48 protein-coding genes are annotated in these 56,913 nt (G+C 70.4%); 10 read left to right on the plus strand and 38 right to left on the minus strand.

All coding sequences use genetic code 11. From position 1 onward, the window contains the following. Window positions 1-287: 287 nt before the first annotated feature. Both ACFW2E_RS00320 and ACFW2E_RS00325 read right to left on the minus strand, forming a co-directional pair. Window positions 288-1,112 carry an MBL fold metallo-hydrolase gene (locus tag ACFW2E_RS00320; RefSeq protein WP_384458974.1) on the minus strand — a complete coding sequence of 275 codons (825 nt, stop codon included), beginning with the start codon at window positions 1,110-1,112 and terminating at the stop codon, window positions 288-290. Window positions 1,113-1,260: 148 nt separating this feature from the next. Continuing rightward, window positions 1,261-1,902, minus strand: coding sequence for an NAD(P)-dependent oxidoreductase (locus ACFW2E_RS00325; RefSeq protein ID WP_384458977.1), 642 nt, complete (start codon window positions 1,900-1,902; stop codon window positions 1,261-1,263). Window positions 1,903-2,095: 193 nt separating this feature from the next. On the opposite strand from ACFW2E_RS00325, the gene ACFW2E_RS00330 reads away from it, so the two are divergent. From ACFW2E_RS00330 to ACFW2E_RS00340, 3 genes are all read left to right on the plus strand, one after another. Then, window positions 2,096-3,004 (plus strand): helix-turn-helix domain-containing protein, encoded by a 909-nt coding sequence (locus ACFW2E_RS00330; protein ID WP_384459120.1) that lies wholly within the window; start codon window positions 2,096-2,098, stop codon window positions 3,002-3,004. 467 nt (window positions 3,005-3,471) lie between these two features. Next, on the plus strand, window positions 3,472-4,842 hold the full coding sequence (locus ACFW2E_RS00335) for a S28 family serine protease (RefSeq protein ID WP_384458980.1): 1,371 nt from the start codon (window positions 3,472-3,474) through the stop codon (window positions 4,840-4,842). 111 nt (window positions 4,843-4,953) lie between these two features. Continuing rightward, complete coding sequence (locus ACFW2E_RS00340) at window positions 4,954-5,463, plus strand: GNAT family N-acetyltransferase (RefSeq protein ID WP_384458983.1); 510 nt, start codon at window positions 4,954-4,956, stop codon at window positions 5,461-5,463. 120 nt (window positions 5,464-5,583) lie between these two features. On the opposite strand, the gene ACFW2E_RS00345 is transcribed toward ACFW2E_RS00340, so the two are convergent. The 4 genes from ACFW2E_RS00345 to ACFW2E_RS00360 form a co-directional block, all read right to left on the minus strand. Then, complete coding sequence (locus ACFW2E_RS00345; RefSeq protein WP_384458986.1) at window positions 5,584-6,858, minus strand: cytochrome P450; 1,275 nt, start codon at window positions 6,856-6,858, stop codon at window positions 5,584-5,586. Between the two features lie 271 nt (window positions 6,859-7,129). Beyond that, window positions 7,130-8,854: an acyl-CoA dehydrogenase family protein gene (locus tag ACFW2E_RS00350; RefSeq protein WP_384458989.1), complete on the minus strand. Its 1,725-nt coding sequence runs from the start codon at window positions 8,852-8,854 to the stop codon at window positions 7,130-7,132. Window positions 8,855-8,954: 100 nt separating this feature from the next. Then, the gene (locus tag ACFW2E_RS00355) at window positions 8,955-9,527 is read right to left on the minus strand and encodes a PadR family transcriptional regulator (protein ID WP_384458992.1); all 573 of its coding nucleotides are present in this window, start codon (window positions 9,525-9,527) and stop codon (window positions 8,955-8,957) included. 382 nt (window positions 9,528-9,909) lie between these two features. Then, complete coding sequence (locus tag ACFW2E_RS00360; RefSeq protein WP_384458995.1) at window positions 9,910-10,197, minus strand: serine hydrolase; 288 nt, start codon at window positions 10,195-10,197, stop codon at window positions 9,910-9,912. On the opposite strand from ACFW2E_RS00360, the gene ACFW2E_RS00365 reads away from it, so the two are divergent. Further along, complete coding sequence (locus tag ACFW2E_RS00365) at window positions 10,196-10,843, plus strand: hypothetical protein (protein ID WP_384458998.1); 648 nt, start codon at window positions 10,196-10,198, stop codon at window positions 10,841-10,843. The genes ACFW2E_RS00360 and ACFW2E_RS00365 overlap by 2 nt on opposite strands. Window positions 10,844-10,991: 148 nt before the next feature. Here ACFW2E_RS00365 and ACFW2E_RS00370 read toward each other — a convergent pair whose 3' ends face one another. From ACFW2E_RS00370 to ACFW2E_RS00440, 15 genes are all read right to left on the minus strand, one after another. Next, complete coding sequence (locus ACFW2E_RS00370) at window positions 10,992-12,206, minus strand: NAD(P)/FAD-dependent oxidoreductase (protein ID WP_384459000.1); 1,215 nt, start codon at window positions 12,204-12,206, stop codon at window positions 10,992-10,994. Then, complete coding sequence (locus ACFW2E_RS00375; RefSeq protein WP_384459003.1) at window positions 12,203-13,612, minus strand: FAD-dependent oxidoreductase; 1,410 nt, start codon at window positions 13,610-13,612, stop codon at window positions 12,203-12,205. Before ACFW2E_RS00375 ends, ACFW2E_RS00370 begins: the two co-directional genes overlap by 4 nt. A 4-nt stretch (window positions 13,613-13,616) precedes the next feature. Further along, window positions 13,617-15,704 (minus strand): molybdopterin oxidoreductase family protein, encoded by a 2,088-nt coding sequence (locus ACFW2E_RS00380; protein WP_384459006.1) that lies wholly within the window; start codon window positions 15,702-15,704, stop codon window positions 13,617-13,619. Further along, window positions 15,697-17,073, minus strand: coding sequence for an MFS transporter (locus ACFW2E_RS00385; protein ID WP_384459009.1), 1,377 nt, complete (start codon window positions 17,071-17,073; stop codon window positions 15,697-15,699). Before ACFW2E_RS00385 ends, ACFW2E_RS00380 begins: the two co-directional genes overlap by 8 nt. A 134-nt stretch (window positions 17,074-17,207) precedes the next feature. Further along, a complete protein-coding gene (gene ssuE, locus ACFW2E_RS00390) occupies window positions 17,208-17,741 on the minus strand; it encodes an NADPH-dependent FMN reductase (RefSeq protein ID WP_384459123.1) in 534 nt (177 codons plus the stop codon). An 84-nt stretch (window positions 17,742-17,825) separates the two neighbouring features. Continuing rightward, window positions 17,826-18,686 carry a hypothetical protein gene (locus ACFW2E_RS00395; protein ID WP_384459012.1) on the minus strand — a complete coding sequence of 287 codons (861 nt, stop codon included), beginning with the start codon at window positions 18,684-18,686 and terminating at the stop codon, window positions 17,826-17,828. Window positions 18,687-18,697: 11 nt separating this feature from the next. Beyond that, entirely contained in the window at window positions 18,698-19,441 is a 744-nt protein-coding gene (locus tag ACFW2E_RS00400; protein ID WP_384459015.1) for a thioesterase II family protein, read from the minus strand. 34 nt (window positions 19,442-19,475) lie between these two features. Beyond that, entirely contained in the window at window positions 19,476-19,715 is a 240-nt protein-coding gene (locus ACFW2E_RS00405; RefSeq protein ID WP_384459018.1) for an acyl carrier protein, read from the minus strand. Then, window positions 19,715-20,287 (minus strand): hypothetical protein, encoded by a 573-nt coding sequence (locus ACFW2E_RS00410; protein WP_384459021.1) that lies wholly within the window; start codon window positions 20,285-20,287, stop codon window positions 19,715-19,717. The genes ACFW2E_RS00405 and ACFW2E_RS00410 overlap by 1 nt, the downstream gene beginning before the upstream one ends. A gap of 179 nt (window positions 20,288-20,466) precedes the next feature. After that, on the minus strand, window positions 20,467-21,681 hold the full coding sequence (locus tag ACFW2E_RS00415) for an acyl-CoA dehydrogenase family protein (protein ID WP_384459024.1): 1,215 nt from the start codon (window positions 21,679-21,681) through the stop codon (window positions 20,467-20,469). Then, the gene (locus ACFW2E_RS00420; RefSeq protein WP_384459027.1) at window positions 21,678-23,351 is read right to left on the minus strand and encodes an amino acid adenylation domain-containing protein; all 1,674 of its coding nucleotides are present in this window, start codon (window positions 23,349-23,351) and stop codon (window positions 21,678-21,680) included. The genes ACFW2E_RS00415 and ACFW2E_RS00420 overlap by 4 nt, the downstream gene beginning before the upstream one ends. Then, window positions 23,348-24,409, minus strand: a complete 1,062-nt coding sequence (sbnB, locus tag ACFW2E_RS00425; protein ID WP_384459030.1) for a 2,3-diaminopropionate biosynthesis protein SbnB — start codon at window positions 24,407-24,409, stop codon at window positions 23,348-23,350. The genes ACFW2E_RS00420 and sbnB overlap by 4 nt, the downstream gene beginning before the upstream one ends. Then, window positions 24,406-25,377 carry a 2,3-diaminopropionate biosynthesis protein SbnA gene (gene sbnA / locus ACFW2E_RS00430; protein ID WP_384459033.1) on the minus strand — a complete coding sequence of 324 codons (972 nt, stop codon included), beginning with the start codon at window positions 25,375-25,377 and terminating at the stop codon, window positions 24,406-24,408. Before sbnA ends, sbnB begins: the two co-directional genes overlap by 4 nt. A 599-nt stretch (window positions 25,378-25,976) precedes the next feature. After that, complete coding sequence (locus ACFW2E_RS00435) at window positions 25,977-26,849, minus strand: BTAD domain-containing putative transcriptional regulator (protein WP_384459036.1); 873 nt, start codon at window positions 26,847-26,849, stop codon at window positions 25,977-25,979. Window positions 26,850-27,457: 608 nt separating this feature from the next. Beyond that, window positions 27,458-28,666, minus strand: coding sequence for an MFS transporter (locus ACFW2E_RS00440; protein ID WP_384459039.1), 1,209 nt, complete (start codon window positions 28,664-28,666; stop codon window positions 27,458-27,460). A 54-nt stretch (window positions 28,667-28,720) separates the two neighbouring features. Here ACFW2E_RS00440 and ACFW2E_RS00445 point away from each other — a divergent pair, with 54 nt between their 5' ends. Continuing rightward, window positions 28,721-29,461 carry an AraC family transcriptional regulator gene (locus ACFW2E_RS00445; RefSeq protein ID WP_384459042.1) on the plus strand — a complete coding sequence of 247 codons (741 nt, stop codon included), beginning with the start codon at window positions 28,721-28,723 and terminating at the stop codon, window positions 29,459-29,461. Between the two features lie 185 nt (window positions 29,462-29,646). On the opposite strand, the gene ACFW2E_RS00450 is transcribed toward ACFW2E_RS00445, so the two are convergent. Beyond that, window positions 29,647-30,300 carry a hypothetical protein gene (locus tag ACFW2E_RS00450; RefSeq protein ID WP_384459045.1) on the minus strand — a complete coding sequence of 218 codons (654 nt, stop codon included), beginning with the start codon at window positions 30,298-30,300 and terminating at the stop codon, window positions 29,647-29,649. Window positions 30,301-30,762: 462 nt separating this feature from the next. On the opposite strand from ACFW2E_RS00450, the gene ACFW2E_RS00455 reads away from it, so the two are divergent. After that, the gene (locus tag ACFW2E_RS00455) at window positions 30,763-31,395 is read left to right on the plus strand and encodes an RNA polymerase sigma factor (RefSeq protein WP_384459048.1); all 633 of its coding nucleotides are present in this window, start codon (window positions 30,763-30,765) and stop codon (window positions 31,393-31,395) included. Beyond that, on the plus strand, window positions 31,392-32,534 hold the full coding sequence (locus ACFW2E_RS00460; protein WP_384459051.1) for a CU044_5270 family protein: 1,143 nt from the start codon (window positions 31,392-31,394) through the stop codon (window positions 32,532-32,534). The genes ACFW2E_RS00455 and ACFW2E_RS00460 overlap by 4 nt, the downstream gene beginning before the upstream one ends. A 29-nt stretch (window positions 32,535-32,563) precedes the next feature. Here the strand turns inward: ACFW2E_RS00460 and ACFW2E_RS00465 are convergent, their stop codons facing one another. Then, window positions 32,564-32,935 carry a hypothetical protein gene (locus tag ACFW2E_RS00465; protein WP_384459054.1) on the minus strand — a complete coding sequence of 124 codons (372 nt, stop codon included), beginning with the start codon at window positions 32,933-32,935 and terminating at the stop codon, window positions 32,564-32,566. Window positions 32,936-32,997: 62 nt separating this feature from the next. Here ACFW2E_RS00465 and ACFW2E_RS00470 point away from each other — a divergent pair, with 62 nt between their 5' ends. Together ACFW2E_RS00470 and ACFW2E_RS00475 are read left to right on the plus strand one after the other, a co-directional pair. Continuing rightward, window positions 32,998-33,459 carry a MarR family winged helix-turn-helix transcriptional regulator gene (locus ACFW2E_RS00470; protein ID WP_384459057.1) on the plus strand — a complete coding sequence of 154 codons (462 nt, stop codon included), beginning with the start codon at window positions 32,998-33,000 and terminating at the stop codon, window positions 33,457-33,459. Window positions 33,460-33,582: 123 nt separating this feature from the next. Beyond that, entirely contained in the window at window positions 33,583-34,116 is a 534-nt protein-coding gene (locus ACFW2E_RS00475; RefSeq protein WP_384459060.1) for a GNAT family N-acetyltransferase, read from the plus strand. A gap of 212 nt (window positions 34,117-34,328) precedes the next feature. Here the strand turns inward: ACFW2E_RS00475 and ACFW2E_RS00480 are convergent, their stop codons facing one another. The 14 genes from ACFW2E_RS00480 to ACFW2E_RS00545 all read right to left on the minus strand — a co-directional run bounded on the left by ACFW2E_RS00480 (window position 34,329) and on the right by ACFW2E_RS00545 (window position 51,862). Beyond that, window positions 34,329-35,351, minus strand: a complete 1,023-nt coding sequence (locus tag ACFW2E_RS00480) for an amidohydrolase family protein (protein ID WP_384459063.1) — start codon at window positions 35,349-35,351, stop codon at window positions 34,329-34,331. Between the two features lie 561 nt (window positions 35,352-35,912). Beyond that, window positions 35,913-36,833: a sugar kinase gene (locus ACFW2E_RS00485; protein WP_384459066.1), complete on the minus strand. Its 921-nt coding sequence runs from the start codon at window positions 36,831-36,833 to the stop codon at window positions 35,913-35,915. Next, a complete protein-coding gene (locus ACFW2E_RS00490; protein WP_384459069.1) occupies window positions 36,830-37,459 on the minus strand; it encodes a bifunctional 4-hydroxy-2-oxoglutarate aldolase/2-dehydro-3-deoxy-phosphogluconate aldolase in 630 nt (209 codons plus the stop codon). The genes ACFW2E_RS00485 and ACFW2E_RS00490 overlap by 4 nt, the downstream gene beginning before the upstream one ends. Beyond that, window positions 37,456-39,027, minus strand: coding sequence for an FAD-dependent oxidoreductase (locus tag ACFW2E_RS00495; RefSeq protein WP_384459072.1), 1,572 nt, complete (start codon window positions 39,025-39,027; stop codon window positions 37,456-37,458). The genes ACFW2E_RS00490 and ACFW2E_RS00495 overlap by 4 nt, the downstream gene beginning before the upstream one ends. Before the next feature lies 1 nt (window position 39,028). Next, window positions 39,029-39,892 (minus strand): carbohydrate ABC transporter permease, encoded by an 864-nt coding sequence (locus ACFW2E_RS00500; RefSeq protein ID WP_384459075.1) that lies wholly within the window; start codon window positions 39,890-39,892, stop codon window positions 39,029-39,031. Next, the gene (locus ACFW2E_RS00505) at window positions 39,889-40,923 is read right to left on the minus strand and encodes a carbohydrate ABC transporter permease (protein WP_384459078.1); all 1,035 of its coding nucleotides are present in this window, start codon (window positions 40,921-40,923) and stop codon (window positions 39,889-39,891) included. The genes ACFW2E_RS00500 and ACFW2E_RS00505 overlap by 4 nt, the downstream gene beginning before the upstream one ends. 70 nt (window positions 40,924-40,993) lie before the next feature. Next, the gene (locus ACFW2E_RS00510; protein ID WP_384459081.1) at window positions 40,994-42,289 is read right to left on the minus strand and encodes an ABC transporter substrate-binding protein; all 1,296 of its coding nucleotides are present in this window, start codon (window positions 42,287-42,289) and stop codon (window positions 40,994-40,996) included. Between the two features lie 66 nt (window positions 42,290-42,355). Further along, window positions 42,356-43,528 carry a glycoside hydrolase family 88 protein gene (locus tag ACFW2E_RS00515; protein WP_384459084.1) on the minus strand — a complete coding sequence of 391 codons (1,173 nt, stop codon included), beginning with the start codon at window positions 43,526-43,528 and terminating at the stop codon, window positions 42,356-42,358. A gap of 1 nt (window position 43,529) precedes the next feature. Further along, window positions 43,530-45,026, minus strand: coding sequence for an aldehyde dehydrogenase family protein (locus tag ACFW2E_RS00520; RefSeq protein WP_384459087.1), 1,497 nt, complete (start codon window positions 45,024-45,026; stop codon window positions 43,530-43,532). A gap of 53 nt (window positions 45,027-45,079) precedes the next feature. Continuing rightward, window positions 45,080-45,871 (minus strand): enoyl-CoA hydratase/isomerase family protein, encoded by a 792-nt coding sequence (locus tag ACFW2E_RS00525; RefSeq protein ID WP_384459090.1) that lies wholly within the window; start codon window positions 45,869-45,871, stop codon window positions 45,080-45,082. Further along, the gene (locus ACFW2E_RS00530) at window positions 45,868-48,147 is read right to left on the minus strand and encodes a gluconate 2-dehydrogenase subunit 3 family protein (protein ID WP_384459093.1); all 2,280 of its coding nucleotides are present in this window, start codon (window positions 48,145-48,147) and stop codon (window positions 45,868-45,870) included. Before ACFW2E_RS00530 ends, ACFW2E_RS00525 begins: the two co-directional genes overlap by 4 nt. Continuing rightward, window positions 48,144-49,754: an acyl CoA:acetate/3-ketoacid CoA transferase gene (locus ACFW2E_RS00535; RefSeq protein ID WP_384459096.1), complete on the minus strand. Its 1,611-nt coding sequence runs from the start codon at window positions 49,752-49,754 to the stop codon at window positions 48,144-48,146. Before ACFW2E_RS00535 ends, ACFW2E_RS00530 begins: the two co-directional genes overlap by 4 nt. A gap of 33 nt (window positions 49,755-49,787) precedes the next feature. Then, a complete protein-coding gene (locus tag ACFW2E_RS00540) occupies window positions 49,788-50,819 on the minus strand; it encodes a Gfo/Idh/MocA family protein (protein ID WP_384459099.1) in 1,032 nt (343 codons plus the stop codon). Beyond that, window positions 50,816-51,862, minus strand: a complete 1,047-nt coding sequence (locus tag ACFW2E_RS00545) for a LacI family DNA-binding transcriptional regulator (RefSeq protein WP_384459102.1) — start codon at window positions 51,860-51,862, stop codon at window positions 50,816-50,818. Before ACFW2E_RS00545 ends, ACFW2E_RS00540 begins: the two co-directional genes overlap by 4 nt. Before the next feature lie 870 nt (window positions 51,863-52,732). On the opposite strand from ACFW2E_RS00545, the gene ACFW2E_RS00550 reads away from it, so the two are divergent. Beyond that, window positions 52,733-54,892, plus strand: coding sequence for a SpoIIE family protein phosphatase (locus ACFW2E_RS00550; RefSeq protein WP_384459105.1), 2,160 nt, complete (start codon window positions 52,733-52,735; stop codon window positions 54,890-54,892). 167 nt (window positions 54,893-55,059) lie between these two features. Here the strand turns inward: ACFW2E_RS00550 and ACFW2E_RS00555 are convergent, their stop codons facing one another. Then, on the minus strand, window positions 55,060-56,244 hold the full coding sequence (locus ACFW2E_RS00555) for a type III polyketide synthase (protein ID WP_384459108.1): 1,185 nt from the start codon (window positions 56,242-56,244) through the stop codon (window positions 55,060-55,062). Between the last annotated feature and the right edge of the window lie 669 nt (window positions 56,245-56,913).

Genomic DNA, 56,913 nt, shown 5'->3' on the forward strand with positions numbered 1-56,913 from the left:
CACCCCGGACGACATCAACATGCGCAACGCCTCCGTCGGCTGAGGGCCGGGAACCCACGACCGCCACGTCCCGCCGCCCCCCCCCCGCGCGCCCCCTCCCCCCCCCCCCCCGGCGCTCCTCGACCCCCCACTTTTCCAACAGATCCGCGGGGAGGCGAGGATTGCAGCGAGGGCGCGCTCGGCGGGAGGGTGGCCGGGTGAACTGCGTGGATCAGCATGTAGGTGCCGTGGTGGGTGTGGTGCCGGGGGCGACGACATCGGCCTCTCATGAGGTTACGGGCGGCTCGTCAGGCCTGGACGTGGAAGTCGATGCTGAGGGGCAGCAGGAAGTCGGCCTGGCTGTGCTCGGGGTAGCGGCGGATCATCTCGGCCATGGCCTCCTCCCGGTCGGTGGCGGTTTGGGTCACGGCGAGGAAGTCATCCAGGTATCGGCGGATCTCCTCATAGCGGGCCGTGTCGCCTTCCGGACCGTGGCCGGGGTGGACGGTCACGTGGGTGCCGTAGCGCTCCTGCAGGGTGCCCAGGGCCGACAGCCATGACTGGATCTTGTCCCTGGTGACCTGCGGGCCTTCCCAGGCATGGACGCCCGAGTAGACCAGGTCGCTCGTGAGGACCGCGTTGGCGTCGGGGACGTGCACCACAGTGGTGTGGTCGGCTTCCGCGGCGGGCCAGTCGGTGTCCAGCCGTACGACCGCTCCCCCGGCGAGTGTCAGTTCCGGGCGGTCGGCAACCCGGATGAGGCCGTAGTCGAAGCCGTCGGGGTTGGCGGTGCTGCGCGGCTTCATGGTGGGTTCGGCGTCCAGCCAGCCGACGGATTCCATCCAGGCGGTGAAGCCGGTGATGTCGTCGGCGATCTCCTGGGACGCGACGAGCAGAGGCACTTCCGGGAAGCGTTCGGCGAAGGTACGAAGCCCGATGTAGTGGTCGGGATGGCCGTGGGTGACGACCACTGCGAGCAACTGCTTGCCGGAGGCGGTCACCTCGTCGGCCAGCTCGGCTGCCTCCGCACTGCTGCGCAGGACGTCGACGACGATGAGGCTGGTGTCATCGGTCACCAGCCAGCTGTTCACACTCGCTGTCGGCGCGGCGAACCTGTTCACGGTCACGGACATGGGTATCTCCTATTGGAATAACGTGGGGTGAGGGCGGCATAACGCATTGTGGCGCATTCGGGCGTGCGGCCCAGGGAACCGGGGACGGCGCAGCAGGTCCGCGCGATGAGCCGTATTGGCCGCGCTGTCAGGCGTATTTACCGGGGGGTCAGTAGGCGACGGACATACGGGCGCGCGGGTGCGTGGTGCGCTCGACTTCGTCGATGAACGCGATGGCGTAGTCCTCGGCGCTGATGGCGCTGTTGCCGTTGGCGTCGGTGAGGAGCGTGTCTCCGCCTGTGCGGAAGACACCCGTGCGCTCACCGGGTGCGATCACCGCGGCGGGAGAGACGGACGTCCACAGCAGGTCGTCGACCCGGCCGAGTGCCTCCAGGAGGTCCGCGTGCGCCAGAGCCTCTCCGCGGTACTCCGCCGGGAAACCGGGAGCGTCCATCAGGCGCATACCACCGTCGGTGGTCAGGGAGCCGGCGCCACCGACGATGACGACCCGCCGCGCACCCCCGTGGCGGACCCCTTCCAGGAATGCCTCGTTGAGTGCGAGGAACGGCTTGCGGGGGTCACTTCCGTCTCGCAGCGGCACCAGTGCGGAGGCGACCACGCCGGCACCACTGACCGCCTCGGCGACCTGCTGCACCGAGCCGGCGTCGACCGGCGCAGCCGTCAGCAGCGAATGGTCCAGCGGCGCCTGCCCGGAGCGGGAGGCGGCCACCACCTGGTGACCGCGCTGGACGGCCTCGGCAGCGATACGCCGCCCGATCATGCCGGTGGCACCGAAGAGAACGATTTTCATGGGTAACTCCTCATCGTTGCGTCCGGCGGCCCGTGGGGCGGCCTCCGGTCGCGAGCCGCGGTCGTCGCGGGCCACACTCGGCGCGCCCTTCGGCTCCTTTACGTTTTCTGCGCCCGAAAGGTCGCTTACTGCCGGGCACACCTCCAAACTAGGAGGTGGGAAAGCACGGGGCCGGGTAGGGGGACGACTGATGATGGTGAAAATCCGACAGCCTGCCGACGACAGGAGAAAGGCGGCGATCCGGGAGGTGCCGTTCGCGGCCCCGGCCGGAGTGCCCTCAGGGGTGGAGGTGATGTCCTTCGCCCTGCTGCGCGCACGCCTGCCGGCCACAAGCATGACCGGGCCGCAGAGGCCGTCCTTCCATCACCTGCTCACCCCCACCCGCGGCGTGCTGCGGCACTCGGTCGACTTCACCGGCCATCTCCTCCGACCGGGGGCGTGGCTGTGGGTACGCCCTGGGCAGGTCCAGCAATGGCACCGCATGGACGACACCGAAGGCACCGCCGTGCTCTTCGAGACGGAATTCCTCGACGCGGCCACCGCCGCGACCGCCCGGCTGGACGACCCCTACGCGCCGGCCGCCCTGGAACCCGACGCCCACGACGCCGCCCGGCTGCGGATGGCCTGCGACCACCTGGCACAGGAGTTCCACTCCTTCGGGCGTCTCCCCCTCACCGCGCACATCGCCGCGCTGCGACACCTGCTCGCCGTACTCGTCCTGCGCCTTTCCCACCTCACCACACCCGCCGACCGGCCGCAGACCGCCCTGGACGAGACGTTCCTGCGCTTTCGTGACGCAGTGGAGCAGGGCTTCGCCCGTAGTCGGCGCGTGGAGGACTACGCCGGCGCCCTTGGGTACTCACCGCGCACACTGACCCGCGCCACAAAGACCGCGGCAGGCATCGGCGCGAAAGATTTCATCGACCGGCGCCTTGTGCTGGAAGCCAAACGCCTCCTGGCACACGGCGACCAAAGCGCCGCGCAGATCTCCCAGCACCTCGGATTCTCCAGTGCCACCAACTTCAGCAAGTACTTCCAGCAGCGCACCGGGCAAAGCCCCATTGCCTTTCGCACCGCCATCCGCGGCCAGACCACGAGGTAGGGCCCGCCTCCCGCTCCGGCGCGGTGCCACTGGATGAATGCGCGGGCGGCGGTTCCAAATCCCGCCACGAAGCAGTTCTTGAGCAGACGGACGGCAGCAGGAGCGGGGAGTTGGCCGTCCGGTTCTCGCTCGCTGCGGCTGGGCGGCCTTCTACGATCCTGTGCACGCTGGATCCCGAGCTGCTGGAACGGATCACCGTGCGGCGCGCGGAACTGGACGCACTCGAAGAGCAGTTGGCGGAGGTACGGCAGGCGGCTGTGGCGGTGGGACCTGGCCCGGGAGCCGGTCGGGGAGGAGTGATCGTGGGGTACTGCCTCCCTCTCCCGGGGGAGACGGTCCCCCCGCGCGCGGGATCCAGCCGAGGTGCCCGGAAGCTGTACTGGAGTGGTCAGCCCGTCAGGGAAGAGTCCGCTGCACCGCTCCGGGTCCGGTGCCGTCGCGGCGGCCGTGGCCCAGGAGGAAACACCATGCACACGTGGACAAGACGGCGCCTGCTCGCCTCGGCGGCGATGACGGCGGGTGCCGCCGCCACGGCGGCCGCACCCCCAGCCGCCGCGGCGGGCAACCGGACCGGCAGCCCGGGCGACGACAACTTCCTGACGGCCTTGCAGGCCCTGCCGGGACTGCGGGTGATCGAGGAGCGCCAGGGCGCCGAGCCCGGGTACCGCTTCTTCGTTCTGGGTCTGCGCCAGCCGGCCGACCACACGAACCCCGCGGCTGGGACTTTCGAGCAGCGCCTGACCCTGCTGCACACCTCCGCCGACCGCCCCACCGTGCTCTTCAGCACGGGTTACGAGGCAGTGCTGACGCCCCGGCGGGCGGAGCCGACAGTGCTGCTGGGCGGCAATCAGCTACAGGTCGAGCACCGCTTCTTCGGCTCCTCGCGCCCGGCGAACGCCGACTACTCCCTGCTGACCATCCGTCAGGCCGCCGACGACCACCATCGCGTCGTCCGGCTCTTCCGGCGCCTGTACCCCGGGGCGTGGATCTCCACCGGCAGCAGCAAGGGTGGCATGACCAGCATCTACCACCGCCGTTTCCACCCCCACGACGTGGACGGCACGGTCGCCTATTCCGCCCCTGACAACGCCGACGACCGCGACAACAGTGCCTACCTGCGGTTCCTGGAAAACGTGGGAACCGCCGACTGCCGTGAGGCCCTGGCGGCCGTGCAGCGGCAGGCCCTGCTGCGCCGTACCGACCTGGTCACCCGCTACGAGGCCTGGGCCGCCGCCCACAACACCGCGTTCCGCATCATCGGCAGCGCCGACGAAGCCATCGAAACCGCCGTCCTGCGAGCCCCGTTCATGTTCTGGCAGCGCCATACCGCTGCGGACCGCGCCTCCATACCCGGGCCGGACGCCGGCACCGACGAGCTGTACGCGTGGCTCGACGACATCACAGGCCTGCCCCTGTACGCCGACACGGCCCTGCAGCACTACGTCCCGTACTTCTACCAACTCGGCACCCAGCTGGGATACGTCGGCTTCCCCACCCGGCACCTGACCGACCTCCTGCGCTATCCCGACGCCACCGAGCCCCGTACGTTCGTCCCACGCGACATCCCGATGTCCTTCGACCGTGACGCCATGCCCGACATCGACCATTGGGTCCGCCGCCACGGCAGCCGTCTCCTCTTCATCAACGGCGCCCAGGACCCCTCCGTCGCCAAACCCTTCCAGCCCGGCCCGCACGACTCCCGCATCCTATGGGCCCCCGACGCCAACCACACCGCCACAATCACCGAGCTGCCCCCCGCCGAACGTGCCGAGGCCACCGCCATGCTGACCCGCTGGGCCGACAACCCGTCAATCAAGCAACAGACATCATCGGCGTGACAGCATTGGGATCCTGGCGCCCCTTCACCAATGACACATCATCCACCTGACAGGACGTCGTCCCAGGCCGTGATCACGAGACCATCCCCCGGTGAAACCAAGGAGGACTCAGTGCAGTTGCGCAACGTCTCACCGGACGATGTCGATGCCTATGTCCGGATGCGGTGCGATCCCGTCATGATGGCCCACCTCGGCGGGCCCCTGCCTGGTGAGGGGATGGCGGACAAGGTCCGCCGGGATGCCCAGCAGGCAGCAGCGGATCTCGCCTGGCTCAAGATGATCATTCCCGATCCGGCCAGCCCTGACGTGGTGGCAGGAACGGTGACCCTGTGGTCCGAGGAAACCGCTGCCGGACCGATCTCCGAGATCGGCTGGATGGTTCTGCCGGAATTCCAAGGGCAGGGGCTGGGCAAACGCGCCGTTCGTACCCTCCTGGAGCAGGCACGGGATCAAGACCGCTGGGGCCTCGTACACGCCTTCCCCGCAACGAGCAACGCAGCCTCGAACGGCATCTGCCGCGCTGTCGGCTTCCGGTTCCTGTCCGAGGTCGACGTCACCTTCGCGGGCCAAGCCCTCAAGACCAACCACTGGGTGATGGACCCGGGCAGGGATCTGGCCTGACGACGACTGTCATGATGTCCTCGCGGCCGCAACTTCCAGACCTGGAGCGGGATGTACCCCGGTGCGCCGGGCCGGCTGAGCACAGAACTGTCCCCGCCCGCCGCGGAAGGCCGGCAGGCGTCAGCGGGAAGCGCGTCTCACCGCCGGACCGGTGCGCACCGGCCGGACCGGGAGCGCTTCGACGCTGTTGCCGATGAAGCTGCGCTGGCGGGGCAGTTCGGCCTCGGGGACGGCGAGGTCGAGGTCCGGAAAGCGGGTGAAGAGCCGTTCCAGGGCGATCGTGGCCTCGAGGCGGGCGAGCGGGGCGCCCACGCAGTAGTGCACGCCCTGGCCGAAGGAGAGGTGCCGGGCCGCGCCGGGCCGGGTGACGTCGAAGCGGTCGGCGTCCGGGCCGTGGAAGGCCTCGTCGCGCCCGGCGGCGGTGTAGCCGGCGAGGACCGGGGTTCCCTGCGGGATCACGGTGCCGCCGAGGGCCAGGTCGCGGGTGGGGTAGCGGAAGGGGAACCAGCTGACCGGGCCGTCCCAGCGCAGCGTCTCGTCCACCACGTCCGACCAGGTGGCCTTGCCCTCGAGGACCAGCGCCAGCTGGTCGCGGTGGGTGCACAGTGCCCGTACGGCATTGCTTATCAGGTTGAGGGTGGTCTCGTGGCCGGCGACCACCATCAGGCGCATCGTGCCGATGAGTTCGGCCTCGCTGAGCCGGTCGCCGCCGTCCTCGCGGACGGCTATCAGGGCGCTGGTCAGGTCGTCGCCGGGGGCGGCCCGGCGGGCGGCCGCGATCGTGCCGAGCAGCTCGACGAGCTCGCGTACGGCGGCCATCACCTCGGCCGGGGTGGTGTCGGTGGCGATGACCACCGTGTAGGTGAGGTCGTGCAGCCGGCCGCGGTGCTCGGGGTCCACGCCGAGCAGCTCGCAGATGACGCTCATCGGGAGCGGGAGCGCGAAGTGGGTGCGCAGGTCCGCGATACCGTCCGGGTCCTCGGCGGCGGCCCGGCCGAGGTCGTCGAGGAGGCCGGCGGTCAGACCCTCGATGCGCGGCCGCAGCCGCTCCACCTGGCGGGCGGTGAAGGCGTTGCCGACGAGGGAGCGCAGCCGGCGGTGGTCGGCGCCGTCGGCGGTGTGCATGCCCTGGGCGTTGGCGAAGACCCGCAGCGGCCAGTCCGCGGGGATCGTGCCGTCGATCAGGGCCGGGCAGTGGCGGGCGTCCTTGGCCACGTCGGGGTGGGAGAGGAATTCCTTGAGCGCCTCGTGCCCCAGGACGACCGCTGCGGGCACCCCGCCGGGCAGGACGATGTCCGCAACGGGCCCCCGGGCCCGCAGGCCGGCGTTCAGGGCGTGCGGGCAGCCGCCGGCGGGGTCGACGACGTGGGCGGGAGCGGGGGTGTGGGAGGACATGCCGGGACTCCTGATCGTATGGACGAGTACCGGCAACAGTGCGGTGTCGAGGGCCTGTTGTACAAGTCCGTTCCGCCGATGCCTCGGCCGAGGGCCCGGCCCCTCCACCTCGGCCGGCTTCCGAAGCCGGGCCGACACGGCCCGCCGCTGACCGGCCCTTCCGCCCCGCGTACGGGTTGGCCACATGGCCGGCGGGAATGGACACGGAGCCGAACCCTGACCCACCGGTGGCGGCCCCACGCGGCTCGCCACCGGTGATGCGTGGACGCGCCTACGGAGCCATCTCGTACGCGCCCGACAGCGCCTCGACCCGCTCCCAGACCCGCTCGGTACGGGCCTCGTCGACGACCGGCCGCCGAATCGCACCCAGCGCCCAGGCCTGCTGCTGCGCGGTCGCCGAATCCTTGCCGTGCAGCTCGACGGCGTGCGCGGAGAAGTCCCGCACGAGGACGGCGAAGAGTTCATCGAGAACGTCCTCATCGAGTCCGGTCAGGGCGGCCTGCTCCAGGACGAGCTGCCCGTGCACGACGAGGGCGAAGAGCTGCCCGACCGCGAGGACGAGGTCGAGATCGCGGCTCTGCTCCGCGTCGGGGGCGGCCGTGGCTACGAACGCGCAGAGCGCATCGGCCTGTTCGCGGAAGCGGGTCACGTTGGGCAGGTGCGCGTAAGTGTCGAAGGCGGGTCGCCAGTCGTGGAAGCGCACCGAGCCGAGGCCGCGGGCCGGCCCCTGCCGGAACAGGAAGTCGTCGTCGGCCGCGTCGAGACGTGTCGGCACGCCGGGGTACTCGGCCGGGTCGAGGAGATGGCTGCGCATGAACTTCAGGATCAGAGCCAGGTTGACATGGACCGTGCCCTCCAGCTTCGGCAGACCGCGGATCTCCACGGCCGCCTGGCCGAAGTAGTTGTCCTTCTCGAAGCCCTTGGCGGCGATGACGTCCCACATCAGGTCGATGACCTTCTCACCCTCCGTGGTCACCTTCATCTTCGTCATAGGGTTGAAGAGCAGGTAGCGGCGGTCGTCCGGGCCGGCGGAGCGGAAGTAGTCGACAGCGCGCTCGCTGAACGACTTCATGCCGACGAGCCTGACGTACGCGTCGGTCAACTCGCGCCGCACGTGCGGGAAACTGGTGACGGGGCGGCCGTAGAGGACGCGGTTGTGGGCGTGGGTGATGGCCTCGTACATCGCGTGTTCGCAGATGCCGATCGAGGCGGTGCACAGGTTGAACTTGCCGATGTTGACGGTGTTGAGAGCGGCGTCAAAGGCGGCACGGCCGGTGTGCAGGACATCCTCGGCTGCTACGGGGTAGTCCTCCAGGCGGAACTCGCTGACGAACTTCGAGGAGTCGACGACGTTCTGGACCAGATGATAGGCCGGGTGACGGCTGTCGGCGGCAAAGAAGACGTAGCCGTCGGGGCCCTCGACGTCGGTACGGCGGCCGAAGACGGAGACGAGTCGGGCGGCGTTTCCGTTGCCGATGTAGTACTTGGAGCCCGTGGCGCGGAAGCCGCCGTTGCCGTCGGGCTCGAGCAGCATGTCGGTGGAGTAGATGTCAGCGCCGTGAGCCTTTTCGGACAGGCCGAACGCGAACACCTCACCCCGGGTGAGGAGTTCCGCGGCGCGGGCGCGGGCGGTCGCGTTGTCGCTCTGCCAGACCGGCCCGATGCCGAGGATCGTGACCTGCCAGGCGTACCAGTAGTCGAGGCCGTAAAAGCCCAGTATCTCGTTGAGCGCGGCGATCCGGGCGGTGTCCCACCGCTTGTCCGGTTCTCCCGCCCCCGCGGCGGACGACGGTGTCAGGAACGTGGCGAACAGGTTTTCCTTCGCTGCGAAGGCGAGGAAGTCGCCGAGCCACGCGCGGGTCCGGTAGTCCTCGATCAGCTGCCCCTTACCGCGCTCCTCGAACCAGTCGACGGTGGCACGCAGCAAGCGGTGCGTTTCGGGGTCGAAGTGCACGGGGTCGTAGGTGCGCGGGTTGAACAGCGGCTGGTCAGCCATGAGGATGTCGCCTTTCGGCTGGTGGACGGGTGGGAGTCGGTACGTCTGACGGCTGGACGGGCCGGATCGGGAGGGTGGGCGGCGGGGCCGGCGGCGGCGGTCAGCGGCCTGGACCGAACCGGGCCAGCGTGGCGAGCACGTCGTCCAGCCAGTCGATCATCATCCGCTCGTAAGCGATGCCGCCGCGCAGTACGACGTGCTGGAGCTCCCGCTCCGCGTCGAGCGGTGCCTGTGGACCGGACGTGCCTGCTTCGGGCAGAGTGAAGTCCCGTGCCTCTCCGGCGAGATAGTGCGCCAGCCGGTTCCGGTGCACCTGCCGGTGTCGCTCCACCTCGCGGATCAGGGCGGCCGGGTCGTCGAAGGCGGCGCCCCGGATCTTGACGGCCAGGTCGTGGCGGACGCTCTCCGGCTCGATCGGATCGTGCAACCAGGAGGACAGCGCGGCCCGGCCGAGGTCGGCGACGGAGTACTCCTTCTTGTCCGGCCGGCCCTGCTGCGGGACGTCCCGGACGTCGACCCAACCGTCGTTGTCCATGCGCTTGAGCACGCGATAGATCTGTTGGTGGGTCGCGGTCCAGAAGTAGCCAATGGACCGCTCGAAACGCCGGGCCAGCTCATAACCGGAACCGGGCTTCTCCAAGAGCGACACCAAAATCGCGTGTTCGAGCGCCATGCCACCGATCCTCCTATGCAACTTGTTGCACAGCAAGCCTGGCCCGCTCCGGTGCGACGCGGCTCACCCTCCGGACGAGGCGTTTCAGACATCGGCGATTCAGCCAGTCCTCGCCGCCCGAGGGCGGCCCGAGGCTATGCCGCCCAGGCTGTAGGGGCTGTAGGGGCTGTGCGCGGCGGCCTCGAGCTCGGCCTGCGGCTCCGGCGTCCGCGTCCGCGTCCGCGTCGGCAGCATCGGCAGGGTGGTGAGGAAGCGCGGCTCCTCGGACTCCGGGAGGCCCAGCCACCGGTCGAGGCCGTAGGAGAGCGGATCCGCTCCTCCTGCCGCTCCTGCAGAGTGCGCCCGGTGGCCCGGAACACCACCTCGCCGTCCAGCGCGCCGATCACCAACCCGTGGTAACCGATGAACCGCCCCGGCTGCCAGAACGGGCGCTGCCCGGCCAGCCAGGCGGGCCGCGACCAACCCGGTCGTCGGCCGGCTCCTCAGGGATGCAGCCGGCATCCAGGCCGGTCACCCCGGCCCGGTGCGCGAGCAGCTCGCGCCGGGTGATCCCGCCTTTGCCCTCTGCGGCGAGGTCCTGCCGGTACGAGGCAACGCGGCGGTCCGGGCCCAGGACGCCGTCCGCGGCCGGTCGGCTGCACCCGCAACGCCGAACTAGTCTTCGGACCATGGCTTTGCGACCTGATGAGTTCTACGAACACGCGCTTGCCGCCGCTGATGATGAGCGTCGGCTCCCGCTGGCACGGATGACAGGGTGGGACATCAGCCCGTTCGAACCGGAGGGATTGCGCGTCACGCCGCTGCGGCCTCCGGTCCTGCCCGAGCCCGCACGACACGGCGAGGACCCCTCGGACTGCGGGGCGTGCCGCAACCGGGACGAAGGAGTCTGGTTCAACGACAGCTGGCGGCTCGCCCGGGTCCCGGGTGTCGGTGTGCCGCTGGTGCTCATGCTGCATCCGCGTGACCACTACGACATGGCCGACCTGCCCGATGAACTGGCAGCCGAACTGGGGGTGTTGTCCACGCACATCGTCCGCCACGTGCAGGCCCTGCCGAATATTTCGCGAGCCCACGTCTACCGCATCGGAGATGGAGGCGCGCACCTGCACATCTGGTTCTTCGCCCGGCCCGAGGGACAGGCCCAGCTGTACGGATCATGGATGCCGGTCTGGGACGATCTGCTGCCGGAATACCCGGCAGATGTTGCGGACGCAGACGCGGCGATCGTGGCAGACGCGTTGGTCGCCTCCTGCGGAGGCCGTCGTTCGGCTGTCAGCGGGACCGACGCCGGGCCGTCCGAGGATGCTCAGGGGTGACCGACGACGGCAGATGACGGCGGGTCGACCACGGTCGTCCAGCAGGCGCAGCCGCTTGGAACCGGCAGCCGCGAACGTCAAGCCGAGTTCGCCTCCACCGTGGCGTTGGGCGGCGGGGTCCTGTCCCTGCAGGTGCCGGGGCCCTCGGCTAGAACGACGGATCGGGGAACAGCGCGCGCTCGAGGTCGGCGGTCGGCGGTCGGCCGACCCGGGCCGCGAGATCGGCCCGGGAACCCGTCTCACCCGCGAGGATGCCACCGAGCAGGGCTCCTGTGTCCGGGCGCAGGAACACCTTGGCATAACGGGAGGCTCCCTCGCGGAACGTCATCTCCAGTGCGGTGCCGTCCTCGCCCGAGGTGCTTCCGAACGTCGCCACGTGGACGCCGAGCAGTTTCAGCTCAGTGGAGCTGTCCATGTCGCCGAGCGGCTCGGTGGGGTGGCCCGTCAACTGCCGGGCGACACTCTCCGCCATCCGGTAACCCGGTGCCACCAGACCGTGGCAGCGCCCGAGCACAGCCGCGCACTCCCCGATGGCCCAGATGCGGTCGTCCGAGGTCCGGCAGAGGGCGTCGGTGAGGAACCCGCCGCGGTCGCCGAGCCGCAGGGCGGGAGCGACCGGCAGGTCGTCCCGGGGGCGCACTCCGGCGGCGAAGACCACCAGGTCGGCGTCGAGCACGGTGCCGTCGCCGAGGGCGACGGACCGCACCGTGCCGTCCGTGCCGGCGTTCACCGACGCCACCGTGGTACCGCAGTGCAGGTGCAGGCCCAGGCGGACGGCGCCGTCCCGCAGGACGTGCGCGGCCTCGGCGTCGAGCTGCGCGGGCATCAGATGGGGCGCGGCCTCCACAAGGTGAGGTCGCATCCCGAGCAACTGCACTCCCTGCGCTGCCTCCAGCCCCAGCAGGCCACCTCCGACGACGACCGCGGGCCGCCCTGGCCGGACAGCGGCGCGCAACGCGTCGGCGTCGTCCAGCGTCCGCTGGACGAAGCAGTTGCCGTGGTCCCGGCCGGGCACGGGCGGGACGAACGGACGCGAACCGGTGGCCAGTACCAGCGCGTCGTACCCGATCACGTCGCCGTCGGCCGTCCGTACCGAGCGGGCCCGCCGGTCGACATGGACGACCGGCAGTCCGGAGCGCACCTCGATCCGCGGATCCGCCAGGAACTCGGGGCCGACGAGGCTGAGCTGTGCCCGGCTGCGGCCTCCAAGGTAGGCGGACAGCCGCACACGGTCGTAGGCCGGCTCCCGTTCCTCGCCCAGCACGACCACACGCCACCGGCGGGCCCGGTCCAGCTCGCGGAGCGTGTCCACGAGCCGGTGGCCGACCATGCCGTGCCCGATCACGACCAGGGTGGATGTCATGGCGTCGGCTCCAGTTCCCGTCCTGTCTCATCCGCCCAGCCCGCGCAGAGCGTCTCCACTCGCCCGGCGCAGCTGCCGCAGCCCGTGGTGGCACGGGTGGCCCGGGCCAGTGCGGTAACCGTCCGGGCGCCCAGCCCCCAGGCGTCGGCGAGCTGCCGCCGGGAAACGTGGTTGCACAGGCACACCACGGCGTCCGCCCGGTCGTCGTCCCCGGCCGTAGTGAGCTGCGACCGGATGCCGAGCAGGAGGCTCAGCCGGTCTGAGGGGACCGGCAGGCCGCGCCGGTACAGATGGCCGACGGTGGCGATCGCCTCCGGCAGGCCGAGCAGTACGGCGGCGGCGATCCGGTCGCCGTCCAGCGCGAGTCGTGCGTAGCGCCGGCCGGCCGTGTCGAGCAGGCCGACGGTTCGGATGCCGTGCCGCCGGAACGCGGCGAGCGGCCCGACGCACGCGACGTCCACGGCGTGGCTGCGCAGGCGCAAGACAGCGGGGGCGGGCCGGTGCGCCGCCTTGTGGGCCGTCAGCACCGCGGCAAGGGTGTCGGCCTGCGCGAGCGCGGACTCGTAGCCGGCCACCGCCCGTCCCGCGTGCTCGGCACAGTCCCCGATGGCGTGGACGCGGCTGTCGCTGGTGCGCAGCGTGTCGTCCACGACGATCCCGTGGTGCACCCTGATACCGGCCGCACGGGCGAGCTGGGTCTCGGGTTCCACGCCAGTGCACAGGACCAGGCTGTCGGCCGCTACCTCGGTGCCGTCGTCCAGCAGCAGGCGACGCGGTTCACGGCGTACGGCGTCGCGCCCGCCGAGGACGGTGACGCCGGCCTCCTGCAGTCGTGTGGTCAGCAGTGCCGCACCGGTGTCGCCGAGCCGTTCGTGCAACGGGTGGGGGCCGGAGCAGACCAGGGTGGTCGCGGTGCCCCGCAGGGCCAGTGCGCTCGCCGTCTCCACGCCGAGCGGTCCGCCGCCGAGCACCGCCACGGCGCCGCCTTGGACGCGGTCGCAGTCGGCGGCCTCACGCAGTGTGGTGACGCCCGCAGAGAGCTGTCCGTCCCGGTCCGTCACCCCAGGGAGCGCGGGGATCACGGGGCTGGCGCCACAGGCGAGGACGAGGATGTCGTAGGGGTGCGCTGTGACGATGTCCTCCTGCCGGGCGTGCACCAGGCGGCGGCCGGTGTCGATGGCGGTCGCGACGGCTCCGGCCAGCACGCGCACACCGGGCTCGGGCGCCGGGCGCAGCACTCCGGCCCCGAACCGGCCGGCCAGGACGGTGGTGAGCAACGGCCGGTGCTGGACGGGGCGGTGTTGCGCCGACAGAACGGTGACGGTTCCACGATGCCCGTGGCGCCGCAGCTCACGCAGCAGTCGGTGAGCAGCCGGGCCATGGCCGATGACGAGGATGTTGCTCACGGCGTCACTCCGGGAGGGGTTCGAGCCGGACGGCGCTGACCTTGAATTCGGGCATGCCGCTACGGGGGTCCAGAGCGGGGTTGGTGACGAGGTTGGCGCGGCCGTCCCCGCTGAAGTGAAAGGGGAGGAAAACGGTGTCCGGACGCAGCGTGGGATCGAGCCGGACCCGGGCGGTCATGCCGCCCCGGGCCGAGGTCACCCGGGCCAGGCCCCCGTCGGTCAAGCCGTGGCGGGCCGCCGTGTCCGGGTGGACCTCCACGAATGGTCCGGCGGCGACCGCGGCGAGTTCCGCCACGCGCCGGGTCTGCGCGCCCGACTGGTAGTGGGTGAGGATCCGGCCGGTGGTGGCGTGCACGGGGTAGCTGCCACTGGTCTCCTCGGCCGGGCCGTCGTGCTCGACTTCTGCGAAGCGGGCGCGGCCGTCCAAGTGGGCGAACCCGTCGAGGAACAGGCGGGGGGTACCCGGGTGGGGCTTGTCGGTGTCCGGGCACGGCCAGTACAGACTCTCTCCGGCGTCCAGCCGGTCGTAGGAGATGCCGGAGTAGTCCGCGCGCCCGCCCCGGGAGGCGGCGCGCAGTTCCTCGAAGACCTCTTGGGGAGCGGTCGGATAGTGTTCGGCCGGTTCACCGAGCCGTACGGCGATGCCGTGCAGGACCTCCAGGTCACTGCGGACCAGCGGCGGGGGGCTGAGCAGAGCGCGCCGGCGCAGGACCCGGCCTTCCAGGTTGGTCAGGGTGCCCTCCTCCTCTGCCCACTGGGTGACCGGCACGACGACGTCGGCCATGCGCGCGGTCTCGGAGGGGACGAAGTCGGCCACGACCAGCAGGTCGAGCGAGGCCAGGCGCGCCGTGATCCGCGCCGCGTCGGGGGCGGAGACCACTGGGTTGGAGCCCAGGACGAGCAGGGCGCGCGGCCCGTGCTCCTCACCGAGTGCGTCGAGCAGTTCGTACGCCCTTAGTCCCGGGCCGGGCAGCCGGCCGGGCGGCACCCCCCAGACACCGGCCACGTGGGCGCGGTCCGCGGGGTCGGTCAGCGAGCGGTAGCCGGGCAGCTGATCGGACTTCTGTCCGTGCTCGCGCCCACCCTGGCCGTTGCCTTGGCCGGTCAGACAGCCGTAGCCGCCGCCCGGAGTGCCAGGCAGACCCAGGGCCAGTGCGAGGTTGATGAACGCGGCCGTGGTTGCCGTGCCCTGTCGGTGCTGCTCGACGCCGCGGCCGGTGAGGATGTAGCTGTCCGGGCTCTCGGCGAGCAGGTGGACGGCCGTGCGCTGGGCGCGCACGGGTACGCCGGTGACGGCCTCGACGCGTTCGGGCCACCAGGCGGCGGCCCGGCCCATCGCCGTCTCGAAGCCGCTGGTGCGCCGGTCGATGTACGCCTTGTCGACGAGTCCCTCGGTGACGGCGAGGTGCAGCATCCCGAGTGCGAGGGCCAGGTCGGTGCCCGGGGCGGGTTGCAGGTGCACGGCGGCGCGGCGGGCGGTGGCGCTGTACCGGGGGTCCACGACGATCAGCCGGGCCCCCTCCAGGTGCTGCATCAGCGGGGGCATGGTCTCGGCGACGTTGGCGCCGGCGAGGAGTACCGTCCGCGCCCGGGCCAGGTCGGTGACGGGGAAGGGCAGACCGCGGTCCACTCCGAAGGCGTCGTTTCCGGCGGCGGCAGCGGACGACATGCAGAAGCGGCCGTTGTAGTCGATGTTGCGCGTGCCCAGTGCCAGGCGGGCGAACTTGCCGAGCAGGTAGGCCTTCTCGTTGGTGAGGCCTCCGCCACCGAACACGGCCAGCGCGTCTGCGCCGTGCCGGGCCCGTATCCGGTCAAGGCCCTCGGCAACGGTGTCCAGCGCGCTGTCCCAGGAGGCGGTCAGGAGCCGGCCGTCGCGGCCCCGCACCAACGGTGTGCGCAGCCGGTCGGTGGCGGCGAGGACCTCGGGCGCGGTCCAGCCCTTCTGGCACAACCTGCCTCGGTTGACCGGGAAGTCGGCGGGTTCGACCGTCACCGCCGTGGTGCGGTCGCGGGTGAGCCGGGTGCCGCACTGCAGGGCGCAGTAGGGGCAGTGCGTCTCGGTCGTCGTGGGCGGGTGCGGGGTGTCAGGCACGGCTGGTCTCCCGCACGTCTCCCGGTGTGGTGGTGGTCTGCGCCGGGCTCGGTCTGAGGTAGACGAATCGGATGATGAGGCCGCACACGGTGTAGTAGCCGAGGAAGGTGAGGAAGGCGGGCGTCCCGGAGCCGGAGCCGTCCGCGTAGGAGGCCTTGAAGGCGAGGTTGATGGCCGCTCCGCCGAGCGCGCCGACGGCGCCGGCGATGGCGATGGCTGCACCGGACAGCCGGCGGGCCCGGGCGAAGGCTTCCGTGGCGTCGCGGCCGCTGGTCACCTCGCCTTGCGCCCGCCGCGCGAAGACGGCCGGGATCATCTTGTACGCGGAGCCGTTGCCCAGGCCGCTGAGCAGGAAGAGGGCGGTGAACCCGGCCACGAACAGTCCGAAGGAGCCGGTGCGGGACGCGATGACCAGCACCACGGTGCCGGTGCCCATGCCGAGAAAGGTCCAGAGGGTGACGCGTGCCCCGCCCAGCCGGTCGGCGAGCCGGCCGCCGACCGGCCGGGAGAAGGAACCGAGGAGCGGGCCGAGGAAGGTGTACCCCATCGCCTGCACGGGTGAGGCGTCGAACTCGTTCTGCAGAACGAGTCCGAAGGCGAAGCCGAATCCGATGAAGGAGCCGAACGTGCCGACGTAGAGCAGGGAGATCCACCAGGTGTCCGGGGAGCGTACGGCCTCGCGCTGGGCGCCTGGAGTGGTGCGTACGGCGTCCACGTTGTCCATCAGCCGTGCCGCCAGGGCCGCCACGAGCACGATGAGCGGCAGGTAGACGGCAGCGACGTAATCCGGATGGTCACGCCCGGCGGTGTGGATCACCGCGAGGCCGAGGAGCTGCACCGCGGCGACGCCGAGGTTGCCGCCCCCGGCGTTGAGTCCCAGGGCCCAGCCTTGGTGCCGCTGTGGGAAGAAGGCGGTGATGTTCGTCATGGAGGAGGCGAAGTTCCCGCCGCCCACGCCGCCCAGGGCGCCGACGAGCAGGAAGACCCACAGCGGCGTCCCGGGCTGCCGGACGAAGTACAGGGCGAGCAGGGTGGGGACGAGCAGCAGGAGCATCGCGAACACGGTCCAGTTGCGCCCGCCGAAGCGCGTCACCGCGTGACTGTAGGGCAGCCGCAGCAGCGCGCCCACGACGGTGGGGGTGGCCACCAGCAGGAACTTCTCACCGGGGGCGAACGCCAGCCCGGTCTCGGGGGTCATGAAGAGCACGAGGACGGACCACAGGGTCCACACCGAGAAGCTGATGTGCTCGCACAGGACGGACAGAGCAAGGTTGCGGCGCGCCGTCCGGCGACCGCTCCGGTGCCAGGCGTCCTCGTCTTCGGGGTCCCAGCCGGTCAGCCAGGTGCCGTTGAGAATGTTCTCAGCCATGGGGAAAGTACCTCGAATGCGCCGGTGAGTCGGGCGCAGACCTGGGGCGACGTGGGACCGGGACGACGGTGTCCGAGGCGTGGGCGTGATGCTGCGGAGTTGTCGCAGGCGAGTGCGGTGGGACCGCAGGGCCATCAGAAGGGGGCGATCAGGGCTTTGCGGAACTGTTCGATGACGTCGTCCAGCATTCCGGTGCTCTCGGACCGGATGTGCAGGTCTCCGCTGTCTCGGGTCATGTGCTTGTCGAGCAGGAAGAAGCTCTGTACGACGTGCCGGGCGCCGAGGGAGTGAGCCACGGGCCGCAGTGCGTAGTCGAGTACCAGGACGTGTGCGATGCTGCCGCCGGTGGCCAGTGGAAGCACGACCTTGTGCGCGAAGCCGTACTGGGGCAGCAGGTCGAGGAAGGTCTTCAGCAGCCCGGAGAAGCTTGCCTTGTATGTCGGTGTGGCCAGCACGATGCCATCGGCCTGGGCGACCTGGTCCAGGGCCGTGGCGATCCGTGGATGCGCGGTGTCCGCGCGGAGCAGCGGCTCGGCCGGGAGGGCGCGCAGCTTCAGGTGGCCGGCATGCCATTCGTTCTCGGCCAGCCGCCGCGCTACGTAGTCACCGACGAGTTCGGTCTTGGAGGTCGGGGACGGGCTTCCCGAAATCACCAGCACCTTGGACACGGTCACCCCCAGGAAAGGTCGGGTCGGGTCGGGTTTGAGCGGGAGGGAGCCCGGGACGGACCCGGGCTCCCTCCCGTTGGGAGGTCAGGCCGGCCAGCCGAAGGCGCTGACGGTGTCACGGGCGCGCAGCGGCTCGGGGTCGTTGAAGACGAAGCAGCGCGTGTTGGAGACCTGACCGCCGGCCGCCTGCGCCGTCGAGAAGATCAGCACCGGCCTGGGGGCACCGGCCCGGGTGACGAAGGTCGCGCGGAAGTTGATGATCGGCGAGTCCTCGTCCCAGCGGGACAGGAAGTCGTCCAGCAGTCCCTGGTCCTCGTAGATCTTGCGGATGTGCTGGCCGACGTACTCGCCCGGCGCGGCACTGTACTCGACGAGGGCGACGTCGGCCGGGTTGGCGTGCATGACCTGTCCGTTGACTCCGATGAGGTGGATCGCGACCGGGGCCACCTCGTAGAACTCACGGAGCACCGACTCGTGCTCCTTGGTCGGCGTCAGGACGGGATTGTCTCGCTCGTCGACCGCGCGGATCCAGGCGGCGGCGTCCGACGTGGGGTCCTCGGTGCTCGTGCTGGACACCGGCAGCCGTTCCCCGAGTTCCGGCCGGCTGACCCAGTGGATCCGGCTCTCGTCACCTGCGCCGGCGACCACGGCGTTCACCGCGGAGGCACGGTTCTGTGTGCCGTCGGCGCTCTGGTAGGTGATGCGGATGTTCTCGAACCTGCCGTTCTCCTCAAGCCGCGCCAGCAAGTCCGGGAGGGCGTCCTTGCCGTCGATCAGGATCCGGCCGTGGAGGTGGTCGGCCTCCCCGTGCATGAGGACGGACTGCGCCTTGTTGTGCAGCAGGACGGCACCGGAGCGGTCGGTGACCGTGATGCCGACCGAGCTGTTGCCGACGACGTCGATCAGCTGCTCGATGGTGGGCGCGCTCTGGTTGTCAACCGTCATGGCCGACTCCTTCATGTGTGGGTTCGGTCGGGCGTGTGCAAGGGGCCTCGGGGACGTTCCACGAGGTCCGTGATGGTGGTGGCCACGGCGGCCTGGCCGGAGAGGTAGTAGTCGTGTCCGCCGGGGAAGGTGAACGTCCCGAGGAGCGGGCCGGTGGTGAAGGAGGCCCATTGCGCCATGTCGGCGGGCCGGGCGAAGGGGTCGCTGTCTCCGCAGAACAGCGCGAGCGGTGCTTGGATCGGCCGCTGGGTGACGCGGTGTTCCCGCCGCATCCTCAGATCCTGTGCCAGCCAGGTCCCTTCCGTGTCGCGCTCCCTTTCGGAGTGGCTGCGGCGCAGCGCCTCGAAGGCCGCGACCACGGCGGTGCGGGGGGTGCTGCCGGGGTCCTGGGCACCGGAGACGGACAGGCTGCCGATCGTGTACTGCGGGCGGGCCTCGAGCCGGACCGCGAGTTCGTAGGCGAGCAGGGCCCCGAGGCTGTGTCCGAACAGGTGCAGTCGCGAGCCGTGAGGCAACAGCGCGGTGAGATCGTTCGCCCAGCGGTCCGCGGCGGCGGACACGGACGAGGGTGCCGCGTGGTGCGCCAGCCGGCCGCGGCCGGGCAGTTCGCAGTGGAGGGCGGGCAGGGTCTGCGGGAGATGGGCTCCCACCGGGAAGTAGGGGGAGGTGACACTTCCGGCGGGAGGCAGGAAAAGCACCGCATCGGTTGCTCCGTGCAGTTTTCCCTGCACCGCGACGGCCCGTTCGTTCACCATACCGCCTCCTCGTGTTTCTCTCGACTTCCGGCACCTATGGGGTGAGGAAATTCCGCTCGATGTCCTTGGGAGTCCGGAAGGAGTCGAGGTTGAAGTCCATCGACTGCATCATTTCGCCGCGCAATTCCTCGACGAAGAGGACGAGTTCCACGAATTGCAGGGAATCGATGATCCGTGACTCGATGATGTCGGTTTCCGGATTCACGTCGCCCTCGGCGAGTTCGGGGTTGCGCCGAAGGATCCAGGAGCGCACGTCCTGCCAGGTCGCCGTCATCACAGACCCTCCGAGCCGGCCATCTGCGTGACGAAGGCGTTGAACGCCGCGACCCGGTCGGCCACCTCGGAGATGAGCGCGAGGTCTCCGGGGCTGATCGGACCGCGCCGGTGGCCGTCACCGCGCAGCACGACCAGATGGCCGCCGCGCAGCCCCCGGTAGGTCAGGGGCAGAGCCACCGCCGAGCTGGCCCGCCACTGGCGCAGCAGTGGCAGGTGGCCCGGGTCGGTCTGCTTCAGCAGGCCCTCGTGCTCGCTGATCACGAGTTTGAGGTCACCGGTTTCGGCGATGAGGCCCCGCACACCCTCCAACGCCGTGGAGTACTCGGTGGGCGACTGGACGACGAGCTGGGAGTGGGTGGCGAGTGCGCCCAGGGAGACGGCGGAGGCGAGGAAGGGGACGCAGGCCTTGGCCACCGCCGGCACGACTTCCTTGAGCTGCGGGGTCTGCTGGACGGTGGCGCTGATGTGCGCGAGGAATCCGAGGGATTCCTCGGCCGCCTTGCGTCCTGCAATATAACGTAGGGCGGTGCTCCAGTTCTCGGTTGAGCTGTTCTGGTCATTTTCAGGCATAAGAAGTCCCCGGTGATCACGGAAGTGGATTTCTCACAAGCTAGCAGTCGATTTACCGCGAGGCAATAGCACTTCAGCATTCCCGCTTTTCGGGAAAAAGAGGTCGCCAAAGAAAGCGCGCAATTCAGGAAAGGTGATCGGGCTGCTGGCCGGTTCTTGCGGAGGGTTGCCCGTCGCAATCAGGCGAAGCGGACGTCCGGGTCGAGCAGACACAGCTGCCCGTCGGCGAGGTGGAGCCGGTCGTTGCTGTAGTTGAGTGCGGCGGACCGCAGGTCACGCAGGGTCTTTTCCAGCCGGGTCGGCGAGTCCTGCAGATAACCGTGCCGGAGACCGACGGCGTCGATCAGCTCGTCGACGGCGCGGTAGCACTCCTCGGCAGCGGTGATCTTCAGGCTGTTCAGCAGAAGTTGACTGCTCGTGTCGGCGAGGTCGGCGCCACCGGCCACGAGAGCCTCGGTACGGCGCAGCAGGGCGTGGACCGTGTCGAGCCGCTGCCTGGCCCGGGAGAGCCGGGTCATCAGCAGCTGCGATCCCAGGTCGAAGCTCTTGCGGCCGGCCGGGTCGCGCAGCAGCCGCAGGACTCGGGAAAGGGCTCCGGCCGCCGTGCCCAGCCATGCCGCCGACCAACCGATATGGGCCAGCGGCCCGAACACGTACTGGGCGATGCGGTGGAAGGCGCCGTGTTCACCGATCACCTGGTGTCCGGGAATGGTGCCGGTGAGAGTGAGCGGAAGGCTGTGACTGGCGCGCATGCCCATCGGGCACCAGTCACCGCTGCCTTCGACACGCAGTTGGTGCCGGTGGGCATAGACCAGGGAGACGTGGTGGTCGGCAGTCGCGTGCGGGCTGCGCATGGTGATGAGGAAACCGTCCGCCGCGGTGCCGCCCGTCACGATCGGTGCGACCCGGTCGACCTCCAGGGTGTCGTCGGTCTCGCGCAAGGGAGCGTACGAGCGGAACAGGTGGCCGCCCTTGCCCCGTTCGGTGGTCACCGAGGCGAGGTACAGGTCGCCGGCGGCGAGTCGGGCGAGCAACTCCTCCCGGAGCGGTGCGGCGGCGTACCGGATGATGGCCTCGGACTGCTGGCAGTGCATGGCGAAGATCATCGCCACGGACATGTCCACGCGGCCGAGGGCCATGGCGGCGTCGACGAGGTCGGTGAGCGTGCCTCCGCATCCGCCGTGCTCGGCCGGTACAAGCAGCCCGAGCAGACCGGTACGCCGCATCTCCTGCAGAGCGTGCTCGGGGAAGACGGCGTCGCGGTCGGTTCGCTCCAGGTGCTCCTGGGCCACCCGGGCCACGGCGGCGACGCGCTCGGCGATGCCGGTCGCCGCCGTCTCGCGCACCGCCGCGGACGACTCCGTTGGTGCGGTCTTCTCTGTCGGGGTCGTCACGAGGCCTCATTCCGGTGGGCGGTGGACGTGTGCAGCGCGCGGTGGTCGATCTTTCCGTTGTGGGTCAGGGGCAGCGTGTCCCATTGCTGCCAGCGCCGGGGCACCATCGCGGTCGGCAGTGCCGCGCTCAGCGCGTCCTGCAGCGCCGACGAGGACACGGGGGTCCGCAGGCTGTAGTGGGCGAGGAGTTCGCCGTGCTCGCCCTGGTCGGAGACGACGACCGCGCACTGTTCCACGGCCGGGTGCCGGCTCAGGGCGACCTCGATCTCGCCGAGTTCCATGCGGACGCCGGACACCTTGACCTGCCGGTCGCTGCGGCCGAGGTAGTACAGGAGTCCGTTCTCGACCCGGGCGAGGTCTCCGGTCCGGTACAGACGGCCGGTGGCGGAGTCCGGGTCGAAGGGGTCGCGGAAGAAGGCCCGGTCGGTGGTGGCGGGGTCGTTGAGGTAGCCGAGACCCACGCCCGTGCCGCCGACGAACAGTTCACCGCTCTCCCCCGGTTCCGCCGCTCGCCACGGGCTGCCGTCCGCGTCCTGGACCAAGACGTGCAGCGCGGTGTTCGCGATCGGGCCGCCCACGGGCAACCGCGGGCCGGCCAGGTCGGTGGGCGTCACGACGTGGTGCGTCACGTCGTCGGAGCACTCCGTGGGGCCATAGGCGTTGACCAGGGACACATGGGGCAGGGTGTGCGCCACACGCTCCGCGACGGCCGGATACAGCTCCTCCCCGGTGGACAGGAGCCAGCGCAGTGCGGGGAGCCCGCCTTCGCTGCGGCGGGTCAGGTCGTTGGCGAGCCATCCGATGACGGTGGGGACGAGTTCCACGACCGTGACGGCTCCGGCATCGAGGACACCGATGAGCCAGCGGGGAAGCCGCATGGCGTCGTCGCCGACCACGACCACGCGTCCGCCGACGAGCAGCGGGCACAGCATCTGCCAGACGGAGATGTCGAAGACCAGCGGAGCGGTGAAGGCGACCGCATCGTCCGGCCCCAGCGCCAGGTCGGTCGCCTTGGCCCAGAGATGGTTGAGCATGCCCTGGTGTTCGACCGTGGCGCCCTTGGGCCGGCCGGTGGTGCCCGAGGTGAAGATCGTGTACCGGACCTCGTGGGAACGGTCGCCGCCGCGGTCCAGGGGCGCGGCGCCCTCGTTCCCGCCAGGCAGGGGCAGGACCCCTGTCTCTGTGTCGGCGGCTGCTGCCCGGGCGGCATGTGCGGTGCCGCCGTCGCCGCAGTAGTCCACAAGCAGCCTGGCCCGGCTGCGGCCGAGCACGTCCCGGACTCTGACCTCCGGCCAGTTCGGGTCGATCGGCAGGTAGGAGGCGCCCAGGGCCTCCAGGGCGAGGAAGACGGCCGGGGTCTCGGCGCTGCGAACACCGACCGCGGCGACGACGTCACCGGCCCCCACCCCGGCGGCGCGCAGGGCGTCCCGGATGACCGCGGTACGGCCGAGCAGGTCCCGGTAGCTCAGGGTCCGCTCGCCGTCGATGACGGCCGGCCGGTCCGGGTCTCGTTCGGCGTGGCCGAGGACGTGGTCGAGCAGAGCGGTCGCGTTGTCGTGCGCACGGACATGGCGCAGGGCGAGTTCTCGGGCCCGGGCTGCGGCGCCGGGAGTCAGCGGCAGTTCGGCCCTCATCGACACCGGGCTCGAGTCCGCGGCGGTGCTTGTCATCGCTGCCTCCGCTCCGGCAGCGGGGTGCTGTGCCGGTCGAGGTCGTGGAAGAATCCGTCGACCGGTGTCAGCCAGCCCTTCTCGCGGGCGTGAGCGTGCACGTGTTCACCGACCGTCAGGTCGAGGACGCCGAGCCCGAACGGGGAGAAGACCACCGTGCGGTCGGCCGGTGCCTTCACGGCGCCGGTGAGTACGTCGTACAAGGTGCCGTCCAGGAAGTCGCGTGCGCCGGTGTGCTGTTCGGCGAGGTGGACCGAGGTGTTCGCCTTGAGGACATGCCCGATGTCGTCCACCACGTTGCAGCTGTCGAGGATGACGTCCGTGCCAAGGTCACGCAGCGATACGTGCAGCACCAGCGGGTGGTGGGCGAACCAGGCCGGTTCGAGCAGGTGCGGCGTGGCCGCCGTGGTGGCACAGACGATGACGTCGCAGGAGCGGACCAGATCCTCCGCCGAGTCCAGGACGCGGACCGGTGCGCTCTCCGGCTGGCGGTTCAGGTGGTCGGCGAAGGCGCGGGCGTACTCGGCGGAGGTGTCGTGGACGGCGATCTCCTGTGGGTTCTGGTCCAGCGTGGAGAGATAGGAGTGCACGTACCGCGCGATGAGGCCGGTGCCGAGATAGCCGACGCGCCGCGGCGCGGGCCGGTCGGTGCCGAGCGCGCGGGCCGCGACCGCGGCGGAGGCGGCCGTACGCACGGCGCTGATGATCGAGCTCTCCAGGCAGGCGTACGGATAGCCGGTGACGGGGTCGTTGAGGATCAGCACCGCGGAGGCACGGGGGATGCCGCGGTCGAGGTTGGTGGGAAAACTGGAGATCCACTTGATGCCGTCGACAGGCCGGCTCCCGCCGACCGAGGCGGGCAGCGCGATGATACGGGCGCTGGGCCGGTCGGGGAACCGCAGGAAGTAGGAGGGGGGATTGATCGTGCGGCCTTCCCCGTGCAGGCGGTAGGCGCCTTCGACGAGGTCTATGATCTCCCGCTGCCGCCCGTCCAGCACTTGGTGCACGGTGCTGCCCGGGACGACGCAGAAGTCGGGGATGCTGGCCTGATCGCTCAAGATGTCTCCAGGATCTTGTGCAGGTCGTCCTGACCGTAGTGGTGGCCGACCCAGGTGTCGTTGTAGATCGTGTTGAGGTAGCGCTCGCCCAGATCCGGCGCGATGGCCACGGCCGTGTGCACGGTGTCACTGTGCTGGGCGAACCACTGTGTCGCGGCGCTGATCACCGTTCCTGAGGAGCCGCCGAGGAGGAGGCCGCAGGCGGCGAGCCTGCGGCAGGTGTGAATGGTGTCGACCTCGTGGATGCGGATGACCTCATCGACGAGGCCGGGGTCGATCAGCGGCATCGGCGCGCTGGCACCGAGCCCGGGGATGTGGCGTGGTCCGGGGGTGCCGGCGAAGCTGACGGAGCCCACGCTGTCGACCGCGACGATGTGGGTCTGCGGCCGGTGTTCACGGAAGTAGCGGGCGCAGCCCATCAGGGTGCCGCCGGTACCCGCTCCGACGAAGAGGACGTCGAGGTCGGGGAAGTCCTTGGCGATGACGGTCGCGGTGGTCTCGTAGTGTGCGATCCAGTTCGCGGGGTTCTCGTACTGGTTGAGCCATACGTAGTTCAGGTTCTGCGCGCAACTGTTGCGGACGTAGGTCTTGCGGGCGGCGAGGTAGCCGCCGGAGGCGTCGGGTTGGTCCACGACGACGACCTCGCCACCGAGGGCCCGGATCAGCGCTGTGGTGGCCGGGTTGCAGTTGGGATCGGTGACACAGATGAATCTGAGCCCCTTGGAGGCCGCGATCACGGCGAGCGCCACCCCGAGGTTGCCGGAGGAGGACTCGATCAAGACGGAGTTGGGCCCGATCAGGCCGTCGCGCTGCGCGCTCTCGACCATCTGGGCGGCAGGCTGGATCTTGATCGAGCCTGCGAAGTTGAAGCCTTCGCACTTGAGGTGCAGCGGGAGCCCCAGGCGGGCCCGCAGATCGATGTACACGTCGCTGTCGAGGAGTTCGTGCGCCGCGGTGATGACGGTCATGAGTTGTCTTCGCTTCCGTTCATCAGTGTGGACCGGCACCGGTCCGCGCCGAAGGGGTTCGGGACCGACGGAGCGGGTGGTGCGGCGATGTGCCGGTGGTGGTTCCTCGCGGATCGGTTCCGTGCCGGGCGACGCGAGGGCCGGCGCCGCAGAGGTACGGGAACGCGCCGCCGGTGGTGTCGGCCGATCAGGGGAACTCGTGTCGGGCCGGTCGCACGTCCCCTCCAGCCAGCCATGTGCTTCCCTTCGAACAGATGAGAGCCGGTCGGCAAGGACCGGGGACCCGCTCCAGCCGCGTAGGTGCTGCGGGGCGAGGCGCGAGAGGTGCCTTGCCCCTGCGCGTTCACGGTGGCATCGGCCTGTCGAGACCGACGACGAGAAACACTCAAGAGCCTGGTGGCAATGCTCTGGCGGGTGCATGGCCCATCCGGTTCGCCGCATGCGGAAGGGCCTGCCCCCAGGAGGGCAGGCCCTTCGAATTCCTGTGATCGCACCGACACCGCGACCTGGCCGCTGAGCGTCAGGGCTGCAGCGCACCGTCGGGATATCCGCCGGCACAGGTTGATGAGCGCCGAATCCGCACCGGGTAGGAGGGAGGGTCAGCTGACGGCAAGTGAAGCGTGTGCCGCCGTATGCGAGTTGAGGATTTTGTGCTGGAGTTGATGCAACGGATAGCCCGGCTCGATTCCGATTTCCTCTTTCAGCCGAGAGCGCAACCGGCCGAACACCTCCAGGGCTTTGGCACGTCGTCCGTTGAGCGCGAGGGCTCGCATGTACTGGGCATGCAGTCCCTCGTGAAATGGGTGCTCGCTCGTCAGTGAGGCGAGTTCGGCGATCACCTGCTGGTGCAGACCGGCCCCTATCCGGGCATCGATCAACACCTCGATCGTGTCCAGCCGACGCTCCTCCAGCATCCGCTTGCGCGCCTCGAGCACCGTGCCGGTGGGTACGTCCGAGAGGACACTGCCGCGCCACATGCCCAGCGCTTCCTCCAGTTCCCGGATCCCGGTGTGGCTGTCGCCGGCCCGCGGGCTCGCACGGCCGTGGTCGGCCAGCCGCAAGAAATCCAGCCAGTCCAGTCGCAGGTCGGAGCTGCGCAGGCTGTAGCCGTTGTCCTGGGTGACCAGTATCTGGTCCGCGATGTCCGCCGGCTTGAGGGCGGTGACCTTGGACAGCAGTTTGCGAATGTTGAGGATGTAGGTCTGCAGGGTCCGCGCGGCAGTCACCGGCGGCTCCTCGGCCCAGAGTTCGCGGGTCAGCGCGGAGACCGGCACCGCCTGGTCCGGGTGCATGCACAGCATCGCGAGTACCGTACGTATTTTGGGCGCGACGCTTATGGGTTCGTCTATTTCGTCGGACGTAAGGCGTAAGGGGCCCAGCAGTCCGAGCTGCGCTCGGAACGCTTCCTGAGTGTCACTCACCTTGGCTGAGAAATCGTACAACTGGCCTGCCGCACACATGCTGACGTGCATACCGCTCCCTCGGGTTGTCGACTGTCCTGCAAGCCGTCGTGCATATGCCTGACGGTTGCACCGACAACATACGTACCGAAGATCTTTCGTAACCAGATGGAAATCAAGCCGCCTGGCTGTTTCTCATCCGTGACCAACAGGCCGAGAAACACAGGGAATCCACTACGCGGGCATGCAAAAGAGATGACCCCCGATCCACTGCGTATCGACCCGGAGCCATCAATATGCGTCCGTCATTGTCACACCGGGCAGTCCTCGGAACATCTCACATAGCGAGACCTCGGGTGTGATCATTGGAATGTTTGAGCGGACGTCGCGGCGTATCGGCGAAGCCTTGCGCCTTTCAGGGCTTCCGCTGAGTACGGTCGGGCGGAGGGCAGGTGAGGGCGGCTACCTCGCCCTGGCAAAGCATCACGATGGCATTGCAGTCGCACTTGCAGTACTCGACCTCGCCGCGGGAGGTCGAGTGCGCGGACAGCAGACGCCACGTCGGTCCGTCGATGGAGGCCGTGCAGCCCCAGGCACGCAGTGGGCAGCACTCCTCCTGATGTGTCGGGTCCCCCGGGTTGCCGGCACCGGCGTCCGGGCGGGTAGGGGATTTCGGTTCGTCAGCGGAGACCGGGCTGGGCAGGAGAGTGCGCGACATCGGTGTCTTCTCCCTTCGGTGCCGCGTCCACGGACTGTGGCACAGCGGGTTCAGGAAGCGTGCGGAACAACAGCCAGCTGAGTGCGGGCATCAGGATCAGTGGGGCCAGAGCGGTCTGCAGCGAGGTCTTGTCGGCGACACTCCCGATGAGCGGGCTGACCAGGCCACCTACGCTCACGGTGAGGCCGAGCGTGATTCCGCTGGCGGTGCCGACACGGGAGGGCAGGTAGTCCTGGCCGAGCGTGACCTGCAGTGAGAACGGCACGTACAGGCCGGCCGAAGTCAGCATGACGAACAGATAGAGGGCTGGGCCGGGTATGAACACCAGGCCGGCAACCGATCCCGCGGTCAGCAGATAGGACCAGCGGGAAACGGTGACCCGGTCCCAGCGGCCGGCCAGCGAACCGCCCAGTACGCTGCCCACCGCACCGCCGAGGTACAGAAGGAACAGTGCGGCCGTGCCCGCGGCCTTGCTGCCGTCCATCCGTTGGGTCGTATACAACGAGACGAACGTGCTCAGGCCGATGAAGACGATGGAGCGGCACACCACCGCGAGCGACAGCCGTATGAACGACGAGGTGTCGTCCTTGCCCGCCACCGCCTTGCCGGCCTCACTGGCCTGCTGCGCCCCCAGGGCCCGCAGCACGGGCAGGCACAGCGCGGCGCCGACGACCGCCGGGACCACGAGCAACGGCGTCAGACGCAGTCCTCCGGTGGCGACCACGGCGGCGACCATGACCGGAGCCGTCGCGAAGCCGAGGTTGCCACCCAGTGAGAACCATCCCATCGCGCTGTGACTGCCGTGGCTGGCAAGCCGGGCCACCCGGGCGGACTCCGGGTGGTAGGCGGCGACGCCCACCCCGGACACCGCGACGACGGCCAGCGTCAGCGGGTAGGAGTCGCTCACTCCGCTCAGCGCGATGCCCACGCCTCCCAGCAGGGTGCTCAGGGGCAGGAGCCACGGCATGCCCCAGCGGTCGGTCAGCACACCGAACACCGGTTGCGCCACCGACGAGAGCACGGAGGCGGCGAGCACGATGCCCGAGACGGCGGCGTAGCTATAGGCGCGCTCGGCAACGAAATACGGCACGAGGGAGGCCACAGCGCCCTGGTAGAGGTCGACGCAGGCATGACCGATGGACAGCAGGGTGATCGAGGAGTTTCTTCGCACCTCGTTATCGTCAGCGCTCAGCGCCCGGTCGCGCTTCCGATAAACTGCCAGACAATGACTGAAGTCCGCCACGAGCCCATAGCGCCCACCCGCACCCAGCGGCTGGCGTCCGGCGCCGAGATCGACGCCCACCGGCACGACGAGCACCAGATCGTGTACGCGGGTCGCGGAGTCCTGTCCGTCACCACCAGCACCGGCACCTGGGTCGCCCCGGCAACGCGTGCCATCTGGGTGCCGGCCGGAACGGTCCATGCCCACCAGGCCCACGGCGACCTCGAACTGCACCTGGTAGGGCTGCCCGCGCGGCAGAACCCCCTCCGCCTCGACGCCCCCACCGTGCTCTCCGTGAGTCCGCTGCTGCGCGAACTGCTCATCGCCTATACCCACACCGAGAACGACGACAGCCCCGAGCGTACGCGTTTGCGCGCGGTGCTACTCGACCAGCTACGGGCCTCGGTCCAGCAGCCGCTGCATCTGCCCACACCGACCGCTCCCCTGCTGCGGACCGTGTGCGACATCCTGCGCTCGGATCCCGCAGACAACCGCACACTCGCCGAACTCGGACGCCGGGTCGGGGCAAGCGACCGCACACTGTCCCGGCTGTTCCGTAACGACCTCGGCATGACCTTTCCCCAGTGGCGCACCCAGTTGCGCCTTCACCACGCCTTGGTCCTACTGGCCCACAACACGCCGGTGACCAAGGTCGCGAACCAATGCGGATGGTCGTCCACCAGCGCGTTCATCGACGTCTTCCGCCGCGCGTTCGGGCATACACCGGGGGTGTACTCCAGGTAAGCGGGGAATGGTGCGTTTGCGACTCGGCCACTTGAGACACCTCCCAGGCCCGGCCATGCGGCATCGATCGTGATCGCTGACAGCGCACCCGGACCTCGAACGACGCTCGCCACCATGCGCGACACCACGGCCAGGCACACCAAGTCCACCTCGGATGCCCGACTTCCGAACCAGCGTCTGCCGTCTCAGCCCGAGGCTCGGCGACGGCTGACGACCGTGGGACGCGGGCCCGCGCACCTGGCTGTCCAGCCGCCCCAAACGTGAGGTGGCAGAACCTCGACGATCTCAGCGATGCCTACGACAGGTTGGGCCTCGTGCATGGTGATCACATCACCGGGCCCCAGATGCCGCCACTGCTCGGGCTGCAGGGGAGCCAGGCGAACGCGAGCTGTCTCCCCAGGGCCGAGTCGCGGCGCGAACTCAGCCCAAAGCCTTGCGATGTTCAGGTCTCGTTGTCCGTCTGCGGTGCGGTTACCGATGTCCCACAAAGGCCTGAGCCGACCGTCCCCTGAGAAGGCACTCTGCCGTCCGCCCTCGTCGGCGCCCAGCAGGGTCAGCGCCGCACGGATGGTGCCGTGCTCGACTTCCCGGCCCCGCCACTCGCACCAACTGCGACTGCGGACGAGCATCATCTGCCGAGCGGCCTCGGCAAGCATCTCCCAGAAGGCGGTGGACACCGGATGGACTTCCGCGATCTCGATCAGCACGTCGAGCGCCGTCTCCCATTCCTGGAACTCGATCTCCTCACGAACATCTCCGACCGTCTGGCCGTTCTGCGCCGCGGCGTCCTCGGGCAGTAGGTCGGCAGCCCGCCGAAGCAGTGTGAACGCGTCATCCATGCGCTGGATTGTCGCCTGGTTACTTGCTCCCTGGTGTCCCAGGCAGGACTACGGAGCCTGATGGTGCGGGATGTCCTGCTGAACTTCCTTCTCCGTTGGATGGCGATCCGGGTGGAGGGGGTGTGCCAGGCGAACCGGAAGTATTCGAAGGTCTCCCGGTTGAGCCATTGTGCTTCGTCCAGGACGAGGGTGCGCGGCTGCGCGGCAAGGGGGTCCAGGAGCAGCCGGTCGAACTCGGAGGGGTGGCGCGGGGGTTCGCCTGGCAGGCCGGCCCGCGGCGAAGGGTTCGTGGCGTACTGCGCGGGCGGTGGGACCCAGCAGCCGATGGCATCGCTCACTTCTCACTGGTCACGGGTGAACTCTTCCATGACCGGAGTTGCACCGATTCGCTACAGTCCACAGGCGTGACCCGGGTCAGGGAGATCTCAGGGAACCCGGTGGCGCGCGCGGACAGGATCAGACGTGGAACTCTCCTTGCGCGCCCGGCTGCGCTCCGGTGATCCGGAGGCATTCGGGTCGATATTCGACGAACATGCGCAGACGGTGCACCGGTACGCGGTCCGGGTCACCGGGAACTGGGCGACGGCCGAGGACGTGGTGTCGCTGACCTTCCTGGAGGCGTGGCGGCTGCGCGAGACGGTGCGGCCCGAAGGCGACGGCCTGCTGCCGTGGCTGCTGGGCATCGCCACCAATGTGCTGCGCAACACCACGCGGGCCGCTCGCCGCTACCAGGCCGCCCTCAGCCGTGTCCCGCCGCACGACACCGCCCCGGACTTCGCGGACGAGGTCGTCGAACGGATGGAGGACGCCGGGCGACTGGCCGCAGCGCAGCGGGCGCTGCGGAGGCTGCGTCGCGGCGAGCGGGAGGTGTTCGCGCTGTGCGTGTGGGCCGGGCTCGACTACGCGGCGGCGGCCGAGGCGCTGGACGTGCCGATCGGCACCATCCGCTCCCGCCTTTCCCGTGCCCGGCGCCGGTTGCGGCAACTGACGGACGAGGAACTCGCTTCCGAAAGGACGGAACCGGCGTCCCGTTCCGGACAGCAACAGGGTGGCCGCGCGATTGCGGCCCGGTCGATCCAGGAGCAGATCCGATGAACGCCAAGACGCCTCACGACGACGGCTTCGACGCAACAGCGTCCGCTGAGCGCGCGGACGCGGCCCGGCTGCTGCCGGCCCCGGCTGCCCGGGATCTGCCCGATGACCGCCTGCGCGTCCTCAAGGAGCACCTGATGAGCGAGATCCACCAGTCCGTACCCGCGGCCGGCCCCGAGGCCGCCGCCGCGGACGCCGTTGCGGCGCCGAGACGTCGAAGGAGGCGCTGGGTGCCGGTCCTCGCCCCGCTCGCCGCGGCCGCCGTGGCGGCCGCGGTCCTCACCGCCGGCGTCGGCCACCACAGCCGGCACGCCGACGTCGCGCGGCCGGCCCCCTCCAAGGCGTCGGTGCTGCTGGAGAACGCCGCCGCCGTGGTCTCCCGCGCTCCGGCCGTCAAAGTCGGCCACCACCAGTACGTGTACATCCGCAGCGTGTCCGCCGGAAGGGACAACCCCCTCCAGGCGGAGTGGACCGACAAGCACGGCCATGTGCACAAGAAGTACTCCAAGGCCGCTGAAAAGCTCACGAAGTTGGAGAGCCTTCGGGAGTGGATTCCCTGGTCGCGGAGCCAGGGCGGCGCCCAGGCGTACGGCGACAGGGCCCCCGAACGCCTCGACTTCCCCGGCCCCGGGGAGGGAACGATCGGAGGCCCCGGGCACACGCTGAGCCCCTTCGAGGACCTGGCCGCCCTTCCTCGCGACCCGGCCGCGGCGCTTCGGGCGATCGAGGCCGACTGGCAGAGGCAGATGGACAACGCGGAGAACACCAAGGGGAACAGGCGCCCCTCCGTGAACATGCCGTGGGTCTTCGAGTATCTCGGCGGCATGCTCCAGGAGTCCGTGGACCCGCAGACCACGGCGTTCCTCTACCGTGTCGCCGCCCGGATCCCCGGCACCACGGTGATCCCCGACGCGGTGGACGCCGCAGGCCGGCACGGTGTCGCGATCACCCTGGACGGTCAGGCCGAAGACCGGCAGGAGTGGATCTTCGACAGGTCCACGTACGCCTTCCTCGGCTTCCGCGACGTCACGCTGGAGGACACGGTGATCGGCAAGGCCGGCAGCGTGATAGAGACCACCGCGGTACTCCAGCGCGCCGTGGTGGACCGTGTGGGCGAGGAACCGGGTAGGAGCAGCAGCTGAGACGACCGGCCGAGTTCGCCACTGGGTGTTCAGCGCATGTGAAACCACCAGGCTGACGCAAGGTGAAGAACACCGAGGAGGCCGGCGCTGATGGCCATGCCGTTGTTGCGCTGCTGCAAGCCGATCGCGAAGTCGCCGGTCTGGGCCAGGCCTGCGACGGCGAGAACGGGGGCGACGGTGGACCGGTCGCCCACAGCGAACAGGGCGAGGGTGACGGCGGCGAGGGGGATGGCCCGGGCTCCGTAGGCGTTCGCGTAGAGGTGTGTGCCGCCGTTGACGGCCATGCCCTTGGGCAGGGCGAGGCCGGGCCTGATCATTCCGGCGATGCAGAAGCCGGCCGAGGTGAGGGAGGCGAGGCTGTTGGCGGCCACGAGGACGGCCCGGACGGTGGATGGACTCATAGTTACGTCTCCCCGTGAATCATTCTGACCATGAATGGTTTTTTTAGGCTACCATTCTCGGCATGAGCGATGTCAACGAGGCGGGGCCCGGCGATGCCACCGGCCTGACCTCGACCGTGGTGTTCAGGCTCGGCACTCTCGGCACGGTGGTCACCGACCGGTTCGCACGGGAGCTCGAGGGGCTGGGCCTCAAGCCCAAGCACGTGGGCCTGATGGCCGCGCTCAGCCATGCTGCCGTGGCTTCCCAGCAGGAACTGGCCGCGCGGATGAACGTCGCGCCCAGCCTGATGGTGTCGCTGGCCGACCACCTGGAGGGGCTCGGCGCGGTTCGGCGGGTCCGGGATCCGCAGGACCGCCGACGACAGGTACTGACACTCACAGCGCAGGGGCGTGGCCTGCTGGACCGCTGCACGTCCATGGCGCGGGCCCTGGACGAGGAGATCGTGGCCGGCCTGACGGCGAAGCAACGCAAGGCACTGGACGAGGCGCTGCGCGTGATGGCGAACCACGCCGGCCTGCCGTAGAGGACGAAGAGGGACCAGAGCGTCGGGGTGCGGAATCGCGGTCGGCCACAGGCTTCGGCTCAGGCCCGTCGGCCATCGTGAAATGGAGTTGATGGCCTGGAGCGAGTTGAGTAGGAACAACCCATGCTTCGAGGTTCCAGGATCGGGCTCCGGGCCCGGCATGAGGCGGACGTCCCCGTCCTGCAGGCCGAGCTGTACGACGACGTGGTGACGAGATCGAGGGCCGACTCGCGGCCCTGGCGCCCCATCGCGCCGGGCTCCGCGGCGTCGCCCTATGCCGTTGCTGATCCCGGCGACGAGGCTGCCTGCTTCTCCGTCGTCTCCCTCGAGGAGGACGACAAGTTGGCGGGGGAGGCATTGTTGTGGGGCATCGACACCCACAACAGAAGCGCGCATCTGGGTATCTCCCTGCGGCCGATGTTCCGTCGGCGGGGGCTCGCCGTCGATGTCCTCCGGGTGCTGTGCGACTACGGCTTCGCGGTGCGGGGACTGCACCGGCTGCAACTCGAAACGCTTGCCGACAACACCGCGATGATTCGCGCAGCTTCCAGAGCCGGGTTCACCCAGGAAGGGAAGCTGCGCAGTTCCGCGTGGGCCAACGGCGGATTCGTCGACGAGGTGGTCTTCGGACTGCTTGCCGACGCCTGGCGCGCGTGATGCGCCAAAAGGTACATCGGGCATGAGCGGATCGGACGGACGCTGAGTTGTTCCAGCGGGCCTGCCGGGACATCGGCGACGGTCGAGCGGTGGACCAGGCTGCCGCTGGAGGGACGGTGGGGCGCGAGGCACGTTTGCTGTGACACGGACGGCGTCTCGGCGCCGGCGGCTGTGGGGCTCCTTCGAACCATCCTCCCCGGACAGCTCCCTCTTCACAGGCCGAACAGCTCTGCCGCGTTGTCGTGGCACACCGCCCGCAGCCACTCCTGTCCAAGATCCAGCCGCTCCAGGGCATGGAGCTGGTGCACGTAGGGATAGGGGAGGTTGGGGAAGTCGGAGCCGAGCAGGATGCGGTCGCCCAGCCCGGCGAGTTGGGGCAGGGCCCGGCGGGGGAACGGCATGAGCCCCTCGGCGAAGTCGGTGAACGCCATCGTCGTGTCCAGCCGCACCTCCCCGAACCGCTCGGCGAGGCCGAGGAACTCCTCGTACTCGGGCATCCCCAGATGCGCGATGACCAGTCGCAGCCGGGGATGCCGCGCCAGCACCCGCGCGATCGGCTCGGGGCCGGTGTACTTGCCGGGGGCGGGCCCGGAGCCGCAGTGGATCACCACGGGGATCCGCGCCTCGGCCAGCAATCCCCATGTCTGCTGCAGGAGTTCGTCGGCCGGGTCGTACGCCCCCACCTGTACATGTGCCTTGAAGACGCGCGCGCCCGACTCGACGGCCTCCCGGACGTATGTCCCGACGCCCGGCTCGGGGTAGAAGGTGGCGGTGTGCAGGCAGTCGGGGGTGCGGCGGGCGAAGTCGGCGGCCCAGCCGTTCAGCCACCGGGCCATGCCCGGCTTGTGCGGGTAGAGCATCGCGGTGAAGGCCCGCACGCCGAATTTCCGGAGCAGGGATGTCCGTTCCGCCTCCTCCTCCCGGTAGGTGATCGGCCACTCGCGCCCACCCGTCAGCGGTCCGAGTGAGTCGAAGTAGTCCCAGACTTTGCGCAGGACGCGCTCGGGCATGAAGTGCGTGTGGACATCGACCAGGCCGGGCAGACCGAGCCGGCTCCAGAAACGGCGGACCTCGCCGGCCTCCTCGGCCAGGGGCACGTCACTCACGGCATCCGGCGAACCCGTGGCTGAGCTCGGCCGTGGCGATCCCGCATCGTGCGGGCGGTTGGGTGCGGGGGCGGGGATGGCTTGTGCGGAACCGGCAGGGTCGGCAGGTGCACTGGGGTGATCGTTCATGTCACCCACGATCGGCCTCGGTGAGGTGGCAGGTCCACTCCTCCCCGCAGGGAGTCCGTGAGGGATCCATCACCCGGGAGGCCGGTCCGATGTCGGTGATCACTGCGGCGGGCTGGTCCCGGCTGCCCGGCGGAAGGCGTCCCCGCACGTGGGGGACGGTATCGGCGAGCGTTCGGCGAGGACGATCAGCGCATGGCGCAGTTCCCTGCTCGGCTGGAAGAGGCGGCGGCTGGACCGACCGCCCTCGCAGGCTCGGAGCCGAGGGGGTTGACGGCTTGTCCGTCACGGCCGTGGGCGAAGGGTGTCCGGAGCCCGGCGAGCAGCTCGATGGCGCGCTCGCCGGTCGCACCGTCGGCCCCGGCCCTGAGGGGTGGGGCATCGAAATCTGCGGCGGACAGGGAACGGCCGGCCGCAACGGCGTGGGCGGCCACGGCCGTGAAGACCTCGTCCGTCCGTCGTTGCCCCGGATCAGCCGGGTAGACCGGACCGGCGGATCCGTGCCGATCGTGATGGTTCTTCAAGAACGCCCCCGAGGCGGACTGGAACAGCGGGCGGGGTTCGTCACCCGGCCGGCAGCAGCGGAACGTGCTCGGGGGTGATCGCGCCGGGGTGGGCGACCACCACCGCGGCGACCTGGTGTGCGGTGGTGAGGGCTTCGGCGGGGGCGGTGCCGGTGATTCTGGCGGCGAGGTAGGCGCCGGCGAAGGCGTCGCCGGCGGCTGTCGTGTCCAGGACGCGGGCCGGAACGGCGGCGGGCGTGTGATGGAGCTGGCTGCCGGTGAGGAGGTGGGCGCCGTCCGCCCCTGTCTTCACGATGACCTCGCGGGGTCCGAGGGCGGCGAGCCGGTGGGCGGCGGCATCCGGGGTCGGACTGTCGTGCAGGGCGGTCTCATCGTCCCAGGAGGCGAAGACGATGTCGGCGAGTGCGGCGAACCGGTCCATCACGTCCGCCGCCGTCCGGGGCGAGTCCCAGCCGGCGGGGCGGTAGTTGGTGTCGAAGCTGACCAGTGCGCCCTCCCGGCGCAGTTTCCGCAGTCGGGCCGACAGCGCTCGGCGGGCGGACGGGGAGGCGATCTGCACGGTGATCCCGGACAGATGGATCAGGTCGCCGGTGATGTGCTCGGCCCAGTCGGTGCCGGCGAAGAGCGTGCGGGCCGCGGAGTCGGAACGCCAGTATGCGAATCGGCGTTCGCCGTTTTCGTCGACCCGCACGGTGTACAGGCCGGGCATGCGGTCCTGAACCGGCAGCGATCGGTCGGTCACGCCTTCCGCCATCCAACGGGTGCGTATGCCGGCGCTGTACTCGTCGGTGCCTAGCCCGGTCAGATACCCGACTTCGGTCTCGGCGTGCAGCAGGTGGGCCACGCGGCGGAGGTAGACCGCGGTGTTGTAGGTGTCCCCCGCGACGCCCAGCCGGGCGGTGGTGGAGTCCAGGTGGGTCAGTTCGAGCATGCACTCGCCGACGCAGAGCACTCGGGTCATCGGCCGAGCACCTCGCCGACTCGGGCGGTGATGTCGCCGGGCGCGGTCAGATCGCTGCCCACGCCGACGGCGAAGGCGCCGGCGTCGAGCCAGCCACCGACTTCGGAGAGCGGGATACCGCCGGTGGGCATGATGCGGGCCTCGGGCGCCACCGCGAGCAGGGAGCGGAGGTAGGCCACCCCTCCCAGGTGGGCGGGGAAGAGCTTCGCGACTCCGTGCTGTGCCGCGCCGAGGACCTCGGTGGGGGTGGCTCCCCCTTCGATCAACGGGATACCGGTGCCGCTGAGTTCGGCACGGACGGCCGGTACGAGGCAAGGGCTGACGCAGAACCGCGCGCCTGCCGCCGCGGCCTGCCGGGCGAGCCGCGGTGTGGTGACGGTACCCGCTCCGGCGCAGATGTCCGGGTGCGTGTCCGCCGTGGTGCGCAGGACGTCGTCCCAGCCGTCGATCGTGGTGGTGATCTCGATGACGTCGAGGCCCGCGGCGGCGAGCCGGTCGACGAGGCCGAGTGCCACGGCCGCGTTTCGTACACGCACGACAGGGACGATCCGGGCCTGCCGGATCCGGGCGAACACGGCCTCGGCAGCGGCCGGGACGCGGACGGCCGCGGGGGCATGGGGGCTCATGCGGTGATGCTTCCTTTCGCGGCGACGCGCAGGGCGTTGGCGGCGATGGTGAGAGCGGGGTTGAGGGCGGCGGAGGACGGAAAGCAGGAGCTGTCCACCGCCCAGACGTTGGCGAGGTCGTGGGTGCGGCAGTCCGGGTCGAGCACGCTGTGCGCCGGGTCCTCGCCCATCACGGCGGTGCCGCACTGGTGGGAGTTGGTCTCGATGCCCATGCGCTGGGTGAAGACCAGCGGGTAGCCGGCCCGTCGCATCACGCGGACGGTCCGCCGCACCAGTTCGCGGTGAGGGTGCAGGTTGTTCGGACGCCAGTGCACGTCGATCCGTCCGCCGGGTCCGACGGTGACGCGGTTGGCGGGGTCGGGCAGGTCCTCGGAGGTGAGGTAGAGGTCGATGCTGCGGCTGGTCATGAAGTCCAGCACCGGCAGGGGTACGGATCGGCGGGCACCCTTGACCATGGGCGCCCGGACCTTGCCCAGCATCTGCACGTTGCCCAGCGGGTGGGGCGTGCCCGGGCCGGGGCCGTACCAGTCGTTGACGCCCAGGGTCTTCTGGAAGACGACCGGGTTGCGGCGTCGAGGGTTCACGGCGACCAGGAAGGTGCTGTTGTGCACCATGTAGTTCCGGCCCACCATGCCGGAGGAGTTCGCCAGGCCGTGCGGATGGCGTTCGGAGGCCGAAGCGAGCAGCAGGGCGGCGGTGTTGACGGCGCCGCAGGCGAGGACGAAGCGGCCGGCCCGGATGCGGATCGGGCTGCCGTCGCGCACGGCCAGAGCTTCGGTGACGCGGTGTCCGTCGGCCGACGTCCGCAACCGCTGGACGGTGGTGCGGGTGAGCAGCCGTACGGTGGGGCTGTTCAGCGCGGGCCGCATCGCGCAGGTCTCGGCGTCGCTCTTGGCTCCGTACGGGCAGGGGAAGCCGTCGCAGGTGCGGCAGCGGACGCAGGTGCCGCCCTCGCGCAGGTCGACACCGAGCGGCATGGGGAACGGCCTCAGCCCCTGCTCGGACATCGCCCCGGCCAGCCGGGCGACGGGCGGTTCGTGCGGCAGTGCCGGGTAGGGGAAGCCGCCCGAGCGCCACGGCTCGGTGGGGTCGTGGCCGGTCTCGCCGTGGACGCGGTAGAGGCGCTCGGCCTCGGTGTAGTGCGGTTCGAGGCCGGCGTAGGTGACCGGCCAGGCCGGGGAGACGCCGTCGTGGTGTTCGACGGCGTGGAAGTCCTGCTCGCGGAAGCGGGGCAGGCAGGCGCCGAAGACCTTGGTGTTGCCGCCCACGTAGTAGTGGACGCCGGGGTGGAACGGCCGGCCGGTGGCGGCGTCGTACCACTGCTCGGCGTTCTTGTAGCGGCCGTGCAGGAACACCTCGGCCGGTGACCGGTTGGCGTCCTCGCGCGGCAGGAAGTCGCCGCGCTCCACGACCAGGACGCGGGCGCCGGAGTCCCGCAGGGCGTGGGCGAGGGTGGCCCCGCCCATACCGGAACCGAGGACAGCCACGTCACACTCCACGAGGCCGTCGTCCGGCGTGCCGACCACGCGTGGGGAACGCGCTCCGAAGACATCGGTTGTGCCGCTCATGTCACTTCACCGATCCCGCGGTCAGGCCACGGATGAAGAACCGGCCCAGCAGGATGTACACCAGGGCGGTGGGGATCGCGGCGAGCAGGGCACCGGCCATGACGCTGTTCCATTGCACGGAGAAGTTCCCGGCCAGGTTGTTCAGGGCCACGGTCACGGGCTGCTGGGTGGGGTCCGGCACGACGGTGATGCCGAAGATGAAGTCGTTCCAGATGTTGGTGAACTGGAAGATCGCGCAGACCACGAATCCGGGCAGGGACAGCGGCAGCATCACCCGGAGGAAGACCGCCGCGTTGGAGCAGCCGTCGACCCGGGCGGCCTCGACCATCTCGTGCGGCAGCTGGTTGAAGTAGTTGCGGAAGATCAGTGTGGTGATCGGGATGCCGTAGATGATGTGCACGAGGATCAGCCCCTCCAGGGTCCCGTACAGGCCGACCGACTGCAGGAAGCGCACCAGCGGGACGAGGATCACCTGGTAGGGGATGAACATTCCGAGCAGCATCGCCGCGAACAGCCCCTTCGAGCCGCGGAAGGGGAGTTTGGCCAGGACGTATCCGTTCAGCGCGCCGACCAGCGAGGAGACCACGGTGGCGGGCAGGACCATCAGCAGGCTGTTGCGGAGGTTGGGCGCCAGCTTCTCCCATGCCTGCTCGGCGCCGCTGAAGTCGATGCTCTTGGGCAGTTCCCACATGTGGACGGCATCGGCCTGGACCGGTGGTTTCAGCGCCGCCATCACCATCACGTAGACCGGGATCAGGAAGAGCGCGGAGAGCAGGATCAGGGCGACGGCTCCGGCGAGGGGCCCGGTCCCGGGGTACCGGATGCGGGGGCGCCGTGGCGGAGCCGCGAGGGGGGCGGTGCTCATCGGTTCTTCTCCCTGATGACGCTGCGGTAGAGGTACGGCACGATGACGACGGCCGACAACAGGAACATGACGACGGATGCGGCGGCGCCGGTGTTGTAGCGCAGGGCCCGGAAGGTCTGGTCGAAGACGAAGATGCCGGGTACGTCGGTGGCGAAGCCGGGTCCCTGGCCGACCATCGCGTAGACGAGGTCGAAGGACTTCAGGCTGATGTGGCCGAGAAGGATGAGCACGACCACCGTGACCGGACGGAGCCAGGGCAGGACGATGTGCCAGTGGTAGCGCAGCGTTCCGGCGCCGTCGAGGCTGGCCGCCTCGCGCAGTTCCTCGGGCATGGCGCTCAGCGCGGCGAGGAAGTTGGCCATCACGAAGCCGCCCAGCTGCCAGGACGCGGCGATGACGACCGGGATGAGGGCGAGGGGGATGCCGAGCTGGACCTGGATGAAGTGCCCGCCGGGCAGGACCGGTTCGAGGGCGGACGAGACGTCGCCGGCCACCGCCGGGTCCGTGATCCATTTCGGTCCGTGGTGGACGCCGAGTCCCTGGAGGATCAGGTTCGCGCCGGTCGACGGCGTGAAGATCCAGCGCCACACCACTCCGGTGACGATGAACGAGAGGGCGTACGGGAAGAGGAAGACGCCCCGGAAGAATGTCCGGCCGGCCAGGGCGTTGTGCACCAGCAGGGCGAGCACCAGGCCGACGACGACGGCCAGGGTGAGGAACAGCAGGGTGAAGACCGTGACGTTCCTGAGGTCCGCCTGGAAGCGCGGGGTGCGGAACATGTCGTCATAGGTCTGGTGGAGCGGGTCACGGGGTGACAGATCGGGGTTCAGGCCCTGCCACTTGGACACCGAGACGCGGATCGAGTATCCGATGAAGCCGTAGACGAAGATCCCGACCAGGATCAGGCTGGGCGTCAGAACGGCGATGCCGAAGCGGTGCTGCCGCCACCATGAGGCCCGGGTCGAGGTTCTTGCGGGTGGCTCTTTCGTGGTGTGCGGCGCCGGTGCGGCGGGCCGGGTCAGTACCGGCATGGGGACCTCCTGGGTAGGGCGGCGGGCAGGGGGGCCGGGCCCGCCGCCGGGGACCCGTACGGGACTGGGGTCAGCTCTTGGCCGCGGTGGCCAGGGCCTCGACGAAGGAGTCGACGTCCTTGGACTGGACGAACTGGGTGACGGCGTCGAAGAAGGACTGCTGGAACTGCGGGTTCATGGCCTCGCCGTGCACGACCGACTGCACGAGGGTGTCGCCGCGGAAGGACTTGGCTGCCTGCTGCTGGTAGGCGGGCAGCGAGTCGGTGGGCACGTCGGTGCGGATCGGCGTCGAGCCCTTGTCCTTGCTGAAGGCCAGCTGGACCTCGGGCGAGCTGATCGCGGAGGCCCACTTGAGGGCGAGGTCCTTGTGCTTGGCGTTCTCGGCGACCACGAAGGTGTCGACCACGACGACGAAGGTGCCGTCGGTGCCGGGCTGCGGGACGTAGCCGAAGTCGCTGCCGTCCTTCGCGCCGTCCTTGAGGAGTTCGCCGTACGCCCAGTCGCCCATGCTCTCCACGGCGCAGTCACCCGCGGCGAGCCGCTTGGTGGCCTGGTCCCAGGTGAGTGCGGAGGCGTCCGGGTCCGCGTACGGGAGCACCTTCTTGAACAAGCCGGCCGCCTGCTTGACCTTGGCGTCGGTCCAGGCCGTCTTCCCCGAGGTCAGCGAGTTCCAGCCGCTCGGGCCGACCACGCCCAACAGGATGTTCTCGAACAGCTCGGCGGTGGCGAAGGCGTCCTTGCCGCCCAGGCACAGCGGCGTGATGCCCTTCGCCTTGAGCCTGCCGAGAGCGGCGACGAGTTGGGCGGGGGTGGTGGACGCGGTCAGGTCGACGCCCGCCCGCGCGGTGAGCTTCTTGTTGAACCAGAGCTCGTTGCCCCGGTGGGCGCCGGTGGAGACGCCGTAGATCTTGCCGTCCTTGCTGACCGAGGTGACGAGCTCCTCGGGGATGACCTTGGACAGGCCGTCCTGCTGGTACACCGAGCTCAGGTCGGCGGCCAGGCCGGACTTGGTGTACTCGCCGATCGCCGCTCCCGGGTGCGTCTGCCAGGTGTCGGGCGGGTTGCTGCCCTGCAGCCGGGTCTGCAGCACGGCCTGGGCGTTGCCGCCCCCTCCGCCGGCGACGGCTCCGTTGACGACCTTGACGCCCGGGTTCGCCTTCTGGAAACCGGTGATCAAGTCCTTCAGCGCGGCGTCCTCCGAGCCGGAGGTCCACCAGGAGAAGACCTCCAGCTGCTTGGCGTTCGATCCGCCGCTTTGGGCGGAGCTGCTCCCGCTGCCACAGGCGGACACGGTGAACAGGGCCGCCACCGCGGTGGCGGCTGTGAGGCAGGTGGGTATACGGCGGATCCTTCTGGGGGTGTTCAAGATGCGGCTCTCCTTGGGCAGGGCTCATGGCCCTTCGTTGCGTGTGGAACTCCAAGTACTGCTGGATCAGTTGGTGGTGCCGACGGTGGCGGCGACGGCGGCGACGGCGTCGAGGAACCAGTAGTCCCCCCACATCACGGACTCGTCGACGCCGAGACCCTTGGTCTCGTGGTAGCTGCCGTGCTTGAGCACGCCCTCCCACGTGGGGTCGTCATGGGCGAGGAAGTCGTCCTCGCACAGCCGGGTGAGGATGCGTACGGCGTACTCGGCGTAGCCGCGGGCCCGGGCACCGTCCGGGTCCAGTCCGGCCAGCTGCCACAGGCCGCCGGCCGCGGCGGCCGCCGCCGACGACTCGTGGGGCCGCTCCGGGTGCGGCTCCTCCCAGTCGTTCGGGGGTACGAGCCGGTCTCCGGTGCGTTCGATGTAGAAGTCGGCGCAGGCACGCGCCGTGTCGAGGAAGCGACGGTCGCCGGTGTGCCGGTAGACGGTGCCGAACCCGTACAGTGCCCAGGCCTGGCCGCGTGCCCACGATCCGTCGTCGGACCAGCCCTGCTGGGTGGTCTGCCGCAGGAACCGGCCGTCCGTGAGGTCGAAGATCCCCTCGTGGGAGGCGCTGCCGTCGCCGCGCACCAGTACCCGGCGGGTGGTCAGGCAGTGCTCGTGGGCGATCCGGGCGAGATCCGGGTCCCCGGTGCGGCGGGCGGCATGGAAGATGATCCCGACGTTCATCATGATGTCGATGAAGAGGCTGTCGGGGGCGAGGAAGCTGGGCAGGTAGCGGCCCCGCTCGTTGAAGCGGGACGCGGCCGTGCGCCCGGCGTGCACGACCACGTCGTCATGGGCGGCATCGCCGGTGGCCTCGTGCCAGCGGCGCCAGGTGGACCAGAACAGGAACCCGAGGTCGTGCACGCTCCGGTCGTCCTTGCGGTGCTCGACGAGCCGGCTGTAGTGCTCCGCCCGTTCCCTGAACCACGGGTCGCCGGTGCGGTGGGCGAGCAGCCACAGCTGTCCGCCGAGGAAGCCCTCGCACCAGTTGGTCCAGGCCTCGGCGTCCACCGCCCAGGCGCCGCCCTGGGTGTAGAGGGGGAACCGGTCGGGATGGCGTTCGACGAGGGTGCGGACCTTCGTGGCGGCGGTGTGCCAGGCGCGGTCGGCCGCCGGGGCGAAGGATGCGGGGACGGTCCAGCCCGCCGGGAGGGTGAGCGGCAGTGGCTCGGGCAGGATCGGGTACGCCGTCATGTCATGCCTCCTCAGGCAGCCACCGCGTGGTACGCGGGCCGACCTGGAGCTGTACGGTCTTGGTCTCGGTGAACGCGGCGATCGCCTGCCGTCCCAGTTCGCGGCCGAGGCCGCTGGCTCCGTAGCCGCCGAAGGGCAGTTCGGGGTAGCCGTCCATCCAGCGGTTGACCCAGACGGTGCCGGCCCGGATGCCGCGCGCGGCCGCCAGCGCCGCGTCGATGTTCCGCGTCCAGATGCCGGCGGACAGGCCGTACATGGTGGAGTTGGCGATGCGGATCGCGTCGTCGAGGCTGTCGAAGGTGAGCAGGGACAGGACCGGGCCGAAGATCTCCTCCCGGGCGATGGACATGTCCGCGGTGACCCCGGTGAAGACGGTCGGCCGGTAGAAGCGTCCCGTCCCGGCCGGCAGGGTGAGCCGGTCGCCCCCGAGCAGCAGCCGCGCTCCTGCGTCGTTGCCTTCGGCGACGTAGCGTTCGATGGTGTCCAGCTGCTCCTGGTTGACGATCGCGCCGACCTTCGTGGTCTCCTCGAGGGGATCGCCGACCGGTACGCGGCGGGCGCGTGCGACGACGGCGGCCTGGAGCTCCTCGGCGATGTCGCGGTGGACGAGGACGCGGCTGCCGGAGTTGCAGCACTCACCGGCGTTGAAGCAGACGCCGAAGACGATGGCGTCCAGCGCCGCGTCCAGGTCGGCGTCGGGGAGGACGATCTGCGGGTTCTTGCCGCCGAGTTCGAGTTCGGCACGCTTGAGCTGCTCGCCGGCGGTGCGGGCGACCAGACGTCCGACCGCGGTGGAGCCGGTGAAGGAGATCAGGTCGACACCGGGGTGGGAGGTCAGGGCCGCGCCCGTGCCGCCGCCACCGGTCACGGTGTTGACGACGCCTTGCGGGATGCCCGCCTCGAGCAGCAGCCGGGTGAGGTGCACGGTGGTGCCGGAAGTGAGCTCGCTCGGCTTGACCACGGCGGTGCAGCCGACGGCCAGCGCGAAGGGCAGCTTCTGGCTGACGATGAGCAGCGGGAAGTTCCAGGGCGTGATCACGCCGACGACACCGACCGGCTCGTGCACGACGAGCGCGAGGACGTCCTGGCCCAGTTGGTTGTGGGCGTCGCCGTAGGCGTGGCGGGCGAGGGTGGCCGCGTACTCCCACAGCGCGGCGCTGCCTTCGACCTCGTCGCGGGCCTGGCTGATGGGCTTGCCGCTCTCCAGTACCTCGAGGCGGGCGAGTTGTCCGCCGTCGCGGCGGATGAGCTCGGCGACCCTGTGCAGCAGGCGCGCGCGGTCGGCACCGGACAGCCGGGGCCAGGGGCCCTCGTCGAAGGCCTGGCGGGCCGCGCGTACGGCCTGGTCGACGTCCTCGGCGCCGGCCCGCGGATAGCGGCTGACGACCACGTCGTGTGCGGGACTCTCGCGTTCGAACCACTCGTCGGCGGCGGCCCCGACGTCCTTGCCGTCGATGACCATCAGCCGCTCGGCGGCGGTGATCTGGTGGTCGGTCATGTTCATTACCTCGATTGCTAGTTCTGGTGCGCGTTCTGGCGTGGTGGCCGTCGTCAGCGTCCGTGGAAATGCGGGGCGCGGCGTTCGTGGAAGGCGCGGACGCCTTCGGCGAGGTCCTCGGTGGCCGCGGCCAGGCCGCCGCCGAGGGCCTCCAGGACGCGGCTGGGGGCGCCGTCGCCCGCGGCGTCGATCAGTTGTTTGGCCAGCTGCACGGCGACGGGCGAGCCGGTCCGCAGCCGGTCGACCAGGACCGTCAGGGCTTCCTCAGCGGCCTCCGGTGCGGGACACGCGGTGGCGAGGCCCCAGTCGGCCGCGGTCGGCCCGTCCAGCTGCTGCCGGGCCAGGACGATCTGCTTGGCGCGGGCCCGCCCGACCAGCTCGGTGAGCCGTTCCGTGCCGCCCCAGCCGGGCACGGTCCCCAGGCCGACCTCGGGCAGACCGAGGCGGGCGTCCTTCGTCACGATCCGGAAGTCGCAGGCGAGCGCGAGCTCCAGGCCGCCGCCGGCCGCCACTCCGTGCACCAGGGCCACCGTCGGCTGGCGCAGCGAGGCGAGCAGGTCGAAGACGCGGTGGCCGCGGGCCGTCCACTCCCGCCACATTTCCACGGGGGTGAGAGCGGAGAACCGGTTGATGTCCGCGCCGACGCAGAAGGCCTTCGGGCCGGCTCCGCGCAGCACGAGCACTCGGGCGTCGCTCGCGGCGGCGCTGTGCAGTGCCGCTTCGAGAGCGTCCAGCATCTCGGGTGTGAGGGCGTTGAGCTTGGCGGGCCGGTCGAGAAGGACGGTGACGACGTCACCGTCGCTCTCGACCCGTACCGCGCCCTCATCGACGACATGGACGGTCATACGATCCTCCCGCCCAGTTCGCGGGCGAGCTTCTCTGCGGCGCGCAGCACGACGGCCCAGATGGTGAGCGTCGGGTTGATGCCGGGGCAGCTGGGGAACGCCGCGCCGCCGTAGACGTGCAGGCCGGGTGTGTCGTGCACGGCCAGCCAGGGGTCGAGGACCGTGGCGGCGGGGTCCTCGCCGAAGCGGCAGCCGCCGAGGTCGTGGCTGGAGCCGACGCCGGTGAAGTGCGGACCCTCCCAGGTGGTGGCCGCGCCCATCTCGCGCAGGATTCCGGCGGCCTGCTCGCCCATCCAGGCCGCGAGCCGCCGCTCGTTCTCCCGCAGCCGGTAGGTGACCCGGACCACCGGCATGCCGGTGCCCGAGCGGTCGCGGTGTCGTGGGTCGAGGTCCAGGAAGTGTCCCGCGTACGGCAGCGCGTCCGGCTGGATCCGTACCACGCCCTGGTGCTGCCAGCGCAGCAGATGGTCGCGGTAGGGCTTGCCCCAGGGGCGGACGTCGGGCGGCAGGCACTCCCGGCTGATCTGGAGCGGGAGGAACTGCTGCTCGGCGCCGAGGGTCGCCCCGCCGACGAAGCCGTGCGGGGCGAAGTCGAACTGCTCGGCGACGAAGTCGTCCAGCACCACGCCCTGGGCCGCCGGCCCGGTGTGTCTGTTGAAGTACACGCCGGGGAAGAACCCGTTGACGTGGGCGAACATCTTGGTCATGTAGTGCTTGCCGAGCTGGCCGCTGTTGTTGCCCAGTCCGTCGGGGTGCTTGCCGTCGGCCGAGACGAACATCAGCCGCAGGTTCTCGTAGGTGTAGGCGGACAGGATCACCGCGCGGGCGTGCTGGGTGCGGACCCTGCCGTGCGGGTCGAGGTACTCCACTCCCACGGCCGCCCCGGTGGAATCGAGCAGGACGCGGGTGGCGCGGCAGTGCGTACGCAGCTCGAACCTGCCCGTCCCAAGGGCCTGCGGCACCGGGCCGAGACCGGGGTGCCAGCGCTCTCCGCTGCTGGTGCCGAGCCCGTTGTTCCACGCCGAGTAGGCGGTCGCGGGCCGTCCGCCGTAGTCGACGGTGTTGACGCCCACCGGGACGGGGTGCGGATGCAGGCCCCGGGCCTCGGTGGCCGTGCGGAACCGCTCGCCGAGGGAGAAGGGCCGCATCGGGGGCATCGGCAGCGGCTTGCTGCGCTTCAGATAGGGATTGGACTCGTCGCCGGCCACCCCGATCAGGTGCTCCAGGCGCGTGTAGTACGGCTCCAGCTCCTCGTACGTGACCGGCCAGTCGGCGAGTGTGCAGTCCTCGGGCAGGATGCCCGGACCGTACTGTTCGGTGATGCGGGTGAGCGGACGGAAGTGCCAGGGGTGGAAACGGCGCAGCCAGGCGCCGTAGTGACCGGCCGAGCCGCCGACGCCGTTCACCATCCGGCCGAGCGAGAACGTCGCTTCCACGGTCTCCGGGTCGGCCGCGTCCTGGCGCCAGCGGGGTGTCTCCTGCTGGAACTTCGGCCCCAGCCCGGCGCGGGCGTAGTACGCGTCGCCGAGCTCGTCGGGCCGGAAGTCGTCCTTGCCGCGCCACGGGCCGGCCTCCAGACCGACGACCGTGAGGCCCGCCTCGGCGAAGGTCTGCGCCACCAGGCCGCCCATGGCCCCGACGCCCACGAGGAGGACGTCCACCTCGTCGGTCGAAGTGGGCGACACGGCGTTGGCGTAGGCCTCGCGGGTCCATCGCTCCTCGTCCTCGTCGTGCGGCAGCGAGTCCGCGACGTCGGCGAGGGTGCGGACGACTCCCCCCTTGGTCACCGGATCCGGGGAGAGGTTCTCCTCGGCGGAGTTCTCCAGCCAGACGCCGGGGTGGCCGAGCAGGCGCCAGCCCGCCGCGTCCCGGTTGCCGCCGTGCGCCGGGTCGGCGAACAGGCCCTCCTGCAGGTGGGCCCGCAGCTGGGCGAACGCGAGCCGCTGGTCCTCGGCGGTCAGGTGCGCGTCGAGCCGCCCCTCACTGAGGTGTGTGAGGAGTGCGTCCTGCTGGTCGGTGCGCAGGTCGGCGAAGCCATGGCCGAAGACGGCCCGGGCTGAGGCGTCGATGCCGGCGAGGACGGACTGGTAGAGGGGGACGAGCCGGCTGTCGTGGCCGGCGAGGGCGCGGTCGACGTAGTCGAGGACGCCGATGGCGCGTGCCCCGGGTCGGTGCTCGTCGGCGGGGAAGAGCCGTTCGAAGAGGGCGTCGGCGATGCGCGCCTCGGTGGCGGTCAGCGCGGTGCGGGACGTGCCGGACAGGTTGGAGGTGGTCATCGCATTCCTGCCTTGGTGTGGTGCGGGGAGTCCGGTGCCAGGCCGACCGGCTCGGGGCGGAACAGCCGTGCGTCCATCTCGCGCAGGTCGTCGGCGACCACGAGCGGGAATCCGGCTTTGTCGAGTACGTCCTTCTGAAGATCGGCACCGGGGGCGATCTCGATCACCGTGAGGCCCTGTTCGCGCAGTTCGAGTACGCAGCGCTCGGTGACGTAGCGGACACGGCGGCCCTGGGCGAGGGCACGGCGGCCCGAGAAGGTCACCGCGCTGACACGGTCCACCAGCTTCGGTACGGCTCCGTCCTGACGGATGGTCAGGCGGCCGTCCTCGACGGCCATGTCGCGACGCCCGGCGGTGAAGGTGCCGCTGAAGACGATGTTGCGGGCTGCCGAGGTGATGTCGGCGAAGCCTCCGACACCGGCGGTGACGTGCCGACGGCCCGCCAGGTGGTGCACGTTCACGTCGCCGTACCGGTCGATCTCCAGGAAGGAGAGCATGGCGCGCTGGAAGCCGCCGCCCTGCAGGAGGGTGAACTGGTCGGCGCTGGGCATCAGTGCCTGCGGATTGAGCGCGCAGCCGAACGCGAACCCGGTGAGCGGCAGGCCGCCGACGGCTCCCTGCTCGATGACCCAGGTGACCGCGTCGGCCCGGCCCTCCTCGACGAGGATCCGGGGGATCAGGGCGGAGATGCCGAAGCCGAGGTTGACGGTGTCGTTCTCGCGCAGCTCCTGCGCGGCCCGCCGTGCGATGACCTTCTCCAGGCCCCACGGCGCCGGTTCCACGACGTCCAGCGGGCGACGGATCTGACCGCTGATGGCGGGGTCGTAGACGGTCTGGGTGGTCTGCCACTGTTCTTCGTGCACCACCAGGGCGTCGACGAGGATGCCGGGCACCCGTACGTGCCGGGGGTCCAGGGTGCCCGCGGCGGCGATCCGCTTGACCTGGGCGATGACGATCCCGCCGTTGTTGTGCGCGGCGTACGCCTGGTCCAGGGCGCCCAGGGTCGAGCCCTCGTCCTCGAAGGTGAGGTTGCCGCACTCGTCGGCGGTGGTCGCCCGGACGATCGCCACGTCGGGGCGCACGGCGGGGTAGAACAGCCACTCCTGACCGTCGCGCTGTTCGAGGGTCACGAGGTCCTCGGTGGTGGCGGCGTTCATCCGGCCGCCCTGGTGACGGGGGTCGACGAAGGTGTCGAGGCCGACGTCGCTGAGGACGCCGGGCTGCCGGGCGGCTCCCGCGCGGTGCATCTGGAAGAGCGCGCCGGAAGGGAGGTTGTACGCCTCGATCTCGTCGGCCTCGATCATCTTCCAGATGCGCGGCGGTTCGGCGGACGACGGCCCGCTGGGATACGAACCGGCGATGATCCGGGACAGCAGCCCGGGGAGGGCCAGGTGGTCGATGCCGGGCACGCCGTACATGTCGCCGGCCGCGATGGGGTGCACCGTGGTCAGCCCGCGGGGCGCTCCGGTCTGCGCGAAGTGTTCGCCGATACCGGCGAGGACCGCGTCCGGGCAGCCCAGCGCGGAGGAGGAGCTGACCGAGACGACCGCTGCGTCCGGGATCAGCCCGGCCGCCTCGACGGCGGTCACGACGGGCACTGTTCGCATGGATGTGTTTCCTTCGTTCTTACGGGCGACGGGTCAGAGCGCTGTGGCGGGGTGGAGTTCGACAGGGGCCGTGCGCCCGGTGCGGGCGGCCTCCTGGACCGCCAGGGCGACGGCGAGCGCGTGCACTCCCTGCGGGCCGGACGCAGTCGGTTCCCCCCTCCCGTGGACCGCGTGACCGAAGGCCTCCAGGACCTCCTCGTACAGGTCACGTCGTCCGTGGACGGCGATCTCACGGGATCCGGTGGCATCCCGCAGACGGACGGTGCCGACGGGGTTCTGGGTCATCACGTCTGCCGCGGTGATCGACCCGTCGGTGCCGTGCACCTCCAGTCCGGTGCCGGCGTGGGCCACGGTGAACGCGTCGTGGGTCTGGACCAGGACTCCGTCGGCGTAGCGAATGACGCTCATCGCGGCGTCCTCGGCCGCCGCCTCCCACGGGCCCTGGCGCACCGCCAGCGCGGTGGCCTCGACGGGCGTGCCGAACAGGGCGTTGGTGACGGAGGCGTCGTGACAGGTGATGTCCATGACGACCCCGCCCCCGGCACCCGGGTCACGCAGCCGCCAGCCCCGCAGGCGCTCGGGGAGCGCCACCGCGTGGAACACGCGGGCCGCCAGCGGCCGCCCCACCGCACCGGCCGCGACGAGTTCGCGGATGCGTCGGTGGGTGGCGGCACCCGGCAGGTGGTGGTTCACGGCCAGCACCACACCGGCGAGCCGGCAGGCCTCGACCATCGACCAGGCGTCGGCGAGGGACAGTGCGAGCGGCTTCTCGCACAGCACGTGCTTGCCGGCGGCGGCCGCGGCGAGCGTGTGCGGCAGGTGCAGCTCGTTGGTCGTACTGATGTAGACGGCGTCGATGTCGTCCCGGGCCAGCAGTGCCTCGACGCTCGTGGTGGAGTGCGGCACGCCGTGCGCCCCCGCCCAGGCGGTGGCGCGCATCCGGGAGGACGAGCAGAGCGCGGTGACGTCGTGGCCGAGGCGGCGCATGGCGGGGACCATGCGGGTGGCCGCGATGTCACTGGCCCCGATCAGTCCCCAGCGCAGTGCGGTCTTCGGCGTTCTCATCGCTGGTCCTCCGAGTCGGCGCCGGAACCGGCGGGCCGGCTCCGGGTGGAGTCGCGCACCTTCAGCTCCGGCGTCAGGAGCACGGTGCGCGGCGGCACGTCGGGTTCCTCGATCCGGCGGAGCAGCAGCTCCGCCGCCTCGGTACCCGTCTGGTCGGGATGCGTGGCGACCGTGGTGAGCGACGGGTGCTGCAGGGCGGCGTCGGGCACGTCGTCGAAGCCGGCGACGGCCACCTCCCGGCCGGGCTCGACGCCACGCGCCCTGAGCGCGGAGATCGCGCCGAAGGCCACCACGTCGCTGTAGCAGACGACCGCGTCGTACGGCCGACCGGTCCCGGCGAGCATGTCGACCGCGCGCTCGCCGCCGTCGCGATCGGCGCTCGTGGCGATCGACAGGGACGGGTCGAGGACGAGCCCGTGGCCCTCCAGCGCAGTGCGCAGTCCCTGCTCGCGCTCTTCCCGTGCCGTCGAGCGTGGCGGGCCGCCGAGGAAGGCGACGTGCCGCCGCCCGGACCTCACCAGGTGATCGCCGAGAAGCTGACCCGCCTCCCTGTTGTCCACCCCGATGTAGTCCGCCTGGTGCCGGGGCACGTGACGGGTGACGAGCACATGGGGAGTGCCCGAGGCGGTCAGCGTCTTCCGGAGCATCTCGCTGCTGGTGTCGTACGAGGGAACGAGCAGCACCCCGTCCACGCGGTGCTCGCTCATCGCCTCCAGCAGCCGCGTCTGCCGTTCCTGGTCGTCGTGGCTGTAGCCGAGCAGCAGCGTGTAGCCGCGCTTGTACAGCACCCGCTCGATCGCCATCGTGAGCTCTGCGAAGTACGGGTTGCGTACGTTCGTCGCCACCAAGGCCACTGTCATCGAGCGCTGGGCGCGCAGGTTCGCGGCCCGCCGGTCGTAGACGTAGCCCAGCTCTTCCATCGTCGCGCGAACGCGTGCTTTGGTCGCCGCGGACACCCGGGGGCTGTCCCGCACCACGAGGGACACCGTGGCCTTGGAAACCCCACTGGCCGCAGCGACGTCGCTGAGGGTGACTCTGGGCACCTGTCCACCGCCTGTTAGATCGGTCTACTTGCTGATGTCCAGGAGAGTCGACCGCGTTACCGGCATGCGTCAAGGGGTCCGAAGCAGAATTCTGAAAAGAGTGCAGTTTGCCGAGATAGAGGCCGATAGACGTCTTGACAGATGCCACCCAGTCGCATCAGTCTCGATCCGTTTCAGGTAGATCGATCTAACAAGCGGCCGCCCGGCGGGCAACATGCACACCTCCCGCCCGTACGGCGGCGGCCTGGCCAAGCCGCTGGAAGCACTCGGAGCAGACGACGCCGGGGGCGTGGAGCAACTCGCCGAGCCCGAGGCACCAGGTGGCATCAGGGCGTTCAGAGCCGTAGCGGGGTGGAAGACGGGAGTCAACAGCAACCGGAGCGACCGGCTGTCAGTGCCGGCTCGAGCACCGCTGAAGTTCGGCACGCCGCGCGTGATCGTGCCGCGCTCGCGGCGTTCATCGACCTGCGGGTCCGCAACCCGTACCCGCCCACTGGCGCCACGGCACCGAGGTCGCCGCCGTCCGCCACCGGGCTCCGTGGAGGACAGACCCGTGACCACCCACCGGACGACCGAGGAAACCTCCGGCACAGCGCGACGTGCCGGGACCTCACCGGAGCCGACGGCGCCGGCGTCCAGTGGCCCTGCGGCGGTCGTCGCAGCCCGGCGGGCGACGGCCCCCGGCGAGGTGAGCACGGCGCCACCGGCCGAGGCATTCCTCACTGTCCGCGTTCATCGCGTGATCCGCTGATGTGGGCGAAGCGACTCCCGGTGTTATTCAATGAGGTGTGCCGTCAGGGATCTCGGGGTCCCGTCGGACGGGTCCGAGTACGGCCCCGGCGCCGCGCCGGGGATTGCCGAGAGAGCCGCATGGACTCCACACCCTCCCCTTCGTCTTCGCCGTTCGACCTGGTCAGCAGCGCCCTGGGGCGCTACATCCCGAGCGGCGGAGCGGCAGCGGCCGCCGGTCCTGGCGACGCGCAGGGGGACCGCACCACCAGCCGACGCGCACCCGACAACGCGGCAGCGGGCCGTCAGGATCAGATTCTCGGCGCGGTCAACCTGGACAGGGATCTGAGGATCAGCCGCTGCAATCTCGACGCCCCCGTATTCGAGGGTCTGGACGCGGTGGTCGGGAGCCCTTTCGTCGATCTCCTGCCTCCCGGGGACGTACCGACGGTCACACGGCGATTGCGGCAGGTTCTGGAAACCGGTGAGGCGCACGTCGCCCGGATCCAGCGCCTGCGGCGCGGCGACGGGTCGGAGCTGGTGGTCTCGTTGAGCATCCTGCCCGCCGCGGTGCCCCAGGAAGGCCTGACCGTCTCCGTGATCGCCATGGCCAGGAGGCTGCACCTGTACGCCGCCGAGACCGCGATCGGCACCTCGCTGGACATCGGCGAGACCGCGCAGTCGCTGGCGGAGTCCCTGCTGGCTTGGGGAGACGTGGCCGCCATCGACCTCGACTTCGCCGTGTGGACAGGCGAGGGAGTCACCGAGCAGGCGCAGGGGCGCATCCGGCTGCGGCGGGCGGCCCTGGTGCCGGACCGGGCGTGGCCCGAGGGCTACGTGACTCCGGGCGACGATCTTCCCAGCGACGCGAGTCGCCTGCTGGCGCAGGCGGTACGGCGGGACGACGCCCCGCAGGCCATCGTCATACCCGACCGGGAGGCGGTCGAGCGGGTACTCGGCAGTCCGCGAGTGATGCGCGCCCTGGTGCCCGGTGACCGGTCGGCGGGTGTGGCATGCATACCACTGGTCCTGGACGGCTCGCCGCCTGTCGTACTGGGCGTGGCGGAGGTCTGGCGGCGGGCGGGCTCCCCCTTCCGCGACAGCGACCTGTTCGACCTGCAGGAACTGGTGGCCAGGACCGCCCATCACGTCGACCTGGCCCGTCAGCACCAGCGCGAGCACACGCAGGTGCTGGCGTTGCAGCGCCGGCTGCTGCCCCGGACCGGCGGCGACACCATCGAGATCGCCAGCGTCTACCAGCCCGCCACCCCCGACAGCGCGGGCGTCGGCGGCGACTGGGTGAACAGCTTTCCGCTGCCGGACGGCCGTACCGCGCTGGTGGTCGGTGACGTCGTCGGGCACGGCCTGGGAGCCGCGGCGACCATGGGCCAGCTGAGCATGGAGGCCCGCGCGCTGCTGTCCGCGGGTCTGGCGCCCGACGAGGTGCTGGAGCACCTGGACAAGACCGTGACGCTGCTGGACGACGCCGAGTCCGGGCTGGCGGCCGGCTACAGCGCCCTCGGGTCGACCTGCTGCATCGTCCTCTACGACCCGGTCAGCCACCACGTGGCGCTGTCCAGCGCCGGCCACCTCCCCCCGGTCCTGGTGTCCCCGGACGGGCACGCGGGCCCGCTCGCGGTCCGCCCTCATCCCGGCCTGGGCGCCGAGTTCGCGCTGCGGGAACCGTTCGACGTGCACACGTTCGGCGCACCCCCGGGCTCCCTGCTCGCCCTCTACACCGACGGCCTGGTGGAGGATCCGGCCCTGTCGATCGACGAGGGCATCGGCAGGCTGGCGGACGCCGTGTCCACGGTGCACCCCTGGGACGCCCTGCCGCAGGCCGCACGGCGCGTCGTCTCCGCGCTGGCGCCCGCGCGCCAGCGTGACGACGTGACCCTGCTGCTCGCACGCATGATCGGCTACCGCAAGGGGGACACCGCGACCTGGCGGCTGCCCGCCCGCGACGACGCGCCCGCCCGCGCCCGCGCGCAGGTCTCCGCGCTGCTGCGGCAGTGGCGCACCAGGGACGACACCCTGGACACCGTGCCGCTGCTGATCAGCGAGCTGGTCACGAACGCGGTGCGCTTCGCCACCGGTCCCATCACGGTACGGCTGATCAGGGCCGGTCACGGCCTGCTGTGCGAGGTGGGCGACACCGGCAACGGCAGGCCACGTCTGAGCCGGGGCGGCCTCCTCGACGACGGCGGTCGGGGCCTGTACATCGTGCACAGGCTCACCACCCGGTGGGGGGTGCGGTGGACGGACACCGGCAAGGTGGTCTGGGCGGAAGTCGCCAGGTGACGCGGCTGCGGGACGGGCGGGGCCGGTGCCCGCGAGCGCGGCGAGGACATGGCGGCGTGCGCGTCAGCCGGCGCCACCGACGGTACGGACGGCGCCCTCAGCGGTACCGGCGTCGTTACCGGTGATGCCGGCGGCCCGTGCGCCGGTACGGGGGGCGCGGGCCGGCACTACAGCCACTCCCCCTCCAGGGCGGTGGCGGTGAGGCCCGGTGCCGCCGCGTACAGGACGGCGCGACTGCCCGACTTCTGCCCGGCGTCGTACGCCCGCCGCATGATGTCGAACACGGCGGCCCCTCCGCGGTTGCCGCTGGTGTAGCTGTCCCGGCTGTAGTCCAGCAGCCCCGACGGCCACGCGTCGGGCATCGTCTGCTCCATGTACTCCAGCACCCGGGTCCCGCCGGGGTGTGCGAGCAGCACGTCGGGGTGCCAGGAGTCGGGGTGGTCCTGGTAACGGACGCGCAGCCACTCCCACATCGCGGTGACCGTCTCCTGTACGGCGCGCGGTCCGCGCCGGTCCATCACGAAGTGGTTGCCGTCCGACCGTGTATCCAGGCGGTGCAGGTCGTGGGTGCCGGGCAGGGTGTGGTGCCAGGCGGCGTCCAGCCGCAGCACCGACTCGCGCCTCGGGCGGCCCGTGACCACCGCGGCGACCGCGGTGTCCGCGAACAGCAACCGGACGATCAGGGACTCGAGGGTGTCGTCCGCGGGCTGGTAGGTCGTGCTCAGCGCCTCCGCGATCACGACCAGGACCACCCGGTCGGGGTCCGCGGCCACGAGCTCCGCCGCCAGCGCCAGGGAGCGGGTCCCCGCGACACAGGCCCACTGCGTGGCCGGCAGCAGCATCACGTCGTTGCGGAGCGGAAGCTTGTTGGCCAGGGCGATGTCCAGACCCGGCAGCGCCGGGGTGGTGGAGTGACTGGTGATCAGGCAGTCGATGTCCGCGGCGTCCAGCCCGGCGATCTGCAGGGCCCCGCGCGCGGCACGCTCGCCGTAGGACTGCACGGCCTCCCAGGCCGGCGCGGTGCGCTCCTGGACGGTCTGCGGCGCGGGTATCGTCTCGAGGGCGGCGATCACGCGGTCCACGTCCTGCTGGGTGAACCCGTCGCGTGCCAGCGCCTCTTGGGCCGGCCCGATGCCGACAGCCCGCAGGCCGCCGCCGTTGCCCGGCGCGACTGCGGTCTCCAGCGGCAGCATCCACCCGCGGGACTCGATGCCCGTACTGGCCGCGATGCCGTCGATCCGCGGCGCCCACGCCGCGTCCGGGTGCCGGTCGCGCACCTCCGCCACGATCTGGCTGGTCTCCACGGCGTGCTCGCCGTGTATCACGGCAGGCGGGCAGAGGTAAGCGGCCATGATGGGCACCTTTCTACGGGGAACAAGGAGGACATCCCGAGTGCCATCCCGAGTGCTGTGTCATGGACCACTTCGGAAGTTCGCGCCCAAGACAATGCCGATTGGCTCCACTTCGGGAGTCGATGTCCGTTTCGAGCATGGACGCCAAAAGGACATTTGCGCTGTGACTAAGACAACTTGGGCAGCCCTTTGAGTGCGTGACACGGCACACACCGCTGAAAGAAATGGGGCCTCGGAGCGGTTCCTCAGGCCCTGCCTGACTTCCCGTCAGCCAGAAAAGTGCCTGGTCATTGCCGCTGTAACCGGAGACACCCGTGGCGGCCCAGGCAGCTCACCCACATGGGCTCTCCGCGACGGGAAGAGGTGGGCCGCGAGCTGCAAGCCGTCCGGCGCGATGGGCGATGGGCGATGGGCGATGGCGGGGGACGCGGTTGCCGTACCGCCCTGCCGTGCGCCCGGTCGCCGGCCGCATGCTGACGCGTGCGGACGATGGTGGCGTTCACCGGGACGTCTGCGAGGTGACTGCCCGACGGATCGGGCGAGCCAGGCGACCACACGCCTTGGTACCCGCGGCAACGGCACCGTCGATCGCGGCCGGGGCTCGGGCGACGTCCAGCCGATGTCCGACGTGTTCCTCGCCACCATGCCCGCCCCTCGCGATCGGGCCTG

This window comes from Streptomyces sp. NPDC058964 (genome assembly GCF_042741275.1).
GTDB lineage: Bacteria > Actinomycetota > Actinomycetes > Streptomycetales > Streptomycetaceae > Streptomyces.

Coding starts and splice junctions, on each gene's coding strand:
- ACFW2E_RS00320 (WP_384458974.1), bottom strand. CDS start 1,112: ATGTCCGTGACCGTGAACAGGTTCGCCGCGCCGACAGCGAGTGTGAAC.
- ACFW2E_RS00325 (WP_384458977.1), bottom strand. CDS start 1,902: ATGAAAATCGTTCTCTTCGGTGCCACCGGCATGATCGGGCGGCGTATC.
- ACFW2E_RS00330 (WP_384459120.1), top strand. CDS start 2,096: ATGGTGAAAATCCGACAGCCTGCCGACGACAGGAGAAAGGCGGCGATC.
- ACFW2E_RS00335 (WP_384458980.1), top strand. CDS start 3,472: ATGCACACGTGGACAAGACGGCGCCTGCTCGCCTCGGCGGCGATGACG.
- ACFW2E_RS00345 (WP_384458986.1), bottom strand. CDS start 6,858: ATGTCCTCCCACACCCCCGCTCCCGCCCACGTCGTCGACCCCGCCGGC.
- ACFW2E_RS00350 (WP_384458989.1), bottom strand. CDS start 8,854: ATGGCTGACCAGCCGCTGTTCAACCCGCGCACCTACGACCCCGTGCAC.
- ACFW2E_RS00355 (WP_384458992.1), bottom strand. CDS start 9,527: ATGGCGCTCGAACACGCGATTTTGGTGTCGCTCTTGGAGAAGCCCGGT.
- ACFW2E_RS00365 (WP_384458998.1), top strand. CDS start 10,196: ATGGCTTTGCGACCTGATGAGTTCTACGAACACGCGCTTGCCGCCGCT.
- ACFW2E_RS00360 (WP_384458995.1), bottom strand. CDS start 10,197: ATGGTCCGAAGACTAGTTCGGCGTTGCGGGTGCAGCCGACCGGCCGCG.
- ACFW2E_RS00370 (WP_384459000.1), bottom strand. CDS start 12,206: ATGACATCCACCCTGGTCGTGATCGGGCACGGCATGGTCGGCCACCGG.
- ACFW2E_RS00385 (WP_384459009.1), bottom strand. CDS start 17,073: ATGGCTGAGAACATTCTCAACGGCACCTGGCTGACCGGCTGGGACCCC.
- ACFW2E_RS00395 (WP_384459012.1), bottom strand. CDS start 18,686: ATGACGGTTGACAACCAGAGCGCGCCCACCATCGAGCAGCTGATCGAC.
- ACFW2E_RS00400 (WP_384459015.1), bottom strand. CDS start 19,441: ATGGTGAACGAACGGGCCGTCGCGGTGCAGGGAAAACTGCACGGAGCA.
- ACFW2E_RS00405 (WP_384459018.1), bottom strand. CDS start 19,715: ATGACGGCGACCTGGCAGGACGTGCGCTCCTGGATCCTTCGGCGCAAC.
- ACFW2E_RS00410 (WP_384459021.1), bottom strand. CDS start 20,287: ATGCCTGAAAATGACCAGAACAGCTCAACCGAGAACTGGAGCACCGCC.
- ACFW2E_RS00420 (WP_384459027.1), bottom strand. CDS start 23,351: ATGACAAGCACCGCCGCGGACTCGAGCCCGGTGTCGATGAGGGCCGAA.
- sbnA (WP_384459033.1), bottom strand. CDS start 25,377: ATGACCGTCATCACCGCGGCGCACGAACTCCTCGACAGCGACGTGTAC.
- ACFW2E_RS00435 (WP_384459036.1), bottom strand. CDS start 26,849: ATGCACGTCAGCATGTGTGCGGCAGGCCAGTTGTACGATTTCTCAGCC.
- ACFW2E_RS00445 (WP_384459042.1), top strand. CDS start 28,721: ATGACTGAAGTCCGCCACGAGCCCATAGCGCCCACCCGCACCCAGCGG.
- ACFW2E_RS00450 (WP_384459045.1), bottom strand. CDS start 30,300: ATGGATGACGCGTTCACACTGCTTCGGCGGGCTGCCGACCTACTGCCC.
- ACFW2E_RS00460 (WP_384459051.1), top strand. CDS start 31,392: ATGAACGCCAAGACGCCTCACGACGACGGCTTCGACGCAACAGCGTCC.
- ACFW2E_RS00465 (WP_384459054.1), bottom strand. CDS start 32,935: ATGAGTCCATCCACCGTCCGGGCCGTCCTCGTGGCCGCCAACAGCCTC.
- ACFW2E_RS00470 (WP_384459057.1), top strand. CDS start 32,998: ATGAGCGATGTCAACGAGGCGGGGCCCGGCGATGCCACCGGCCTGACC.
- ACFW2E_RS00475 (WP_384459060.1), top strand. CDS start 33,583: ATGCTTCGAGGTTCCAGGATCGGGCTCCGGGCCCGGCATGAGGCGGAC.
- ACFW2E_RS00480 (WP_384459063.1), bottom strand. CDS start 35,351: ATGAACGATCACCCCAGTGCACCTGCCGACCCTGCCGGTTCCGCACAA.
- ACFW2E_RS00485 (WP_384459066.1), bottom strand. CDS start 36,833: ATGACCCGAGTGCTCTGCGTCGGCGAGTGCATGCTCGAACTGACCCAC.
- ACFW2E_RS00490 (WP_384459069.1), bottom strand. CDS start 37,459: ATGAGCCCCCATGCCCCCGCGGCCGTCCGCGTCCCGGCCGCTGCCGAG.
- ACFW2E_RS00495 (WP_384459072.1), bottom strand. CDS start 39,027: ATGAGCGGCACAACCGATGTCTTCGGAGCGCGTTCCCCACGCGTGGTC.
- ACFW2E_RS00500 (WP_384459075.1), bottom strand. CDS start 39,892: ATGAGCACCGCCCCCCTCGCGGCTCCGCCACGGCGCCCCCGCATCCGG.
- ACFW2E_RS00505 (WP_384459078.1), bottom strand. CDS start 40,923: ATGCCGGTACTGACCCGGCCCGCCGCACCGGCGCCGCACACCACGAAA.
- ACFW2E_RS00515 (WP_384459084.1), bottom strand. CDS start 43,528: ATGACGGCGTACCCGATCCTGCCCGAGCCACTGCCGCTCACCCTCCCG.
- ACFW2E_RS00520 (WP_384459087.1), bottom strand. CDS start 45,026: ATGACCGACCACCAGATCACCGCCGCCGAGCGGCTGATGGTCATCGAC.
- ACFW2E_RS00525 (WP_384459090.1), bottom strand. CDS start 45,871: ATGACCGTCCATGTCGTCGATGAGGGCGCGGTACGGGTCGAGAGCGAC.
- ACFW2E_RS00530 (WP_384459093.1), bottom strand. CDS start 48,147: ATGACCACCTCCAACCTGTCCGGCACGTCCCGCACCGCGCTGACCGCC.
- ACFW2E_RS00535 (WP_384459096.1), bottom strand. CDS start 49,754: ATGCGAACAGTGCCCGTCGTGACCGCCGTCGAGGCGGCCGGGCTGATC.
- ACFW2E_RS00540 (WP_384459099.1), bottom strand. CDS start 50,819: ATGAGAACGCCGAAGACCGCACTGCGCTGGGGACTGATCGGGGCCAGT.
- ACFW2E_RS00550 (WP_384459105.1), top strand. CDS start 52,733: ATGGACTCCACACCCTCCCCTTCGTCTTCGCCGTTCGACCTGGTCAGC.
- ACFW2E_RS00555 (WP_384459108.1), bottom strand. CDS start 56,244: ATGGCCGCTTACCTCTGCCCGCCTGCCGTGATACACGGCGAGCACGCC.